The organism is Desulfomonile tiedjei DSM 6799 (assembly GCF_000266945.1).
Classification (GTDB): domain Bacteria; phylum Desulfobacterota; class Desulfomonilia; order Desulfomonilales; family Desulfomonilaceae; genus Desulfomonile; species Desulfomonile tiedjei.
Map to the genome: position 1 here is coordinate 6404254 of NC_018025.1, position 57671 is coordinate 6461924.

50 protein-coding genes, 1 pseudogene and 1 riboswitch (1 of these 52 running past the window's edge) are annotated in these 57671 nt (G+C 49.9%); of the genes and pseudogenes, 31 read left to right on the plus strand and 20 right to left on the minus strand.

Going from position 1 to position 57671, the window contains the following annotated elements; translation table 11 throughout:
• The first annotated feature begins 569 nt into the window (after positions 1 to 569).
• From DESTI_RS27560 to DESTI_RS27570, 3 genes are all read left to right on the plus strand, one after another.
• Positions 570 to 3041 (plus strand): hypothetical protein, encoded by a 2472-nt coding sequence (locus tag DESTI_RS27560; RefSeq protein ID WP_014813229.1) that lies wholly within the window; start codon positions 570 to 572, stop codon positions 3039 to 3041.
• The gene (locus DESTI_RS27565; RefSeq protein ID WP_014813230.1) at positions 2968 to 3972 is read left to right on the plus strand and encodes a phosphatidylserine decarboxylase; all 1005 of its coding nucleotides are present in this window, start codon (positions 2968 to 2970) and stop codon (positions 3970 to 3972) included. Before DESTI_RS27560 ends, DESTI_RS27565 begins: the two co-directional genes overlap by 74 nt.
• 202 nt (positions 3973 to 4174) lie before the next feature.
• Positions 4175 to 5260, plus strand: a complete 1086-nt coding sequence (locus tag DESTI_RS27570) for a prolipoprotein diacylglyceryl transferase family protein (RefSeq protein ID WP_014813231.1) — start codon at positions 4175 to 4177, stop codon at positions 5258 to 5260.
• Between the two features lie 285 nt (positions 5261 to 5545).
• Here the strand turns inward: DESTI_RS27570 and DESTI_RS27575 are convergent, their stop codons facing one another.
• The 5 genes and pseudogenes from DESTI_RS27575 to DESTI_RS31900 form a co-directional block, all read right to left on the minus strand.
• The gene (locus DESTI_RS27575) at positions 5546 to 5974 is read right to left on the minus strand and encodes a ribonuclease HI family protein (RefSeq protein WP_014813232.1); all 429 of its coding nucleotides are present in this window, start codon (positions 5972 to 5974) and stop codon (positions 5546 to 5548) included.
• Between the two features lie 357 nt (positions 5975 to 6331).
• The gene (locus DESTI_RS27580) at positions 6332 to 8698 is read right to left on the minus strand and encodes a glycosyltransferase family 4 protein (protein ID WP_237671459.1); all 2367 of its coding nucleotides are present in this window, start codon (positions 8696 to 8698) and stop codon (positions 6332 to 6334) included.
• Between the two features lie 164 nt (positions 8699 to 8862).
• Complete coding sequence (locus DESTI_RS27585; protein ID WP_014813234.1) at positions 8863 to 9549, minus strand: phosphatidylserine decarboxylase; 687 nt, start codon at positions 9547 to 9549, stop codon at positions 8863 to 8865.
• Between the two features lie 211 nt (positions 9550 to 9760).
• Complete coding sequence (locus tag DESTI_RS27590) at positions 9761 to 10462, minus strand: class I SAM-dependent methyltransferase (protein ID WP_014813235.1); 702 nt, start codon at positions 10460 to 10462, stop codon at positions 9761 to 9763.
• Between the two features lie 641 nt (positions 10463 to 11103).
• Positions 11104 to 12468: pseudogene (locus tag DESTI_RS31900) on the minus strand (IS701 family transposase).
• A 208-nt stretch (positions 12469 to 12676) separates the two neighbouring features.
• Here DESTI_RS31900 and DESTI_RS27605 point away from each other — a divergent pair.
• Together DESTI_RS27605 and DESTI_RS27610 are read left to right on the plus strand one after the other, a co-directional pair.
• Positions 12677 to 12988 carry a hypothetical protein gene (locus tag DESTI_RS27605; RefSeq protein WP_014812156.1) on the plus strand — a complete coding sequence of 104 codons (312 nt, stop codon included), beginning with the start codon at positions 12677 to 12679 and terminating at the stop codon, positions 12986 to 12988.
• 108 nt (positions 12989 to 13096) lie between these two features.
• On the plus strand, positions 13097 to 13582 hold the full coding sequence (locus tag DESTI_RS27610) for a hypothetical protein (protein WP_041286556.1): 486 nt from the start codon (positions 13097 to 13099) through the stop codon (positions 13580 to 13582).
• Positions 13583 to 13751: 169 nt separating this feature from the next.
• On the opposite strand, the gene DESTI_RS27615 is transcribed toward DESTI_RS27610, so the two are convergent.
• From DESTI_RS27615 to DESTI_RS27630, 3 genes are all read right to left on the minus strand, one after another.
• Positions 13752 to 14333 (minus strand): DJ-1/PfpI family protein, encoded by a 582-nt coding sequence (locus DESTI_RS27615; RefSeq protein WP_014812154.1) that lies wholly within the window; start codon positions 14331 to 14333, stop codon positions 13752 to 13754.
• Positions 14334 to 14683: 350 nt separating this feature from the next.
• Positions 14684 to 16057 carry a phosphomethylpyrimidine synthase ThiC gene (thiC, locus tag DESTI_RS27625; RefSeq protein ID WP_014812152.1) on the minus strand — a complete coding sequence of 458 codons (1374 nt, stop codon included), beginning with the start codon at positions 16055 to 16057 and terminating at the stop codon, positions 14684 to 14686.
• Positions 16058 to 16079: 22 nt separating this feature from the next.
• Entirely contained in the window at positions 16080 to 17228 is a 1149-nt protein-coding gene (locus DESTI_RS27630; RefSeq protein ID WP_014812151.1) for an ABC transporter substrate-binding protein, read from the minus strand.
• Between the two features lie 261 nt (positions 17229 to 17489).
• Here DESTI_RS27630 and DESTI_RS27635 point away from each other — a divergent pair, with 261 nt between their 5' ends.
• The gene (locus tag DESTI_RS27635; RefSeq protein ID WP_014812150.1) at positions 17490 to 18743 is read left to right on the plus strand and encodes a hypothetical protein; all 1254 of its coding nucleotides are present in this window, start codon (positions 17490 to 17492) and stop codon (positions 18741 to 18743) included.
• A gap of 101 nt (positions 18744 to 18844) precedes the next feature.
• Here DESTI_RS27635 and DESTI_RS27640 read toward each other — a convergent pair whose 3' ends face one another.
• The 3 genes from DESTI_RS27640 to DESTI_RS27650 form a co-directional block, all read right to left on the minus strand.
• Entirely contained in the window at positions 18845 to 19399 is a 555-nt protein-coding gene (locus tag DESTI_RS27640) for a DUF1579 domain-containing protein (protein WP_014812149.1), read from the minus strand.
• Positions 19400 to 19595: 196 nt separating this feature from the next.
• Positions 19596 to 19763 (minus strand): DUF1328 domain-containing protein, encoded by a 168-nt coding sequence (locus DESTI_RS30415; RefSeq protein ID WP_014812148.1) that lies wholly within the window; start codon positions 19761 to 19763, stop codon positions 19596 to 19598.
• A 132-nt stretch (positions 19764 to 19895) separates the two neighbouring features.
• On the minus strand, positions 19896 to 21803 hold the full coding sequence (locus DESTI_RS27650; protein WP_014812147.1) for a bifunctional acetyl-CoA hydrolase/transferase family protein/GNAT family N-acetyltransferase: 1908 nt from the start codon (positions 21801 to 21803) through the stop codon (positions 19896 to 19898).
• Positions 21804 to 22389: 586 nt separating this feature from the next.
• Between DESTI_RS27650 and pta the strand changes: the two genes are divergently transcribed.
• Together pta and DESTI_RS27660 are read left to right on the plus strand one after the other, a co-directional pair.
• Complete coding sequence (gene pta, locus DESTI_RS27655; protein ID WP_014812146.1) at positions 22390 to 24474, plus strand: phosphate acetyltransferase; 2085 nt, start codon at positions 22390 to 22392, stop codon at positions 24472 to 24474.
• Positions 24471 to 25691 carry an acetate/propionate family kinase gene (locus DESTI_RS27660; RefSeq protein ID WP_014812145.1) on the plus strand — a complete coding sequence of 407 codons (1221 nt, stop codon included), beginning with the start codon at positions 24471 to 24473 and terminating at the stop codon, positions 25689 to 25691. Before pta ends, DESTI_RS27660 begins: the two co-directional genes overlap by 4 nt.
• 379 nt (positions 25692 to 26070) lie before the next feature.
• Here DESTI_RS27660 and DESTI_RS31040 read toward each other — a convergent pair whose 3' ends face one another.
• A complete protein-coding gene (locus tag DESTI_RS31040) occupies positions 26071 to 26241 on the minus strand; it encodes a hypothetical protein (protein WP_157212241.1) in 171 nt (56 codons plus the stop codon).
• A 742-nt stretch (positions 26242 to 26983) separates the two neighbouring features.
• Here DESTI_RS31040 and DESTI_RS29585 point away from each other — a divergent pair.
• On the plus strand, positions 26984 to 29572 hold the full coding sequence (locus DESTI_RS29585; RefSeq protein ID WP_014812144.1) for a sigma 54-interacting transcriptional regulator: 2589 nt from the start codon (positions 26984 to 26986) through the stop codon (positions 29570 to 29572).
• 403 nt (positions 29573 to 29975) lie between these two features.
• A complete protein-coding gene (locus DESTI_RS27675) occupies positions 29976 to 31745 on the plus strand; it encodes a hypothetical protein (protein ID WP_014812143.1) in 1770 nt (589 codons plus the stop codon).
• A gap of 780 nt (positions 31746 to 32525) precedes the next feature.
• Here DESTI_RS27675 and DESTI_RS27680 read toward each other — a convergent pair.
• Positions 32526 to 32765, minus strand: coding sequence for a hypothetical protein (locus DESTI_RS27680; protein WP_014812140.1), 240 nt, complete (start codon positions 32763 to 32765; stop codon positions 32526 to 32528).
• A 436-nt stretch (positions 32766 to 33201) separates the two neighbouring features.
• Here DESTI_RS27680 and DESTI_RS27690 point away from each other — a divergent pair, with 436 nt between their 5' ends.
• On the plus strand, positions 33202 to 33663 hold the full coding sequence (locus tag DESTI_RS27690) for an ankyrin repeat domain-containing protein (RefSeq protein ID WP_014812139.1): 462 nt from the start codon (positions 33202 to 33204) through the stop codon (positions 33661 to 33663).
• Between the two features lie 173 nt (positions 33664 to 33836).
• On the opposite strand, the gene DESTI_RS27695 is transcribed toward DESTI_RS27690, so the two are convergent.
• Together DESTI_RS27695 and DESTI_RS27700 are read right to left on the minus strand one after the other, a co-directional pair.
• Complete coding sequence (locus DESTI_RS27695; protein WP_041286389.1) at positions 33837 to 34016, minus strand: hypothetical protein; 180 nt, start codon at positions 34014 to 34016, stop codon at positions 33837 to 33839.
• Between the two features lie 453 nt (positions 34017 to 34469).
• A complete protein-coding gene (locus DESTI_RS27700) occupies positions 34470 to 35831 on the minus strand; it encodes an IS701 family transposase (RefSeq protein ID WP_014808181.1) in 1362 nt (453 codons plus the stop codon).
• Positions 35832 to 35990: 159 nt separating this feature from the next.
• Here DESTI_RS27700 and DESTI_RS27705 point away from each other — a divergent pair, with 159 nt between their 5' ends.
• From DESTI_RS27705 to DESTI_RS27715, 3 genes are all read left to right on the plus strand, one after another.
• Positions 35991 to 36488 (plus strand): hypothetical protein, encoded by a 498-nt coding sequence (locus DESTI_RS27705; protein WP_014813236.1) that lies wholly within the window; start codon positions 35991 to 35993, stop codon positions 36486 to 36488.
• A gap of 396 nt (positions 36489 to 36884) precedes the next feature.
• Positions 36885 to 37514, plus strand: a complete 630-nt coding sequence (gene mobA, locus DESTI_RS27710) for a molybdenum cofactor guanylyltransferase (protein WP_014813237.1) — start codon at positions 36885 to 36887, stop codon at positions 37512 to 37514.
• Between the two features lie 26 nt (positions 37515 to 37540).
• The gene (locus DESTI_RS27715; protein WP_014813238.1) at positions 37541 to 38350 is read left to right on the plus strand and encodes a hypothetical protein; all 810 of its coding nucleotides are present in this window, start codon (positions 37541 to 37543) and stop codon (positions 38348 to 38350) included.
• A 117-nt stretch (positions 38351 to 38467) separates the two neighbouring features.
• Here the strand turns inward: DESTI_RS27715 and rsmG are convergent, their stop codons facing one another.
• A complete protein-coding gene (gene rsmG, locus DESTI_RS27720) occupies positions 38468 to 39040 on the minus strand; it encodes a 16S rRNA (guanine(527)-N(7))-methyltransferase RsmG (RefSeq protein ID WP_157212298.1) in 573 nt (190 codons plus the stop codon).
• Between the two features lie 70 nt (positions 39041 to 39110).
• A complete protein-coding gene (cutA, locus tag DESTI_RS27725; protein WP_014813240.1) occupies positions 39111 to 39437 on the minus strand; it encodes a divalent-cation tolerance protein CutA in 327 nt (108 codons plus the stop codon).
• 273 nt (positions 39438 to 39710) lie between these two features.
• Between cutA and DESTI_RS27730 the strand changes: the two genes are divergently transcribed.
• Together DESTI_RS27730 and DESTI_RS27735 are read left to right on the plus strand one after the other, a co-directional pair.
• Positions 39711 to 40235 carry a CarD family transcriptional regulator gene (locus DESTI_RS27730; RefSeq protein WP_014813241.1) on the plus strand — a complete coding sequence of 175 codons (525 nt, stop codon included), beginning with the start codon at positions 39711 to 39713 and terminating at the stop codon, positions 40233 to 40235.
• Positions 40236 to 40287: 52 nt separating this feature from the next.
• Positions 40288 to 41271, plus strand: coding sequence for a PIN/TRAM domain-containing protein (locus DESTI_RS27735; protein WP_014813242.1), 984 nt, complete (start codon positions 40288 to 40290; stop codon positions 41269 to 41271).
• Between the two features lie 368 nt (positions 41272 to 41639).
• Here DESTI_RS27735 and DESTI_RS27740 read toward each other — a convergent pair whose 3' ends face one another.
• The 3 genes from DESTI_RS27740 to DESTI_RS27750 are packed head-to-tail and all read right to left on the minus strand — an operon-like array spanning position 41640 to position 43707.
• Positions 41640 to 42575: a methylenetetrahydrofolate reductase gene (locus DESTI_RS27740; RefSeq protein ID WP_014813243.1), complete on the minus strand. Its 936-nt coding sequence runs from the start codon at positions 42573 to 42575 to the stop codon at positions 41640 to 41642.
• The gene (locus tag DESTI_RS27745; protein WP_014813244.1) at positions 42572 to 43240 is read right to left on the minus strand and encodes a methylenetetrahydrofolate reductase C-terminal domain-containing protein; all 669 of its coding nucleotides are present in this window, start codon (positions 43238 to 43240) and stop codon (positions 42572 to 42574) included. Before DESTI_RS27745 ends, DESTI_RS27740 begins: the two co-directional genes overlap by 4 nt.
• 29 nt (positions 43241 to 43269) lie before the next feature.
• Positions 43270 to 43707: a hydrogenase iron-sulfur subunit gene (locus tag DESTI_RS27750; protein ID WP_014813245.1), complete on the minus strand. Its 438-nt coding sequence runs from the start codon at positions 43705 to 43707 to the stop codon at positions 43270 to 43272.
• Positions 43708 to 44272: 565 nt separating this feature from the next.
• A riboswitch (cobalamin riboswitch) is annotated at positions 44273 to 44454 on the plus strand.
• Between the two features lie 297 nt (positions 44455 to 44751).
• Here DESTI_RS27750 and cobU point away from each other — a divergent pair.
• The 15 genes from cobU to cobM form a co-directional block, all read left to right on the plus strand.
• The gene (gene cobU, locus DESTI_RS27760) at positions 44752 to 45300 is read left to right on the plus strand and encodes a bifunctional adenosylcobinamide kinase/adenosylcobinamide-phosphate guanylyltransferase (RefSeq protein WP_014813247.1); all 549 of its coding nucleotides are present in this window, start codon (positions 44752 to 44754) and stop codon (positions 45298 to 45300) included.
• Complete coding sequence (cobT, locus tag DESTI_RS27765; protein ID WP_014813248.1) at positions 45297 to 46361, plus strand: nicotinate-nucleotide--dimethylbenzimidazole phosphoribosyltransferase; 1065 nt, start codon at positions 45297 to 45299, stop codon at positions 46359 to 46361. Before cobU ends, cobT begins: the two co-directional genes overlap by 4 nt.
• A 12-nt stretch (positions 46362 to 46373) precedes the next feature.
• A complete protein-coding gene (locus tag DESTI_RS27770) occupies positions 46374 to 48941 on the plus strand; it encodes a cobyric acid synthase (protein ID WP_014813249.1) in 2568 nt (855 codons plus the stop codon).
• Complete coding sequence (cbiB, locus tag DESTI_RS27775; protein WP_014813250.1) at positions 48941 to 49897, plus strand: adenosylcobinamide-phosphate synthase CbiB; 957 nt, start codon at positions 48941 to 48943, stop codon at positions 49895 to 49897. Before DESTI_RS27770 ends, cbiB begins: the two co-directional genes overlap by 1 nt.
• A 7-nt stretch (positions 49898 to 49904) precedes the next feature.
• A complete protein-coding gene (locus tag DESTI_RS27780; RefSeq protein WP_014813251.1) occupies positions 49905 to 51311 on the plus strand; it encodes a cobyrinic acid a,c-diamide synthase CobB in 1407 nt (468 codons plus the stop codon).
• Positions 51308 to 52012: a precorrin-8X methylmutase gene (locus DESTI_RS27785; protein ID WP_014813252.1), complete on the plus strand. Its 705-nt coding sequence runs from the start codon at positions 51308 to 51310 to the stop codon at positions 52010 to 52012. The genes DESTI_RS27780 and DESTI_RS27785 overlap by 4 nt, the downstream gene beginning before the upstream one ends.
• 61 nt (positions 52013 to 52073) lie before the next feature.
• Positions 52074 to 52568, plus strand: a complete 495-nt coding sequence (locus DESTI_RS27790; protein WP_157212409.1) for a sirohydrochlorin chelatase — start codon at positions 52074 to 52076, stop codon at positions 52566 to 52568.
• A gap of 11 nt (positions 52569 to 52579) precedes the next feature.
• A complete protein-coding gene (locus tag DESTI_RS27795) occupies positions 52580 to 53320 on the plus strand; it encodes an energy-coupling factor ABC transporter permease (protein WP_014813254.1) in 741 nt (246 codons plus the stop codon).
• A complete protein-coding gene (locus DESTI_RS31340; RefSeq protein WP_041286562.1) occupies positions 53317 to 53598 on the plus strand; it encodes a hypothetical protein in 282 nt (93 codons plus the stop codon). The genes DESTI_RS27795 and DESTI_RS31340 overlap by 4 nt, the downstream gene beginning before the upstream one ends.
• Positions 53591 to 54367: a cobalt ECF transporter T component CbiQ gene (gene cbiQ / locus DESTI_RS27805; RefSeq protein WP_014813255.1), complete on the plus strand. Its 777-nt coding sequence runs from the start codon at positions 53591 to 53593 to the stop codon at positions 54365 to 54367. The genes DESTI_RS31340 and cbiQ overlap by 8 nt, the downstream gene beginning before the upstream one ends.
• Entirely contained in the window at positions 54364 to 55236 is an 873-nt protein-coding gene (locus tag DESTI_RS27810; RefSeq protein WP_014813256.1) for an energy-coupling factor ABC transporter ATP-binding protein, read from the plus strand. Before cbiQ ends, DESTI_RS27810 begins: the two co-directional genes overlap by 4 nt.
• The gene (cbiD, locus tag DESTI_RS27815) at positions 55233 to 56297 is read left to right on the plus strand and encodes a cobalt-precorrin-5B (C(1))-methyltransferase CbiD (protein ID WP_014813257.1); all 1065 of its coding nucleotides are present in this window, start codon (positions 55233 to 55235) and stop codon (positions 56295 to 56297) included. The genes DESTI_RS27810 and cbiD overlap by 4 nt, the downstream gene beginning before the upstream one ends.
• Positions 56282 to 56929 carry a precorrin-6y C5,15-methyltransferase (decarboxylating) subunit CbiE gene (cbiE, locus tag DESTI_RS27820; protein ID WP_014813258.1) on the plus strand — a complete coding sequence of 216 codons (648 nt, stop codon included), beginning with the start codon at positions 56282 to 56284 and terminating at the stop codon, positions 56927 to 56929. Before cbiD ends, cbiE begins: the two co-directional genes overlap by 16 nt.
• On the plus strand, positions 56926 to 57654 hold the full coding sequence (gene cobI / locus DESTI_RS27825; RefSeq protein WP_014813259.1) for a precorrin-2 C(20)-methyltransferase: 729 nt from the start codon (positions 56926 to 56928) through the stop codon (positions 57652 to 57654). The genes cbiE and cobI overlap by 4 nt, the downstream gene beginning before the upstream one ends.
• A protein-coding gene (gene cobM / locus DESTI_RS27830; RefSeq protein ID WP_014813260.1) for a precorrin-4 C(11)-methyltransferase crosses the window boundary here: on the plus strand, positions 57651 to 57671 show its beginning. Its footprint extends 738 nt past the window's final position; 21 of the gene's 759 nt are visible here — the first part of the coding sequence; its start codon is at positions 57651 to 57653; its stop codon lies beyond the right edge, outside the window. The genes cobI and cobM overlap by 4 nt, the downstream gene beginning before the upstream one ends.

Here is a 57671-nt window from a genome sequence, read left to right on the forward strand (position 1 = left end):
TGTTGTTCTCGGTTACAACGGTTCATTGAGAGCTTTCCCGGAAGGTGTGTCGAGTGAGTATCACGCACTAATTCTGTAGCAGTGAATGAAACCAAGTGGTTCGGAATGTAATGTGCGCTGCAATTCCACTCAGCAGGCCACAATCGGCGTGCGAACTTCGCACCTGTCGGCCACCGACGATTCTCGGATCTGATACTGATTTGCATTCAAAGAGAGAAAATCTGGGAAACCTTCTTGTAACCCCGCGTCTGGCGGGGCCAGACCCTTCCCAAGAACTTTTAATATTCGCCCAAGCCCATGGTTTTTCGAAAGAAAAACCATGGGCTTGGGCGAGTGCTAAAAGTTTTTTGGAGGGTTCGGGAACCTTTTTCACAAAAAAGGTTCCCGGATATTACTGCCTTGAAAGCACATTAGTATGAGATGTCCGGGGATCACAGGTCAGAGATGCCGGAAATCGCAGAGTTTCAAGACATTAGCTGAAATCTGCCCATATTCTCATGGCATCTTAACGAAAAGGTGGTGATGTCCTCATCCAGGAACAAATGCAAACCCGGAACGGAGAAATTTGATTGGGACTCGACAATTCTGATAGAACGCATCAGTGGCCACTTTCTCCGGAAAAGATCAGACAGGCGCTTGGAGTTCCGGCCCCGCGAAAAGATGGATTCGTTGAGGAACTTCCGTTCTCGTTCAATGACATTACCGCGGGTTCCGAAAACGAACTTCAAGTGGCTGTCACGGGCAACAGGTCGCATGTGGATCTTCCCCTGATAATTGAACAGTCCAACTATTTCAGTAATATCCTGAAAAGGACGACATCCGGAGATACCTCGAAACGGGTGCTGACGGATCTGGAGAAATTTCTCGATTCCAATACCGATCGGACATGGGAAAACAGTTGGGTACGATTCCCGAAAGGATTACTCGGTCCTTTTGCTCTTTCTGTACTCAACTTCGATTTGCTCGCAAACAAGAAGCAAGAAGACGGGGGATTGAGAAACGACACGGAGAAATTCTTCTTTACCGCTGAAGGCGAAGAGTTCCTCCGGGTTCCCATCAGCTATCTCCTCAAACTCTCTCTTGCAGATATAATCGGATCACAGGAAAACCTTCCTTCACTTATCGGGAATACCGGAAGAAAAGTGATGGGGCATCTGCTCAACGATAACACGTCTCCTGAGACGCATTCCTTCCACGTAGTCACTCCCGATGCGACATCCGGCATGGGACATGCCCTGGCAGAAGAGACTTCCAAACGCTTTCTTCTTGTGCAGGCCCTCGTCATGTACGCCAATAAGGCATTCAAACTTGAAGAATCCGGCCAGAATGCGGCGATTTACTTCTCACCACACCCTCCCGTACGCCAAAAAGAGCTGAACGACCTCATCTCGGATTCCTTCTATCGAGAGCTGTTCATGAGCCCTTGCCTGTCGGGATGGGATGATGGTGTGGAGAAACACAATTATATGTGTCTCTGTCATCAGGTCCTTAGCCGGAGTCAACTGAATGCAGTGAGCAAGCTGAAGGATGCTGGGATAATCACTCGTAATCTCGTGGTCTTGCCTTCGGTATCCAATATCAGTCTCGCGAACAATGGAACCCACATAAGTATCGGCAGCCCTAAATTGTCCCGCCACTTGTCAAGTGGCTCTTCAGAATTCACTGCAATACATGAAAAATGGATCGGCGATCTGGCGATCAAGATCGTTGAGCATTTTTTACCGCTCTTTGTGGGCACGTACAGCGCAGCTCCTTATCGCCTGGGATTTTCTGATTTTCATCCGGAAAAAGTGCTTGGATTCTTGCCGCACGAATTGGATTACACGCATTTGAGGATGCTCTGGCGCCGCTGGAAAAAGAAAGCCGATCTGAGAGTGCTCGGCCGCATCTCGACACCCTTCGGAATACCCGGATTGGATGAGATCTTGAGCTCACTTTTTCATGTGCGGGGTGATTTTGTTCCCGATTTCCGGCTCGTAGATTATCCGGTTTCATTGTTGAGCACTGAAAAAAGCCCTGCTCTTAATGGAATACTGGGAAACGAGCAGCATCTCAAGAAAGATCTTGCGGATTTGGGCGTGTTCGATCTCAAAATGGCATTGTACATCCCGTACCGTTTACGGGAGTTTTCCCGGATGGGATTCTCTGGCTTCGAAGGCAGATATTACAGCCTGTTCGCGTCTCTGGAGAGCGACTTAGCACAAGCTGCCGACCTTCAGAGACTCATTACGGCACTGGCATTCAAATACGTGCTTCAGGGAACCTACACTCACAGGCATATACCCGATAGTCCCAATATCGAGAGCGAGCGCAGGCAGGCCTTTTTCGGAACTGCTATCGGAATCCCCACGTTTTACGTGCACAGCGAAACCACAAATCTCTTCATGAAGAAATTGATAGAGCGAACCAAGGGTGTTCGATACAGCAGACGCTATCCCGGATATCGCCGAGTGTACATTCGGCAATTTCAATTCGCGCTCCTGGAGACATTGAGACAAGACGCATCCGACTTAATTGAGTTGATGGGCCTGGAAGAAACCATACGAGACCTTGAGCATCGGATCCAGGATCCCGAAAAAGCTTCGGTAGCGGGCAGGATTACACAGGCGATTCTTGATGAAGCCGGAAAATCTTCGCCATTGTCGGTCGATCCCAAGGAGTTCAATCTATCCACTGAACGATACTATCGGGGCACCTTGAGGAGGAATCATCTCCGCGTATCGTTCAAGTGGTTCGAGCAAGACTGTATGAAGATGGCTTCCTCCGTGCCGGACGACTCCATACAGCGTTCGCTCCGGTTCGTTTTGGGCTCCATGGATACGAAGCGCTTTCTCTCTTTGATAGAGAATCGGTTCATCAACGAAACATTATCGATCGACGACCTGAGGAGACTGGTGAATCTTATCCTCATTTCTGTTCATCTCGACATCGCCACGTCTGAATCCTGCACACAAGGAACGAAACCCCATGAATTCCTATCATCACCAATACATAGATCGGATTACCGGAAGAGCGTGTACAGAACCGCTCTTATGGGATAAATCGATTCAGTTGCTCTATACGGAAGTGAGAGAACACGCACCAATTCTCTTTCGAGCGCTCGTTAGTAGCCATGCAAGTCGTGTTCTCGGATTCGTTAATTTCGACCTTCCGATCCCGTATCGAACCAGGCAGTTCATTCATTCCTGTGGAGTGGATTTCACAGAGTGCCTGGATGCTCCTGCCGACCTGGATACTGCCAGGAAACTGTTCGAACGCAAGATCCGTTACTGGGAGTGTCGCCCAATGGTTGACGATGTTTCCGCAGTTGTGTCCCCGGCAGATGCACGCGTACTCATGGGGTCGTTCGACTCAATCTCAAGTCTGTTCATAAAACAGAAGTTCTTCGATTACGACGAACTTCTGGGGCAAGATAAGCAAGAATGGCTCTCGACTTTCCGCAATGGAGCATTCATGATGTTCCGACTTACGCCGGACAAATATCATTACAATCATACTCCTGTAGCGGGAGAGGTCAAAGATTTCTATGAAATATCCGGCGGATATCATTCATGCAACCCGGGAGCGGTGGTTTCGTTGGTAACAGCTTATTCCAAGAATAAACGAGTCGTAACCATTATCGATACTGATGTTCCGAGGGGCTCGGGCATCGGTCTTGTGGCAATGATCGAAGTGGTGGCGCTCATGGTCGGAGAAGTGGAACAGGCTTATAGCGATAACCGATACGACAACCCCCGCCCGGTGATTCCAGGAATGTTCCTGGAAAAAGGCGTTCCCAAAAGTCTGTTCAGGCCTGGCAGTAGCACTGTCGTGCTCTTGTTTCAAGAGTCAAGACTGGAATTTGCCGACGATCTTGTCCGGAATATGCATCGTACTGATGTTCAAAGTCGTTACTCCGCAGGATTTGGAAAACCGCTCGTAGAAACCGACGTGAAAGTAAGATCCCTTGTAGGGACTGCTGCACGGGCTTAGTGTTTTGTGGAGTAATCGGGAGAAAAGAGGATACGTGCAATTCCCCCTTTCGGAAAGTGGTTCTGGGTGCATAGGCCCGGTTAGAAAAGGAGTGTGCGTATTACGTTGGATGCAGGTGAGTAGGGGCGGACCTGCGTGTCCGCCCAAATGAGGGCGGACGCATGGGTCTACCCCTACACGGAATCGTATAAAGGATTTCCAGATGTTTGAAATTTCATTTTTCTTTTTGTTATTGGTGGTTATGGTGGTTCTGTTCAGATGGGGTTTTGTGGCATTGCCTCGTGAGGGGTGGCAGATTATGGCTGTTGTCCCCGTAGCGCAGGTAGATTCACGAACGTGGAAAGGTCTAAATCTCACCTTCTATGGACTCCTGATGGCTGTTTCGGTGATTGCTTCGGTGGCTGTCTTCCTGGTGCTCATGGGATCGATCGGCGTATCGCTCTCTACTTCACTGGCAATGATTGTATTCCTCTTCTCTTTGTGCATCCCCGCATCTTCTTTGCTGGCTCGGGTTGTTGAAAAAAGGCAGAATACCTTTACTATAGGCGGCTCTGCTTTTCTTGGGCTGCTCGTAGCTCCCGCTGTGGTGTGGATTGTCAATTCCGTGGTAGTCGGTGAATCACCCGGAGCGATTCCCATGATTCCCGGCCTGGCATGCATGGCAATTGCGTACGCATTAGGAGAAGGAATCGGGCGACTCGCATGTATAAGCTTCGGTTGCTGCTACGGAAAGCGAATTTCGGAATGCCATCCGATTATTCAACGCCTTTTCGGAAAATACTCCTTTGTTTTCCAAGGAAAGACAAAGAAGATTCAGTACGAAGGCGGTATGGAAGGCGTACCGGTCATTCCCATCCAGGCTTTGACTTGCACTGTTTTGGTCTTTACTGCCCTGGTGGGAAGCGGGTTGTACGTAAAGGGTGCATACGTGCACGCTTTCCTGTTTTGTACTATTGCGGCCCAAGCCTGGCGCGCCATTTCTGAATTTTTACGCGCAGACTATAGAGGAAACGGCAAGATTTCGGCTTATCAGGTGATGGCCGTGCTCGCTATAGTGTACGGGATAACTCTTTCCAAGCTTCTTCCTGCGGACGACTATCCGGTTCCGGTTCTCTTGAACGGATTGAAACTATTGTGGGATCCTGCATCGATTCTCGCCCTGGAATTGCTTGGACTGGTCGTGTTTCTGCATTCGGGTAGAAGCAAAGTGACAGGCGCACTGCTTTCTTTCCATCTCACCTGCGATCCGATTCCTATGATTTCAGAATCACGAAAAGAAAATGTCTGAAGGGATTCTTGTAAGAAGGTGAATCCGGCATTATTTCTTGAATTCACTGGAGACGCTCGTTGGCTCGGGAAGGAATCTGTTTCGGAATAAGCACTCAGTCTCTGTAGAAAAAGCCGAAAACCATCTTTAAGAACCTTTTATCATTAGTCTGAACCCCGAATCTCTTCAGAGAAATTGGGGTTCAGCGAATGTCAAAAGTTCTTGTGAGAAAGTTCGGGGAGTCCCGCTAAAAGCAGGATTACAGAAGTTCCTCCCCGACTTTATACGTGCCGAAAGATCACACCATCACATCTGTCTGACGGCAACTCTTTCCTGATATTTCATCTCACTCAGCCCCTGGGTGGCCAGAGCATCTGCTCGCCCGTTTTCCTGGCGTGGAATCCATTTCAACTTCCAGCCGGGATGCTCTGAGAAAAATCCTCGCATTCTCATAATGATTTCCCGAAAACGGTTGGTGTTTCGCGTGTTCATGAATCCTGTCACCTGGCCTATCACGGTCCGGCTGTCTCCGTGTATCACCGCGTTATCTATCTCCAAATCACGCAGGTGCTCCACGAGAGCACATAGAGCCAAGTACTCCGCTTTGAGCGCATCGCCTCGGCCTACAAAACCGGAAGCCTCACACAATGGGTACCCATCGGGATCTCGGATTACGTATCCGATGCCGCAATAGTTGAGAAAACAGGAACCGTCGAAGTACGCCTTGCAAGCCATCTGCAAACCCCTTCAAACGAAGTTTGGAACTAGAGCTGTTCGGTGCTTCAGATTGATTCAGCACAGAAGCATGTTTAAACGTAAGATGATTTGTACCTTGAATCCACGAGCTGGATAGATGGGAAAGAACCCCACCGAAACCGTGTCGATGGATAGACCATCGAAGGATCGGATGAGGGTTCGATCTGGAGCTATGTTGGTTTAACTCACACATTGAAACGGGTTATTGCAACTTTTCCTGTGTACCGCAAGAAGAATTTGCATATTTTTGCATCTTACGGTCCGTTAAGTACCCTTTTATTGAACTACAACCCGAGATTGGAAGCGCACCTGTGGACGAATGGCATAAAAACCGATTTATGATGCAGCTCGGTAGCCCAATGGATCGAATCCCGTCAGTTCTCTGCCATCCTTCGGAGACTGATTCTTCATGGAACCAATCTGTTCGTAGAGCTTCCAAGTCTCGGAAAAAGCTTTATCAAAAGAGCGGCTCTCTGCAAAAAGTCTCGCCTGTTCTCCCATGCTCTCCATTCGAGCATGATCGCTGATAAGAAATCTCATCCCATTCAAAAGACTCTCTTCACTGTTGCCCTTCACCACGAGTCCGGTCTTCCCGGGAATCACATTTTCCTGAGCCCCGCCCTCATCCGTGACAATGACTGGAATTCCTGAGGCCTGTGCCTCCAAAACCACATTGCCGAACGTCTCTGTGGTGCTTGGAAAAACGAACACGTCACACGAAGCGTAAATATGTTCGAGCGCTGCTCCCTCGATGTAGCCCAGAAAGTGAGTATTGGTTCCGGCCAGCAATTGTTCCATCTGCTGACGATACGGGCCGTCCCCAACGACAAAGAGACTGAGATCTTCTCGTGTGTCGGAGAGTGCTTTGAATGCTCCGGCCAAAAGAGAGAGATTCTTCTCACGAGAAATTCTGCCCACATACAGCAGTCTGATCCGCTCGCCATTCGGGCAATAGGTGTCCAAACACTCATTGCGCTTTGCCGGATGGAATCGGTTGATGTCGACTCCCCGCGGGTACAATCGGATTTTTCGTTGAGAAATGCCCTTGTCGATGAGTTCCTGTCCCGTGCTCTGCGAAGGGACATATATGGTCTCCAGTTGGTCGTAGAACCACAACACATACTTCCAGATCAGCTCCATCATCAGTGTGTCTTCAGTGAGAATTTCCGTATACTGAGGAAGCGCAGTGTGATACGTCCCGACTCTGGGAAGGTTTAAGGTTCTGGAAATAGCCAGTGCAGCCAACCCGATCGGTCCTGGAGTCGCTGCGTGAATATGCGTGAACTCCTGCTCATAACAATAATCCAGCATCTCCAGAAGGGGCGGATAGAAAAGCTTCTGTTCCGGATAAACCGAAACATTGTACGTCCCTATTGGCTTGAAATTCTTGATCCGGGGGTGATTCCGAGTCGTTCCCGCCCCGCAGGAAATCACGATGTAGTCTTTGTTCAGGCGTTCCGCTGCTGCAACCTGTTGCTTGAGTGTATGGGCTACTCCATTGATTTCGTGCAAAGTATCCGTGAAGTGTGCAACTTTTATTCTCTTCTTGGTGCGTTTCCTGGTTTGATCGGTTCTGAGGAAACGACTTAGGACATCGTCTGCCAGCACTCGACCTTCGGCCTGTACGGAGAAGGAAACGAAATAGGGTGACAATAGGGAGTAGAACGCGCCGGCAGACCCAAGATGCTTGAATAAATTAAGAAAATGCGCCCCATAAAAATTCTTGACCACTTCGTCCGCGAATTGCGAAAGCACTCGGCCGGAAACACCATTTACAATACGGAACCATTTTTCATCGAGATCGGTCTTAGCACCGCTTCCATTTTCGTTGTTTATGACTTCGGCGAGTTGCGGATCGTTGAAAATCTTGTTTGCTTCAGCCTTGAGGACTTCCAACAACGTTGGGTTTTCCGTTTTCTTAGAGCTGACTCTGTTGCTCCAGTACGCACCGATTCTCGCTAGAATGCCACGAGACCGGTCCACTGTATCGGTAACGAGGAACTTGTTGAGAATTCTCAGAATGTCCGGTCCGTTTCCATATCGATCCAGTCCGAATTTGTGCTCGTAGAATTGATAGGCTATACCATAGAGGTGCCGGGCAAGTGTTTTAGGACCTGACCCCAGAGCATGCGGGTGTGCCTTGCCTTCCTGCAATCCTTTGAAAAAATCGTTGACAGTGGAGACTCCTTGAACCTCGGTGTAGCTTCGCGCCACGGTCAACGAGCTGTGGTCGTCCGACCCGGAAGTCAGGTTCTTAATCCACGGAGCCGGATAAGTGGGAACTATTCGGTGCTTTTCACTGAATTGGTGGATCGTTTCCGGAGTCAAGAGAGAAAGGACCAGCCTGATGCAGTGGTTCTGTTCTTCACTTCTTGCTCCGTTCAATTCGAGATTCTTGAACAGCAGGAGACAGCGCTCGAAATGTTCGGGAGTCAACTTTCGATTGACGGAAAACAGAGGATGCGCCAATACGTGTACAATGCTCTCTTGCTGTAAATAATCTACCAGATCGTACACGTTTTCACGGATCTTCTGGATATCTTCGTGAATCGCTTCATTGATATTGTACACAACCACATGCAGCTTGCATCGATCCTCAGGGAAATAGGTCGTGACTTCCTCACTTATGAAGGTGTCTTCCAAATGCCCGATTTCAAGGCACCCTTCGATAGAGTTGTGATCCGTAATCGTTACTCGTGTCATCCCTTGCTTCTTCAAGAGTGAATGAAGGTGCAACGGCTCGGTAAAACTCTCAGGGCAGCCCAGAGTTTTCAGAATCCACTCCGAAGGTCGCCGAGAACACTTAGAATGAACATGCAAATCGATTTTCATGTGATCGGCCTCTTGTATGTATGATCGAATGCAAGCTACTTGAGCAAAATCGTCTCGCCTGCGTAGACCTTATCTCCTGGTTTAACGTTTATTTCGGCATTCTCATGGTCCGGAAAAATCAGATCGACTTGCGAACCGATACGGATCATGCCGAAGATTTCACCTTTGCCCACCTGGGAACCGGGCTGGAAGTAGCTATCAATTCCATGCACGTTTTTCCCGGCAATTTGCACTACGTAAAAGGAAGCATCTGCACCTTTGAATCGCCCGGACATCCGTGTCACCACGCGTTCGTTGTGGACAATGTGGAGACTGTTTTCGTGTAAAGGGTGAACCCCGAAGACAGTGCGCCAATGCATCGGGCCCATATTGAGATTCTCCAATTTTGGTGGATGATGGTTGATACTTTCCACTTTGGCGGTTATGGGAGCACGGTTGTAGTGGACGTTGAACGGGCTCATGAAGATGCCGATAACAATCTTCGGAGAGTCTGTGTCCTCATGAATGATATCCTCCACTCTTGCGGCCAGACCTTCCTTGATTGAAATCACTTCCTCACCCGGTGCCACTTTTTTCACGTACACCACCGTGCCGTCAGCAGGACTGACGACGTTTTCACCCGTTGGTATGACCCTTTCCGGATTTCTGAAAAACCAGACGTACCGCCAGAAAAGGAACGCAGCCAGGAGTACTACAATAGTTGCTATAGAAAACGTTCTCATATTGCATTCAAGAAGATAAGATCTGGGAAACCCTTCTTGTAAGAAGTGTTTCCCAGTCCCTTCCCAAGAACTTTTAATGTTCGCCCAAGCCCACAGTTTTTCTATTGAAAAACTGTGGGCTTGGGCGAGTGCTAAAAGTTTTTTGGAGGGTTCGGGAACCTTTTTTACAAAAAAGGTTCCCGGATGTTACTGCTTTGAAAGCAAATTGACATCAATGCGGTTGCGTCCAAACATCGGGTTCCAGGATTCTCACCAGAGCGACTCCGGATGAAAACGGGAAATTGATGACCTCGAACGCTTTTTCTTCCTTTTTCAGGAACTTCAGCCAGCGTTTCACTCCCGCATGAGACAACAACTCGCGGATGTATATGTTGGTGTCATGGAGAAACACGTAGGTGTTCTTATGCGACTTCGACAGCACACCGAGGAAATCGTACTTGACTGCATCGTACGAATGATTGCCGTCCACAAAGCCGAGATCTATTTCAGGCAATCCCAGGATGTCATATGCCGGAAAGAATTCGTCGCTGCGCATTTTATGATGCGTGATGATGTCCTCGACGCCGAAGCGACTGAAATGCTCCCGAACATGCGTTTCGGTCTTCCATTTGCCGCGTCCGCCAACGGTTTTCATGGGACCGTCGTTCGCGAGAGAGTAGGCTGGATCGACAAAAGTGAGCTTGCCCTTGCCATTATCCTTGATTGCCAGGGCTAGGCACGTCACGCTGAAACCGTATCCCGAGCCGATGACAAGCGTGTGCTTCGGCCTTAATGCCCGTGCGACGGCATAGTAGATGAAACCGAATCCGAGATTGAGATTTCGAGCCTTTTCATTGTGACCCATCGGTTTGGCGTGCCGAAGAATGTCATTCAGCATATTGTCATTGAGACTGCAAGTCGTGGAGCGTTCCAAATGTAAACCCCCTGAACCGAGATTGCCCTCAGGCGAAAATTTCTGCGGGGCCATAATCCCCGGAAAAGCTTTATTCTTCTTAGACTGCCCGGATATTATCTGATTACGAGGAGATCGTTAGTTTCTGATAAGGAAGTGAGCCGAGATGTCCGAAGGACTCATCATCTGAAGTCCCCAAGCTTTCGATTTGACAAAGCCGACATCTTACGTTTACGCTCGCGCCTTGAGGTAGGTGTGGTGAAAGAGGAAAGAGCCCGCGTAGGATGCTGATGAGCGAAGCGAATCGCATCTGTGGCCGTTCCACTCCTTAAAAAAGCGCATCCATGGTAAATGTGATCTCGAACCGTAACAATGAGATAATTTTTTCTGATTTCGTGGCAAGAGATCCGAGGTTATGATGCTGCTGCCAATCAGGCTAGAAAATGATTCGACAGTTCACCGAATGTACGGGGTGTTGGTGAAAAAAGACTCGACCGATGCGATTCGCTTCGCTCATCGGCATCCTACAATTGGCTGCGCTCACCACTGTTACACAGTAAATAGATAGGAATACCGATGAAATCGAATTCAGAGCAAAGACCCAAGCCCATGTGGAAGAAAGCTCTAATTGGTGTGGGCATGGTCTTCGGGGTACTATTTTGCTATAGTTTCGCGATTCTTGCATGGTCGAGTCCGCGCGTGGAGCGCGGGCCGTTGAGTTTTTCGAACTTATTGATTCGGCTGGCTTTCGAATAAATTCTCAGCGAGAAATGACTCCTTCGAGCTGCTGCCAGCATGTCTGAAAAGGTGAACGACTTTTTCCGGCAGTACCAGGGAGCCGGGTCGGCAACGAGGTTCTTTGCAGTGACGAATTGCCCAACGAACCAAAGCACTACAAAGCAGTAGGCCCAGTAAGCAAACATAGGGGCACGGGTTACCGAGGTCTCTTTCCGACACTGAGGTTCAGCCGCACCCAGGAGGTTCTTGGTCTCTCGATTGGTCATCTCAATGCTAAAGCGTGCAGCGTAGCGCTCGATAATCTGCTGTGGTGCAGCCTGATGGTCCGTATCGAAAAACACCATATTGGCATGGTGGCCGGCCGGGTCATGGCACAACACGATCGAAAGAGGCTGTTGCCCTGCGCTATTGATACCATAGCGCCCTGAACTGATGTATCAGGAGCCTTAGTTTGTTTTCCATATCAAAAGACCCTTAATCTCATTCAACCCCAAAATTGGGTCCTGGAACATCGTTTCCAGGGAGGGCAGTCGAGCGCCTCTCTTGCGAGGTCTGCCCATCACTGTAAATGGAGCAGGTTCCAGCACAGCGAACAAAGCTGCATCCTTTCTCAGCCTCCCTGTAATGTGCACATTCTTGGGTCGTGCTTTGAGGATGGTATCGCAGCAGTATCCCAGGTCGAACACAATTCTCAGTCTTTCTCCCTCTTGGAGCCATGAATGAGTCAGATTTATAAGATCCAATCCAAGTTCGGGTTTTGTCTTGTAGGGCAGGCTCTTGGGATTAAACTTGGCCTTTGGCGGCCACCAAAGGCGGGCAGCGTATGGCAGACAAAACATGCGATCGCTGATGCCGGGAAGGCGAATCGCCAGTCCTATGATGACAAAGCACACTCCATACCCCTTTTGCTTAGTATGCTTTGGGAGTGAACCATCATGCTGCCAGCCCGCGCCACAGATCTTCTTGCCAGTGTGCTTGTTCAAGGTGTCGTCAATCACCACAAGGATCTCGATCCCTTCTGCAATCAGCGTTTCTACCAACATTCTGAAGACGAAATAGGAGACAAAGTCAGTCTCCCATCGTCCCTTGCCGAGGAATCGGTAGATGCTGGCGAAGTGCTTGGATTCATGGAGTCTCATGGTCAGAATCACCTGGCTGATAGTGTGCTTGCCCATAGTGAGCACCCAACCGACCACCAGCGCAACGAAGATACGGAAACTCGGTGCGCTGAAACACGCTCTGAAATGAATCTCGTCAATCCCGAACGGATCTGGTATAGATCTCTTCAACTGGCGTTCCTCCTTCCCAGAATCTTTACACAAAACCGGGTATGTGCGGAACGCCTTATTTTTTCAAGGATTATCTCACCATCTAACCGTCCAGAATACAAAAAGGGCGAAACTATAGCTATTTTGGGTAATTGTTTTTAGTATTTTAGTGCCACCGGCATGCTTCATCTACTATTTGTTGACGACGAGCCAGGTGTCTATTTCCAACATGTCAGGCTCGGATGTTCGATTTGAAAAAGTCACGGTAGACGATCAGGTTATATGGGACCGACCTGAATTCGTCATCAGAACATACTCGAATCTGGACAAGCCTTATCTTGATCCGCATGGTGGAAGTATCTCTGCAGAGTTCCGGGCTCCCCGAAGAAAGGTTGAACTCAGACTGGTCGTCATCAATGAGATGCAAGAGAAAGAAATAGTCTCGAGCAAGCTCGATAATAGCCTAGGCCATTGCTCTTTTACTGCTACTTATCGTAAAGGTAAATTGGTCTGTAGTGACTGCTTAAACTATTTGGATTAGAGAAAAATGTCAGACTATTTTGTTCATCCTAGGTATATGATATTGCGTCTGATTCCTTTGTCTCCAGCGCTTTTGTGTCTCTGGATCGTCTTGGGAGGCTCAATTGGATTGAGTCACGCCAATGATGTTCCGCTGCCTTTGGACCAACTGAATCATTCTTGGAATAATAATCGGCTGGAGTTGCTGGTTGGGAATTTTTTGTGCACAGTGATCATTGAATACCTGGTCATCTGGGCCTTTTTCGGGTGGTCCGGAAAAGCAGGAAAAGAACTTGTAGGCTGGGTTTTGTTCGTAAACGCGATCACAAATCCTGTGTCTCAAATGGACGCAGTCTTTTTTGCCAACTTGTACGGTTCCGATAATAGTTCAGCATGGATCGCAATATGTGTCATGGAATTTGTCGTCGCGACGGTAGAGTTTAGCATGATGGCTTCGATATTTAGGCGGATGCACAGAAATAAGGTGATCGATAACCCAGTGACAACGAAGCGCACAATACTGATGGTGCTTACCGCAAATGTGGCGAGTTTCTTATTTGGATTTATCGGACTTCTTTTCTTGTTAATCGAGGCGAACCCTTACTACGCTCACTAGGGTTTGGTTCGCTAAGGTTATGAGAGCAGGAAAATGACTCGATCGATGCGGTCCCCGTTGTTCACCCTCATGCGACGCGGCTCCTGATAGCGAGGCTCGCCTCCCTCGATAAATCAACTTTCTAATATGGAATTGAAGAAATGCATTGCGTCGCGCCAGCCTGCTATGCTTAAAAACCCATCTTTAACCGTATTTGATCCGAATTCTCCTTACTCGTTATTCTCGCCAGGAGTGCAAACGCCACTTCCATCGCCGTTGCCGGTGACGTGGAAGTAATAACGTTCTCGTCCCACACAATCGGTTTGTCAATGACATGCGCCCCAAAACTGGCCAATTGTTTGCGCCGTATCCCTTCGAGCAGATGATATGTGGTCGCTTGCCGCCCTTTGAGTATTCCACTGTTCGCGAGAGGAAGAGCGCCCACGCATATTGATGCGATCGGCTTCTCCATAGCGAAAAAACGACGAATAAGGTCAGCCACCGGTTCGGAATATGCTTCCTCGTAGTAGCCGTGTGTCTCAAACCCGCCTGGCACAGCCAGCGCTTCAAAGTCTTCGGGATGTGCTTCCGACAAAAGCCGGTCCGGGATTACCCTTATCCCAAACGAGCCTTGGACTTCTTTTCGCAAGCCTACCGTCACAACGGCAACCTGTTCCGAACCATAGGCCCCGGACCAGCCTAATACATCGTAGAATGCTGCGGCTTCGTAGATCTCAAAGCCTTTGCACAACAACAGCAAGACTCTCTTCATGACTTTGTCTCGACATGGAGGTGACTCTGTGTGTAAACCGCATTCATGCTCTTAGCAGGTGCCCCCATAAGCGGCAAGGGAAAACGTTGTTCCTCTGTAAGCTTCAGCTCGCGTAGGATGCGGGGAACGAAGCGAACCGTAGCAATCGCGATAAGGCTTTTCAATTTGCTGAGATGACCGAGGCAGTGGTGGTGCTTCTGTTCAGGCCGTAAAGTTACACGAACCACGCGGTTCCTGCCGGTCACAGCATTCCTCCACGGGCTGCGCAGTCTGGCGCTGAGAATCGTTTCACCATGCGGTTCGCTGCGCTCACCGGTCAAGCGTGGCTATGCCGTTGAGAACCGGCGAACTCACAGCATATCAAGTTCCGTGTCGGCCTTGTAAGCGCAGAGATCTCCGCACATTGTGCATGTCTCATGGTTTTCTCTGCAAGTTCGGGCCCGTATTTCCTTGGCCAGCTCCGGGTCGAGTGCCAGCCTGATCTGATCCGGCCAGTTTCGGTCCTTCCTGGCACGGCTCATCTGTTCGTCCCATTGCCATGCTCCAGGACGTTTCCTGACCAGGTCCGCAGCGTGCCCGGCAACTCTGGCGGCAAGCACTCCCATTCTCACGTCTTCCACGGACGGCAGGCCCAGGTGTTCGGACGGCGTGACATAGCACAGGAAATCAGCGCCGTTTGCAGCAGCTACCGCTCCGCCGATTGCAGACGTGATGTGATCCAATCCCGGAGCAATATCAGTCACGAGAGGACCCAGCACATAGAACGGAGCGTCATCACAGAGCTTTTTCTGAAGCTGCATCTGAGAGGCTACCTGATCCAGAGGCACGTGGCCGGGGCCTTCGATGATTGCCTGTACACCTTTTGCTCTGGCTCTTCGGCACAGGTCTCCCAGCGTGATGAGTTCCTCGACTTGTGCTGCATCCAGAGAATCCGCGATTGCACCGGGTCTCAGGCCGTCGCCAAGGCTGATCACCATGTTGTACTGTTTGCAGATGTCCAGAACTTCGTCATACTGTTCATAGAGCGGATTTTCCGCTTTGTTGGCCCTCATCCAGCGGGCAAGAAAGCTGCCGCCTCTGCTCACGATACCGCACACTCTGGGCTTTGCCGTCAGATGCTCCAGTGCTTTCAGCGTCACTCCGCAATGAACGGTAACGAAACTGATCCCGTCCTCACCGTGGAGCCGTATGGCGTCGAGCATTTCTTTGGGCTCCATCTTTTCGGCCCCTTGCCTCAGGCGCAGTGACTGGACTATGGCTTCGTAGATGGGTACAGACCCAACCGGGACAGACGATTCGGAAATGATCTTGCGCCGAACGCTTCGTAAGTCACCGCCGGTGGAGAGGTCCATCACGGCATCGGTGCCGGCTTTTATAGAAGCTTCGAGTTTCCTGAGTTCAAAATCCTCGTCGTGCAGGTCGCTTGACGTTCCGATATTGGCATTCACCTTGACCTTGAGCTTTTCTCCTACTGCAACGGATTTTCCCGATGGAGGAGCCTTAAAGACCGCCAGTCGGCCATGTTCAAAATCATGGTAAAGGGCTTCCGGGTCTGTGGCTTCTTCGAGCGCTATTTGCTTCAACAATTCCTTCAATGCAAACTCCATATCTTTCGGGCTTTTCAACCCGTTCTCAACAACTGTCAAGACTGTCTTTGTGCGATCGTTTTCTCCGAGGATCGCAGCGTCGTCATTATAGAAAGTACGCGAATACTTGTCCATCATTCAAACTGCGGACACAAACGCATCAATGTCCAGCTTTCCACGTCTCTATAACCGAGTATTCACCATTCTTTATGCCTATTATGGAAATTGGTTTGATCGGCGCGCGGTTCGGCCGGGCATAGGAAATTTCTCCTGTCACCCCCGGGAAAGTGCGAGTCTCGTACAGGGCTTTCAGAAGTGGATCCAGAGAAACTGAATTTGCCCGCTTTATCGCATCCGCGAGGAGATTCAAAGCATCAAAGCCCAACGCGGCAAAGGCGTTTTCCGGTTTCATCCCGTACTCTTTCTTATATTCTTCAATAAAAGCCAGCACTTCAGGTCTGTTTTGCCCCCTGTATGAATGCGTCGAAAAGTAAATCCCATTTGCAATCTTAGGCGAGGGCAACTGCTTTACAAGATCGCTGTCAAATCCGTCTCCACTCAGTATGGGAGCCGTCACTCCGGATTGTCTTATTTGTGCCACTGCTGTGGCTGCTTCGCCTGGAGCCGCGGAGACAAATATTGCATCTGGTACGGCATTGAGGGCCTTCAGGCGTTTTACGTGCGGGGCAAAGTCTTTTGTGCCGGCTTTGAACACATCTTGTGCAATCAACTGACCACCCGTTCTTGCGAGGCTCTCTTTGAAATATTCGGCGAGATCACGGGTGAAATCAGTCGATACATCGGTCCACAGGACGAAGCGCTTCGCTTTCAGATATTTCACGGCAAAATCGGCCATAGCTGCGGCTTGCTCATCATCACCGTACGCAGTCATCAAGAGACTGGGACCGACATCCCGGGGAAGATTCGGATCGGTTGCACCGGAAGTGATGAAGGGAATTCCGCGTTTAGCAAACTCAGGGCCTGCTGCCAGCACGTACGTGGTGTCACCGTATCCGATACCTGCAACAATTCCTTGTTCTAATGCTTCAAACGCTCCTTCCGCTGCCGCTGTGGGGTCGGAACGCGAATCGATGACGATCAATTTCAGTTTTCTTCCGAGCAGCCCCCCGGCAGCATTGATCCGAATGGCTGCAAGCTGTGCGCCCCTGAAACCTGGAGCGTCAATGGATGCCATGTCTCCGGTAAGATTGAAAAGCAGTGCCACTTTGATAGGTTGTTCGGCAGCCTCACCGCGCATCGGGCTCCAAAAGATGATAAGCAGTGTGAATATCCAGAAGAAGTGCTTCATGTTTGCTCCTCCTTAAAGTGCCTGAAGTCCGGGCGCTAGAATGTGTCACATTTAACGAATTTTCAAAAGAGGGTCTTCAAAAAAATGTAGAAAACGGACTTCCACTCCTCCCCGTTGGGCAAAGAGACCTGCGCCCGCAAAGTGCACGGCATATGAACTTTTGATTGACAGCAATCAAGCCATAACATACGATTTTAAATAGACCTGCAGTTCCTAAACCCCTTTCTCCTATAATTCTATTTGTTTGTCCAGGAGGCTGAAATGTTTTGTTCAGAGAATTCCAGCTCAGTTACGAATGCTTTTGCCGTGGACAGGCGCATGCTCCTGGAGCAGTTGGAGGACAGAATTGTCCTTGATGGAGCAGTAGCGGATGCGCCTGATGTGCAGGAACAACAAGCCCAAGCTGAACAGGTCGATAATCTCGGCTGGGTCTATGTCGATAACGGCTGGTGGTACAACGATGACGGTCAAGGCTGGTGGTTTAACCAAAACACGAACTGGTGGTGGAACGAACAGACCCAGTGGTGGTTTTCGGACTCACAGGCAGGGTTGAACCAATGGTACCACGGGCAGCATGAATATTATATGCAGCGGATCGATACCGGTACATGGATTTGGTTTGATGACATTCATCAGTTCCAGCCCGGTGGCCAATGGGAAGCAATGTTTACATGGCGATTCGATCCGAATCTGCACAAGTACTACTACAATGATTGGAATGGGTCATTTGTGTACTACTGCAATTTTGATGGATCCAACAATTATTGGGTTATAGATCCAAACGAATACTGGTATTGGGATCACATCCAAGGAGATTGGTATTGGACAAATCCCTCCACTCAAGCCTGGGAAATAACATACGATCAAACTTTTACCGTAACAAATCATTTTGGCGAAACAATTGATGTTTATCTCAAGTTTGCTCACTTGAATTGGGTAGAGTATGATACGACGGCCTTTTCAGGTTTTACCCAGCAAGCCGATCCCGATACTTGGATCTACCAAAACCTGGGTGCAAATGCCTCTGCAACCATAACTTTTCACCATGTCCACAGGCTCAGTGGCTCTTCCATAGAATTTGCGCCTCAAGGACAAGTCTTGGACGACCATGTCCAAACTCGATTTGAATGGACTTTACACGCCAATGATGGCACGCAACCCCATGCGAGGGATGTCTACAATCTCAGCCTGGTCAACGGATATAATGGCGGGATGCGCATAACCCCGACCACCGGCACAACCATAGAGGTCTTGAATGCAACAGGCAACCAGAACGCTCTGGGCGTTTACGGTTTAGGTTGCGATACGCAACAAGCGGCCGTCAGTCCGCCGTATGATTACTATAAGAATAGCGATAATTCCTATTACTACGAAGCTCATCCTTCAAGTATAGGCGTCGAGATTTACCAGCAGGCCGGACCGACGAATTTCACAGTGGAAATTCTCCCCAATACGGGTTTTGATTTTCATTGGAAAGATCACTCGAACCCACCACTTCCGTACTATCCCGAATAGGTACATCTCACGGTCACGGAAGTATTTAAGTATCGCAGAACCGGCCTCAGCGCCGGTCCTGCCCATCAAGCCGCAACGACTCCCGTTCTTGCAAGCCCTCGCTATTTCCGGGTGACGGTCATTACCATCACTTTCTCTTCGGTGCCTCCTTTGGGTGTGATGTACATTTCGTATTTCATGTTATTCTCATCCACGATGGTGGTCACACTGCGCCACACAATAGGACCTCTGACCGGATCGTCAAGGGAGCTTTCCTGAGTTATGATTTTACCGTCTTCACTGGCCGTACCTTCAAAATAGTAGATACCGGTGCTCATGGAATCGATCCAGGTAGACACATACTTTTTCGTATGATTGTCATAGCCTATGAGGTTTATCCCTGTGAATGTATCGCCCATCATCTCTCCGGTATACTCCTGCTGCAAGTAACGTCCGCCAAGGAGCATCTTCTGCTCGCAGGTTCCTGTGCTTTCCATAGCAGGCTGGTCGGGTCCCATCCATGCTGTGGTTTTCGTAGTCCAGCTTCCCGCCAGAGAAGCAAGCATTTTATGAGGCGCAGTCAGCTTTGCTTTTTCCCTGTAAATCTCCATTGCCGCGTGCATATCTATATTGTGATGAATATTTTGAGATGATTCAATATCAGTGGAAGTTGCCATGTTAATTTCCATCCTTTCTTCTTTTTCTCAAGAAAAACATAATCACTTCTTTCATCTTACAAAATGATATATGAGGTGGGGAATTACAGTGGTATTTGCAATTGGTGGTCCTAACAAAATAGAATATGGAATAAATCCGATTCACACATGGTTCATTTCCAAGCCTCGAGGAATTCTCAAGGCTTGGAATGCTATTTCAGAGGACTGCGCGTCCTCCAAAAACAAGTGATACTACAAACAGTATGAGAAAAACCAGAAACACGACTTTAGCAATTCCGGCTACAGCGGCTCCCGCAATTCCCAGGAAGCCGAGGAATCCAGCAATCAAAGCTATAATTAACAGTGTTATGGCTAAACCTAGCATTGTATTGGTCTTTCTCAGTCTCTATGATCGACGGAGACGTACTATCTCCACACCATAAGATGCAATGTTTCCGAATTCGATTCCACGAAAATGGCGAATCGCACAAGAATCGTCGGAATATAAGGCTACGTCTTAATTGTCGTCGCCGCTTGGGATGACCGGGACAGAGCCGTGGGTATCTGTATTCTCCGGTTTCTTCAACTGATCGAATCTCCATTTGTAACTTAATATACCGATATCAGCAGTTTTCTCAGTAACATAGGGAACTCTATTGAATATGTCCTGCATCGGAAGGTTGGACACCAGAACATCCGCTTTGAATCCAGGGACCCCACGCTCTTGAGCAATTTCGGTAAGATAGTTCAAGAGAAAAGTGGCAATGCCTCTGCCATGATATTTCTCGTCGACCATGAACGCCACTTCAGGAAATGGGTTATCTTTTTCAAACATATATCGCGCCTCTGCGATAATTCGTCTGTCCTCTCGAGGACCGATGGTAACCACAATGGAAAGACCGTCTTCATCTCTTAAATTGACATACTTCTGAAGGTTGTCATGAGGCATGCTTTTCCTACGGCCGAAGTATCTGAAATATACGGCTCTCTCAGAAAGATGATAAAAAAGATCTCTCATCATGGATTCGTCGGTAGGCTTGATTACCCGAACCCGACCCACAAGATCTCCTTTAAATGTTCGGTCCATGCGCACCCGTTCTCGCAATTCGTGAGAAACCGTGCGAAACGGGAATTGGTTTTTTCCTACATACCCCAATTTTCGTGCTTCTTCCATGAGGTGATCGCGGTGATCCGGATGCGCTATTTCAATGATTGCCAATGCCCTTTCTCGAATCGATTTGCCACCCAGGTATGCTGTTCCGTACTCAGTGACGATAAAATTCGCTTCTCCCGTGTTCATAAGAACCGCAGATCTCGGTTCGAACGCAGGAACCAGTGATGATTTGCCGCTTTCCGGAGAAATGGAGCGAAGACAGATTATGGATCTTCCTCCGTTAGAGAGGTTAGCTCCCCTCATAAAGTCTCGATCTCCACCCGATCCCTTAATATAGTTGGCTGCTGAACGCCCTTGTCTAATCTGGCCGCGCAAATCTATTTCCACGGCAAGGTTGATTGCTGTCACGCGGTCGTTTAGTCCTATGAAGCCCGGTCTCAGGATCATGTCGGAAGGATACAGCTCCACTAAATCGTTATCATGAATAAAGTCGTACAACTTGCTGCTTCCAATACAACACGTAGCGAGAGACTTGCCACGATAGAGTTTCTTGGTTTCATTGGTAATTACCCCTGCCTCGGTAAGTTCCATGAATCCGTCTGTATAGATTTCCGAATGCACCCCCAGATTACGACGATCTTTCAAGTGGTTCGTGAGTCCCCTGGGTGCACCTGCGAATCCAAATTGCAGTATTGCACCGTCTTCCACCAATTCGGCGCAATAGCGACCTATTACGCTTGCAGAATCGCTGAATACATCCTGAGAGAATTCAAAAAGGTCGTCTTCTGCAACAACAATGAAGTCGATACGATCGCCCACAATTACCGTGTCCCCACGGGTGCGGGGTATCCTGGGATTGACCTGAGCGATCACCACGCGAGCGGATTCCAGAGCGGCAAGAGTAACATCCACCGAAAGACCCAAACTGAAGCGCCCGAACCTGTCAGGGCTGGAGACCTGAACAATCGCGACATCGATGGGAATTCGGCGATTCCGAAAAAATCCGGGTATTTGAGAGTGATATAATGGCACATAGTCGCTTACAGACGGTTCCGCTAGATCGCCTCCTATAAAAAAGCTCTTCATTCTGAATCTGGTCGGCTGTGCTTTTGTAAGAGACTCTGCCCGACGACCGTGCATGAATTGGATGATTTCGATATCGTCCAGGTGCGAAGATCGCAGAGCATCAATGATCATCCCCGGTTCCGAACACAAGCTGCCCAAGTATACCCGGTCACCGTTTTTCAAGTGGGAAACGGCTTCCTTTGCATCGACTATTTTTGAAGAATACTTCTCTTTCCACAATTCCATAACGATTGTCTCCTCGACTCCTGTGGGCCCATCTCTATTTCACTCTTGGAATACCACCGAAACCTCCGATGCGATTTCTTAACATGACGCAATTTCCAGGTTTCTGATAATTGTGATGATATTCTGAGTGGGGTATAGCGGTCAACCAACTCATACCGATTCGGTTTTCTTTTCACAATCCGGGAGGCTGGAGGTATCCTTCGCTCCGGACTACGCAAGGCCGTCTAATCACTCCGCTCAGAACACCTCAGCCTACGCCATCTTATATGCATAACTGCGAAATGGTATCAGGCCTTATTCTGCGAAGCTCGGATCTTCAAAAAGAATATCAATCAAGGTTTGCTTCTCTCGACCCTCGCTGCCTTGTCTCCGATACGCGCCGCCATCGTTGCCGTTGGCAGCACGCAGTCTATATCCTTTTAAGGAGCGTTAACGGGATCATCCTAGGCCCAATTTATTCTGGAAGAAATTTTCACCTTACCAGAAATTCATGGTGTATCTTTAACATGTGATCTTGTTGTCACTAAGAACGTGCTGAGACTGAAACTTGGTACAACGGAGATTTTAACATATTGCGGAGAAAGGTATGACACAAAGCATTTATATAACCGGAGTGGAAGCTCAAAGCGGCAAATCCGTGGTTCTTCTCGGACTCATGGAATGGCTCGTGAACCAGGGCCGCACCGTGGGCTTCTTCAGGCCGGTCATCAAGTCCGAAGAGGAGCCGGATCGCCTGATACATCTGATCCTGAGTCGTTATGGCTCCCGGTTTCCGTATTTCACGATGTATGGCTGTACATACGAACAAACGATAGAAGATCGGGAAAAATCATATAAGCTCATTCTCGACAAGTACAAGGCTCTGGAAGAGCAATGTGAGATAATGATCTGCGTCGGCACGGGGTTCGGCGGAGCATCTTTTCCAATGGAATTACGATTCAACGCGGAAATAGCATACAACCTGGGTAGCCCTGTTGTCGCCGTAATAAATGGTATGGGAAGGACTCCCCGTCAGATCGGCGATTTCGCAAAAGTAGTGATGGACACTCTCGAACAGCAAAAATGCGACATTTTGACGATAATCGCAAATCGCGTGGATCACCGACAGAGCGCTGGAGTCACGGAAGAGTTGCGGAGAGCTTTACCGGCCACTCTACCATCACACGTGATCCCTGAACATCCGATTCTGGACAAACTTACGGTCGGAGAAGTCGCTCGCGCTTTGAATGCTGAACATTTGCAGGGCGATACTGGCAGCCTGAGCCACACGGTTAACCAATTCAAAGTCGCTGCCATGGAATTGCCTCATCTCCTGGACCGGATTGAAGAAGGAGATCTCATCATTACACCGGGAGATCGAGCAGAGATAATTCTTGGTAGTCTTGCAGTGGAAGCTTCACGATTGTATCCGCACATAGCGGGCTTAATCCTCACAGGAGGCTTCAAACCTGCTCCCCAGGTGCAGCGTCTCATACAAGGTCTTGGAAGACTCCCGATACCTATTTTATCCGTAAAAACAGACACGTACACAACCGCGGCCAAGGTGAGCTCGCTGAAGAGTTCATTGGTTCCCGAAGATCAGCGCAAGATCGCCGCTGCGCTTGGAATCGTCGAGGCGAGCGTACGGTTCGACTCGTTACAGGGAAGTCTGACTTTGCCGCGCTCGCGCCATGTCACCCCATTAATGTTTGAATACGAGCTCATCCAGCGCGCTCGGTCAACACGCCGACATATCGTACTGCCCGAAGGGTCGGAAGAGCGAATCTTGAGGGCGGCCGAAATTCTGTTACTCCGCGATGTGGTTAAAATCACCCTTCTGGGCGACCCCGAGAGGCTCCGTCAGAGAATCGGTTTGCTTGGAATAGAAGCCGAAGGAGTAAATATCGTTAATCCTTTGGATTCTCCTCTGCGGGAGACGTTCGCACAGACCTACTACGAATTGCGAAAACACAAGGGTGTTTCCCGAGGAATGGCATTCGACGCTGTGGCAGACAACACGTACTTCGGCACGCTGATGGTCTACCATGGGCACGCTGATGGAATGGTATCCGGAGCGATTCACACGACCTCAAACACCATCAGGCCGGCCTTTGAAATCATCCGGTCCCGACCCGGATTTTCAATTGTCTCGAGTGTGTTCTTGATGTGTCTGGCCGATCGGGTGCTCGTTTTCGGAGATTGCGCGGTCAACGCGGATCCAACTCCGGAACAATTGGCGGACATTGCGATCAGTTCAGCCGAAACTGCTCAGGTGTTCGGCATCGAACCGTATGTCGCAATGTTGTCCTACTCTACGGGAGAGTCCGGAAAAGGGGTGGATGTGGACAAAGTGAGGGAAGGAACCCTTATCGCGAAAAGGCGGCGGCCCGATATCAAGATTGAAGGGCCGATCCAATACGATGCAGCCATCGATTTGGAGGTGGCCCGCACAAAATTACCGGGGAGCGAAGTGGCCGGAAACGCCACAGTGTTCATCTTCCCGGACCTCAACGCTGGAAACACTACATATAAAGCGGTTCAACGTTCTGCCAATGCCGTAGCCATAGGCCCAGTCCTTCAAGGTCTTAACAAGCCTGTAAACGACTTGAGCAGAGGGTGTACCGTAACGGATATTGTCAACACCGTGGCAATCACGGCTATTCAAGCGCAAACCATGCAGGAGCCGGAATGAAGATTCTTGTGATCAATTCAGGAAGTTCTTCCATTAAATATCAGTTGTTTGACATGAATAATCAGTCAGTGCTTGTTGCAGGCATCCTGGAAGAAATCGGTCGGACAGGGAGCACATTGAAGCACCGCAAGAACAACGGAAATGGAGAGTTCGCCGAGTTCACCCATAGCCAGCCTGTCCACGATCATGCGGCAGGCTTTCACCTTATCATGGAATTCCTGGCACACCCGACCAAAGGATGGGATCTCAGCGACCTATCCGGCGTGGGACACAGGATTGTGCACGGAGGGGAAGCTTTCCGCTTGCCCACTTTGATCGATAAAGAGGTGATCTCAACCATAAAAGCTATGATTCCACTGGCACCGCTGCACAATCCGGCCAATCTGATCGGAGTTGAATTGGCTCTGGAACAGTTTCAGTCGGTGCCTCAGGTCGCTATTTTCGACACTGCATTCCACCAGAGCATGCCGTCGTATGCCTTCCGTTATGCGCTCCCCAATGAGATGTACACGGATTATCGAGTGCGCAGGTACGGATTCCACGGGACATCACATCAATACGTGGCCAAGCAGGCGGCGAAACGGCTTCACCTGCCCCTGGATTCTGTCAACCTGATCTCTCTCCACCTGGGAAATGGAGCCAGTGCCACTGCAATACGGCAAGGCAGGAGCATTGATACTTCCATGGGAATGACTCCTCTGGAGGGTCTCATCATGGGCACGCGATGCGGCGATATCGATCCGGCGCTCCAGGGCTATCTTGTTCGTGTCACAGGGAAAACATATGAAGAAATCGGAACATTGTTCGAAAAAGCGAGTGGATTGCAGGGAATTTGTGGCTCCAATGACATGCGGGAGGTGGTCCGACTGGCCGAATCAGGCGACTCGTTCGGGACCCTTGCCCTGGACATGTTTTGTTATCGTATCAAAAAGTACATAGGCGCCTATTTCGCAGTGCTGGGCCGCGTGGATGCAATTGTGTTCACCGGCGGAATAGGCGAAAATTCACCAACCGTTCGAGGCCGCTGCTGTGAAAGTTTGGATTCCCTGGGGATCGTCGTTGATGAAGGGTTGAACCAACACCGCGGACGAGAACCGTTCTCAATTAACTCCGACGAATCGCGCGTGAAGCTGCTCGTGATTCCAACCAATGAGGAACTGGAAATCGCCATCCAAACCCTGGAACTCATTCAGGCTCGACAAGATTCGGGAATTTGAGCACTGAACAGAGGACATGCGAAAGTCGGCAGATGTCCGGCGAAGTCATGATATAGGGAGACTTGCAGGGAAAGACTTTCTACAAATCTTTCCCTGCACCACAGGCGCTCATCGTTTTCCGATCTTCGGTCCCGACGGCCAAAGAAGACAATCGCGAGGCAGAGATTGTCAGCGAAGATTGGCACATAGTACAGAGCTTATTTTTTCTGGACCACACGTTGAATTCACAGCTTCCAGGCTGTACTATTGCCGAACCAGCCTGTCAAAATGCTACGCGATCAAGTTAAAGATTCACAAAAACCACTTGACAGCAAATTATTGTACTATACAGTTCAATGAGATAATGGCGTCTTGACTATGACGTCAGGTTAGACTTTCTTTAAAGTTTGGAGGTATCCCGCTGAAAAGCGGATAAGGTTTTCATGATGATACCCCTCGTGAACCGCGAGTTCCAGAGCGTTTCCGGAACCGTATGAAGAGGCTTCAGCTTCAGCATGTCTATGCTTGAAGCTTTGTCGATTTCGACTACAGCGCCTCTTTTGGTATTCATGCAGAGCGATCATCATTCAATATATCGGAAGCGGCAAGTTTGACAATGGCAGACAGTCTTAAAAGTCGAATCAACGAGGGACGACTTTTCAAGGTGAAGACATCAGAGGATTTATGAAATATATGAAGCTATCGTCTGCAAGGAGACAGCTTCATAACATAGACTGCAAGTTGACTTCAGCACAGGTTGCGTTGAGAGAATATCTCGAAACGGACCCTACTTTAATTTGCCTTGCACCCCGCGCATGGAGCAATTGCTCCTCTGTAGCGATCTCCTGATTGCGGCAGACAACTGCTAGCCCAAGATGCCGACCTCAGACTTGCTTTGCGAATCTCCGTTTTTCCGGCGGCTTGCCGGTTCTGTTTCCCTTATGAGCCTCCGGACAGGCTGGGAACTTGGAGATGCGGAAACAAAACCTGAGAAGATATAATACCAATGTGCGTTCAAAGAAGTAACATCTGATGCTGGTATTTTACAATACTGTAATGTCGCTGAAGCCTTTATCCAAAGAACAAGGCTCATCATCCTATTTTCGGAAGGAAAATGGGAAATATGGAGCGGCTTTACATATCATCGGGTTACCGAAAGGCATCCGGTATAGGGCAATGTCATCGTTTGGGACCATTTTTGAGACTGTGAATAGCTCGACATCAGAAGTCTTTTTCGTCGAAAATTCAATCGGATATTTCAATCCGTTTCGATGCCTTTTTCTTCGAAACGGTCATAGATAGAGGGACCGGAAATGGATAGAGTCTGTCGACAGACTGGGAGTAATACACACCAGCTTTTGATTGGTGTCCTACAGAATATCGATGCCGCAGTATGGGTGACCGATAAGCTTAGTGATGAAATCCTCTTTGCCAATGTGCAGGCCGAAGAAGTGCTTGGCGAGCAGGAAAGAATTAAAGATAACGGCCATAACCGCTGTCTTGGTGCTAGTTCGGGGATGAATGGCTTATCGAATGAACTACCACACGAAGCAGTGGAGTCGCTTGTCCATGATTTGGAATGTGAGATCGTTCAAACGGGTCGTTCAATCGTGGCTCAAGAGCTGGAGATCGACTGGGTGGACGGGAGAAAAGCTCTTTTGACAATCGCTCGTGATAGTGAAAATATGAACCGGAGAGAAGAGGAATATGCAGAAAGTGAAGCCATCCGGACAACTCTTCGCAAAGTCATTCACGGCATATTCGTCGTGAATGACAGTGGAGGCCTCACGCAAGTTGACGCAGCGTGGGAACAGATGTTCGGTTATAGTGCTGAGGAAGCTCTGTTCTTAAGGTGCCGGGACATGATGCATCCTGAGTATTCCCATATCTTCGAAGAGAAATTCAAGGCGGTTCTCTGTGGAGATGCCGGTTCTTTTCGCATGAAAAAGCTATTTGCTCGAAAGGACGGTAGTTTATTCTGGGGTGATCTCAGTATCACCCGCATGCGCAGTCTCGGCGGACGCGTGGGAGCAGCGGTAGGCATTATCGCAGAGATGAGCGAACGGACGCAGGCACAACGAGAACTGCGTGAGAGCGAAGCAAACTTTCGGGCTGCCATAGATAACCTGGGGCAAGCTGTCACCATGCTCAGCGATACCAAGTCCATCATGTACGTAAATGCGGCCTTTGAAAGAATGTTCGGATACTCCGCCGAAGAAGCCAAATGTCTTACTCCCAAGGACGTATCTTCTCACGAGGATTTTGATGCCTCAAACGAGAAGCTGCAATCTCTCATTCGCGGAGAGATTGACTTTTATCGTTTGGAAAAGCGCTACATGAGAAAAGATGGTTCCGTTTTTTGGGGAGATGTGACGTGTACCCCAATACGCGATCCGGATTCCCGAGTTGAGGCTGCGGTTGCAGTGATAGTCGACATAACCGAGCGGAAACGTGCAGAGGAGGAAGCACGGAAAATCCTGACCGAACAGGAGCTACGCATCGCAGAAAATACGAAGGAATTAGCTTGGGCAAACAGGGAACTTCGTGTGGAAGTAGCCGAACGGAGACGAGCCCAAGAAGCATTGCAACGATTTGAAGAGCAGTTCAGTGCAATTATCAGGACCTCCACAGATTGTGTGTTCATAAAGGATGAGAGCCTAAAATACGTGATTGTCAATCCTTCCATGGAAAAACTTCTGAACCTGCCGGCCTCGGAGATTATAAAGCTTCAAGACAAGGATCTTTTCGGTCAAGAAGCTGCCGATCGTCTTCACGAATTGGATACACGTGTGTTATCGGGGGAATCTGTAGAGATGGAGCATACGAGACCAATAAACAACCTCCCTATGAGATTCCTGGAAATTCGCGCTCCAATTAGAGACAAAGACGGCCGGATTGCTGGAATTTGCGGCATTTTCCGCAGAATCACGGAACGGGCTGCTCATGCTTCCGAGTCCTCAATCCAGGACAGCCTTTCACCTGTTATGCGTGCGGTTGTGGAAGAAGCCCGCGTAGCCGCAATGACAGATATCATCGTCTTGATCACCGGTGAGAGTGGAGCAGGCAAAGACTATTTGGCGCGTTTTATCCATGACAATTCCGCCCGCGCAAACGGCCCCTTTTACACCCTTAATTGCGCGGCCATTCCTCCCGAACTCGCGGAATCGGAACTTTTCGGTCATGAACCAGGGGCCTTTACGGGAGCGAATAAAAGAAAGAAAGGTCTCCTGGAGCTTGCAGAAGGAGGGACGCTCCTGCTGAACGAAATCGGAGAGCTGCCCACGCATCTTCAGGCAAAGCTGCTGACCTTTCTTGATAATCGATCGTTTACCAGAGTCGGTGGAGAGAAACCGGTAAAAGTGAACGCAAGATTGCTTGCGGCTACAAACAGGAATTTGAAAAAGGAGGTTTTGAAAAAACGCTTCCGTCGTGACCTGTTCTACAGGTTAAACGTTCTGTCTTTACGGGTGCCGTCACTGGTTGACAGGATAGAAGATTTGCCCGCACTGGCCGAACAGATCATCTCTGAATTGGGGCAAAAACTCAAGCTCCCCACGAGACCCACCGTTCCACCTGAGGAATTGGCAAAGCTCTGCGGGTACAAATGGCCGGGAAATATTCGGGAGCTTCGCAATGTTCTCGAAAGAGCACTCATTGTATCGCCGGGTCCGCAGCTTCAGTTCGATTTCTTGGAATCGGAAGCTGCCGTTCCCACTTCTAAATATTGGATCGTCCATTTTCCTCCCCGTCCATCGTATGTGGATGTAGTCGCCGGGCTGAAACGGAACCTCCTCCTGGAAGCTCTGGCCAGTTCCGGCGGTAGTAAAAGTGAAGCATGTCGCCTGTTGGGCATCTCACGCCATATGTTGAGACGGCAGCTTGATACATTCAAGCTCACTTGATGCGCCGTGTCGGCGCAGATAATTGTGCCCTTGCGCCTAATCGACGCCTCAATAACCATAATTAAAGCGCTCAGTTACGTTCAGGCAGTTCTTGATGCGCCGATTAGGCTCCTAAATTTCTCCATGGAATTCCAATCAGCACTCTTCCTCTAGAGAGAATTTTCAGTCACAAAGCGCTTTTCCCAAGACACAGTGTTTGGCACGTTTTGTGCCAAGTGTACTTGACACACTTGGTATCTCACTATCGCTTGATAGAAGTGGGCTTCTTTCGTTCTGCCCGAATCGTTCAGTGCCGAAATCCGATTGGCTGAGCGAATTCGGAAGATGGAGATGCCCCGGAGTGCATTGTGTGGCTGTCTGTTGACTGCCGATAGGCGTATTTGATGTGATTGGAGGAAAACATATGAGAAAGTTTTTGGCGATTCTCTTTGTGGGGCTGCTGATAATGGCAGTCACCGCGCCAGCGATCGCGTGGGAATTCAGTATGAAAGGTGAGTACGAATTCCGCTTCCGATATTTAGGACGTACAGGCCAGCACGACCTGTTCGGATACGACACCAACCCAGCCATAGGAGGTGGCGAAGTCGGATTTGCAGGTCCAAACATCTACGGTTATCCTGCTGCTACCGCGCATACCCTCCCGGCTCCTACGGCAGGAGGTACGGCCGGCAACTTGTATCCCATGATCATTACCCAGGGCGGGCTTTCTCAATTTGGTTCTGACGCCATATACAATGACTCGCGCCTGACTCTCTTTCCTGAAATCAAAGTGAACCCTGCAATCAGGGTGCACGGTGTGATGACAATCGGTGGGTACAGGAACAAGTATGCGGAACCGGCCGTTGGCGTGCCCGGCACTTCAAGCGCAGGCATCGGGGTGCCGCCGTTTGAGCGCTATTATATGCATCAAACCACTGACAATGCGTATGATACTGCTTCCTTGATAAGCGTCGAACAGTTCAGGGCCACGATACAGTTCCCCTGGTGCGTTTTGTCAATCGGAGTCAAAGACTTCCCCTTCGGTATCGGAATTTCTACTGCAAATTCCACCAGGTCAGAAGGAACTCTGCTCGTAGTACCCTATGGCCCCTTCCGTTTCATGGTTGGAGTCTGGTTGGCGCGCAATGCCCTGAACGCAAATTGGGGAACGGCACCGGACAGCGACCTCAAGCCCTACTATTTCGAGGGTTATCTGTTCACGTATCAGAGTGGTAATTTTGAAGCTGGTGGCGGACCGATATTGCAGAACCTTCATGCCAAGAACTTCTACGATGGGTCCAAAGCTCTCGGCCGTGGAGGTTATGACCAGAGACTGGCAAACTGGACCGCTTATGCCAAGTACAATAACGGCCGATTCTTCTTCAATGCAGAATATGACTGGACGACGATCAGCGTGAATACCGCCGCAGTTAACGCCAATTACACCGGAACTGCTGCTCAAAACAACGCGCTGTCGCCGAAGCATTCTGAATACTATCACTGGCTCGTAGAATTGGGTGCCATGGCCGGACCTGCCAAAGCCACATTGATGGCTGCGACTGCTTCCGGTCCTGTTTTGAACAATCCCAATCCTACAAAATCGTACGGCAGTTGGCCGATCAACTACCAGGCTGTAGAGCCCTATGAATGGCTGATGTTCACCACGTATGGCGGTGGAAACGATGCCTTCACCGGATTGCTTGTTCCCAATGACGGCCACGGCATGATGGCAGATGCTTTCTGTTACGCAGGTCGTTTAGATTACGCTATCGCTGCGAACCTCAATCTCTGGGGAACCTATATGTGGGCTCACAGGCTTGAGAAACAGGGTTATCTCTTCGGTGGAAAGAATTCGAATGGAACTCCTGCTACCAACGGAGATGCCAATATCGCAGCCTTTGCAGCAAATGCCGGAAGGGCAGCTTCCACTATGCAGGTCGGTGGTGTCACCAGTACCACATACGGCTATGTCAGCGACGGTTATCTCGGCTGGGAAGCGAACCTGGGCGTAGACTGGAAACTGCTCGAAAACTTGAACATGTACTTCAGATATGCCTACTGGCAGCCGGGTGACTGGTTCAAGGAAGCGTATCAGACGCGAGGCATACGTGGTGGAGCCGTAAGCGTGAACAATCCGATGGATTCTCGGGATGCCATTAACGCGTTCCACGGATCCTTGCAGATTAACTTCTAAATCTTCACAACCGTGTTCCATGGCTAGGCCATCGGAATACGTCATCCCCCGGCGCTCCGCCGCTGCCGGAGGATTGACGAACAATCCCGAAATTGTCGGGAGAATTGGCGGCTTTGGTGTGAACTAGTGACTCCCATGGCGAAAACGCCACAACAAACGATAAAAGTGCTCGCTTAACCGGGCACTTTTATCGGACTTCGCCAACATGGCCACAAGAATTTCCGGCCCGGACACATGCTGGGCCTCGGTAACTGCCGGTTTGGGTGCGTATTGGGTTAGCAAGAAAAAAGGCAAATGCATATGAAAGCTCCTGGAAAAATATAACGCTGCAGATTCAATTGGCCTACACCAGGGTGATGATGGAAAAGTGAGATTAGATATGATGCTACACAGACAGAACCGCTAACAGCTTCAGAATTCCCAAATCGCATCCTGTAAATTTCAATGTGCATCGATCTCTCGGATCGGTTTCCACACAGCATTGGGGACCGGTTGTTGAAAGGAGCCTCGACTTCTGCAGAGGGGGTCTATCTATTAATTGTCATGTATCGCCCGAATAAGAAGGGGATAGCTTTTTCCGGCGATTTTCGAGAAACCCGGAGGCGTGATGGTCTCTTCCTCCCCCGTCTCCGGGTACTTGTTTAGTTTTGGGAACAAGGATGCAGCGCAAAATGGACCAAGGAAATCCCTCCTCGGGAGACCCCAGTCCATTACATCTTAGAATCCTCCCAACTCTTCTCTTGGTAGTAAGAGTTGTGGAAACCAAAATCAGCAGCCTAATTACGACTCATCTTTTTCAAGCTCTTCCCATGTCTCTTTGTAAGCCTGTTCGTACCCGAGTCTGATTCTGGGATCTCCTAACTCTCGAGGGAATTCTTCAACAGCCTTCTGAATCCCGGTACCATAGGGATTGCCTTGATCGTGATCGAAGATGGCTGCCTCCTTGGCCCTGATTTGAGCCACGTTGAGAGAGTAATCAAATCTTCCGCTCGTAAGAAACGTCTTGGGATCGTCCGACATGGTCTACCTCTCTTCTCCACCATATTTGTGCTTCTCCCCTCTGGTTCTACCAGAAAATCTCCGGGAGTGAAATTATCGGTTCGCATAGCATGTGAGGTTCGACCCGGCAGCGTCATCAGATCGGTCTCCTCATTGTTGACGCGGGGCCCAAGGCGTAATAAGCTTTGACTAGGGAGAATTAGCTGATTCCGGCGGTGTCCGTGATCGCGGATCAGATTGCCGTGGACGTCATTGAGAAGGCAGGAGTTGTTCCTATTTACTCCACAGATTTTGGGCCCAAGGCGAAGCTGGAAGACAGTTGTTCCGGTGCGCGATTCTATGCTTCCGAAACGACAAATCGACAATCACTGACAAATCGACAATCGCTGTTCGACTCGTAACGACTACTCGAAAGCCTCACGAACTGCTCTGGCATTGAATGGAAAGAGGAACCTTGATGAGTGACCCGAAGATCTATCGAACCGGAATCCGTGGAGCGCTGGCCCTTGCCAACAGACTGGCCAAGGAAAGGGACAAGGATGAGGCGGCGCGAATCGCTGTCGCTGAAGATGACCTTGCATCGCTGGAACGACTCCTCGCCGAAGGAACAAACATCAATGCATCGAAAGGCAAGTACAAGACCACTATTTTAATGGAGGCTGCAGTCCGCGGAAACCTGGAGGTTATGAAGCTGCTTCTTGACAAAGGAGCAAACATCGACATGGTTGATCAAGACGGCTGGACTGCCCTCATGGGTGCCACCGTTCAGGGCCGCATTGAACCGGTAAGACTGCTTCTGGAGCACGGCGCCGACGTGAACGCCAAGAATTGCAACGGCGAGACAGCACTGGTTATGGCCACTGGCATGCAGCACAGTGAAATAGAAGACGTTCTTCGGGAACATGGGGCCGAGATGTAAGAAGCACCAGCCCCCTAATGAATATCCCGCGGTGGGAATGCTTGCCTGATCTCGCTAAAAAGTGGCTTCACTCGTCTCCTGTGCCAGGTTTAAAATATTGAGCCTTTCCTTCACTCATGTTAACCTCGTGTTAACCCTGACGAAAAAAGAACTCAGGACATTTCCTGAATCCTTCATGATTTCTGGCACGTCCGACAGGATGCGAACTTGTTGAACTGCGGAAAACGATCTTCCGATGTGCTCGAAACGTCTGCCGAACTGTCCGGCGTCACGGGGTATTTCGTAGTGGAACAGTAAACCTGAATGACTATCTCTTCACTTCCCATCACTTTCGCCAGCTTTCCATCACTCACTCGATAGATCCTACTCCAATCCAGTCCCTCTGTGCTCCCGGCCCCATTGTCGTTTCGACGTACCCCACTGGTTCACGATGCGGCGCGTTCCTGAGGATCGATGTCTACGGAGCCACCGATTGCGCCGTCTATGGTCTCATTTGGCACGCGGCTCAGTTGAGACCTTGCAATGTGCATGGCTCGAGAGTGAATGTGACGGCATCGTAAGGGGATGCGACACAAAATATTTGACCTTGCCTTCCCGCTGCATTCTGCCGACATTATAGTCAGTGCCAAAAATTCTGTCGTTTATCCCTCGTGTGAATTACAGGATATTGGTAGGGATCGGCGTCCCTGCCGGTCCATTCTATCGATATCATTGATCATATTTAAGATGTGCCGGCACGGAGGCACGGCACCTACCAATCTTCCTAATCTTCAATCGGTCACTAATTTTGGCAACTGATATAACTACTATAGTTTCGCGATTCTTGCATGGTCGAGTCCGCGCGTGGAGCGCGGGCCGTTGAGTTTTTCGAACTTATTGATTCGGCTGGCTTTCGAATAAATTCTCAGCGAGAAATGACTCCTTCGAGCTGCTGCCAGCATGTCTGAAAAGGTGAACGACTTTTTCCGGCAGTACCAGGGAGCCGGGTCGGCAACGAGGTTCTTTGCAGTGACGAATTGCCCAACGAACCAAAGCACTACAAAGCAGTAGGCCCAGTAAGCAAACATAGGGGCACGGGTTACCGAGGTCTCTTTCCGACACTGAGGTTCAGCCGCACCCAGGAGGTTCTTGGTCTCTCGATTGGTCATCTCAATGCTAAAGCGTGCAGCGTAGCGCTCGATAATCTGCTGTGGTGCAGCCTGAGGGTCCGTATCGAAAAACACCATATTGGCATGGTGGCCGGCCGGGTCATGGCACAACACGATCGAAAGAGGCTGTTGCCCTGCGCTATGATACCATAGCGCCGTGAACTGATGTATCAGGAGCTTAGTTTGTTTTCCATAGCAGAAGACCCTAATCTCATTCCACCCCAGATTGGGGTCCTGGAACATCGTTTCCAGGGAGGGCAGTCGAGCGCCTCTCTTGCGAGGTCTGCCCATCACTGTAAATGGAGCAGGTTCCAGCACAGCGAACAAAGCTGCATCCTTTCTCAGCCTCCCTGTAATGTGCACATTCTTGGGTCGTGCTTTGAGGATGGTATCGCAGCAGTATCCCAGGTCGAACACAATTCTCAGTCTTTCTCCCTCTTGGAGCCATGAATGAGTCAGATTTATAAGATCCAATCCAAGTTCGGGTTTTGTCTTGTAGGGCAGGCTCTTGGGATTAAACTTGGCCTTTGGCGGCCACCAAAGGCGGGCAGCGTATGGCAGACAAAACATGCGATCGCTGATGCCGGGAAGGCGAATCGCCAGTCCTATGATGACAAAGCACACTCCATACCCCTTTTGCTTAGTATGCTTTGGGAGTGAACCATCATGCTGCCAGCCCGCGCCACAGATCTTCTTGCCAGTGTGCTTGTTCAAGGTGTCGTCAATCACCACAAGGATCTCGATCCCTTCTGCAATCAGCGTTTCTACCAACATTCTGAAGACGAAATAGGAGACAAAGTCAGTCTCCCATCGTCCCTTGCCGAGGAATCGGTAGATGCTGGCGAAGTGCTTGGATTCATGGAGTCTCATGGTCAGAATCACCTGGCTGATAGTGTGCTTGCCCATAGTGAGCACCCAACCGACCACCAGCGCAACGAAGATACGGAAACTCGGTGCGCTGAAACACGCTCTGAAATGAATCTCGTCAATCCCGAACGGATCTGGTATAGATCTCTTCAACTGGCGTTCCTCCTTCCCAGAATCTTTACACAAAACCGGGTATGTGCGGAACGCCTTATTTTTTCAAGGATTATCTCACCATCTAACCGTCCAGAATACAAAAAGGGCGAAACTATAGTCAAGACGGGCGGATATCTCTCTTTCGAAGAACCGGAATGGGTGGACAAGATAGAGTTCAAGGTCTATGACGTCCCCGTGACGGACCTCCCTTTGTACAAAAGATATGCAGAGCTGCTTTCGGAGATTAACCAAAGAATCTGGGTGATCAAGGTCGATCCCGGCTTCATCGCTCGTTACGATATCCTCGCCCTCCACCTGATGAACATCTGTGATAGGTCCAGGTTCCCGGACCTGCAATCGATAGATGAAAATATCAGTGAATATCTCACTTCATACAAGAAGCTCGAACTGCTTCGCTCACTCGTCGTCAACAGCCTGAACAGATTTGTCAGGGATCGTTCCTGCAGAGATCAGTACGCTGAATACTCCAAGACCCTGGAACTCTATAAACGGCAATTGTCTGAAGTGACGAAGAATATCGATCGCTTGACCAAACGGGCAATCACCTTGACTCAGGAAGCCAAACCCTCCGTAGAAACCAGACCCGAATCACCGTCTGCTGCTCCCGAACGGGCAATACCACCGACGAGAAGGTAGAACTCCCGTAAAGTTCTTGCCAGTATCTGAGGGGGATACTTCCCATTGAGGAGTACCCCCTCTTTTTCTCTCTCCACTATAGGTAGGTGCCAAAACTAATGTCTGATTCAGAAATAAGGAGTATTGGTGGGTGCCGGCCTCCGTGCCGGCACATCTTCAATATTAATAAATGATATCGCTGTGATGTACCGGCAGAGACGCCGGTCTCTACCAATATCCTGTAATTCAGACGCGGGATAAACGACAGAATTTTTGGCACAAATATGCACAGGGATCTCTTTATCTTAACGTCTATGTTTATCGATCCCCCCTTGCAAAAAGAAGTCCGGTGCTGGTAAATTAGCGCCTGAAATCGTCCCCCTCGAGAAATCTTTAGTCACTTCTCCGGAAAAGTACGTGTCTGCAAAGAAACAGCCCATTCAGCAAGGTTTGATTTCCGGCATTTTGTTGGCCGGGGGAGAGTCTCGCCGCATGGGCCGTGTGAACAAGGCTCTACTGCGGGTGCGCGGTCGTACCATTATTGAACGATCTGCTGGAATACTGCTACAGTTGTTTCCCGAAGTCCTCGTGATTACCAATTCTCCCGACGATTTCTCTTTCCTGGGGCTACCCATGCATGGTGATATTTACCCCGGTCGCGGGTCTCTCGGAGGATTGTACACCGGTTTGACGCTCTGTACCGGACAATGGGGATTTCTCGCCGCGTGCGATATGCCATTTCTCAATGGGGCTGTAATAGAGCATCTGACAGATTTGCGAGGTGAGGCGGACGTAATCATCCCCCGTCTTCCGGGCGGACTTGAGCCGCTACACGCGGTTTATGCAAAAGAGTGCCTCCCGTACATCAGGGACCTACTGGCGTCCGGAGATCTCAAAATTATTGATTTTTTGAAAAGAGTAAGGGTACGAGAAGTCTCAGAAGAAGAACTCTATCCTTACGATCCTGAATTCAGATTCATCATGAATGTGAATACTCCAAAGGATCTGGAAGAAGCACAGTTGATCGCCCAAGAAATTGAGCCGTAATCTTGTCAGTATGAAACGGAGCGGTCATGAGAAAAGCAGTCCTTTTCATAGCGCTCGGAATAAGTTTGCACCTGGCATATTCCGCTCTTGCGGGGGATTATGGGCCGGATGATTATCAGCAGTACGGAATGTTGTTCGACAAGGCCCGCCGTGAGGCAGTGGAAGAATTGACGAATCGACTGTTCAACCGGGAGCAAAAAGACGGTTATTATGGAGGGGAACCCCAGAAAGCTGCCATTCGCGCCAAAGTGAAAGCTCATTTCGCCATGGCCGCTGGAGTGTATTCCGGAGAATTCCAATATCAGGATGACGCTCACAATCCGGCAGTGAAACGAACCAACGAGTATTTGCGCGATTGGCGCAGAAAAATGCCTGCACCCGATCCTTCCGCAAAAGAGAAAGAACGAGAAGTATTCCTTCGTGAACAGACAAGAATCAAAACCAGTGAAGAGGAAAAAGATGCAAGGCGGAGGCTGAACAGAGAGCAAGCTTTACAGCAGTACGCAGAGATGAAAGTCTCGAATTCGGAAAAGGAAGACATCCCGGACAAGCAGAAAAGAATGACGCAAAAAGTGGATGGCGATCTCGAAGAATTTATCGCCTATATGAAAGAGCGGAGTCGGTTCGACAACCGATTAGGTGTCTTTGGCTACTGCTGGGACGAGTTGACCGATTCCTATGTCGTCAAATCGAAGACCTGCCATTACGCTAAAATTCAAAAGACTGCCGGCAAGATGTATGACGAGTTTCGATCGAATTGTCGCTGTTCGGATCGGCCGAAGATGTATCTCATACGTCACGACGGAACCAAAAAAGAACTCGGCATACGTGACTAATACCATTTTCGCAGTTGTGCACATAATATAGCGAAGGCTGCGATGTCCTGAGCGCAAAACAACAGCTCAACGTTACTGCAATGTGAATAATCTGTTAGGGAAGGGCGGAGGATCTCGCTACGAGGGGTCGATTTTACGATAGAGAATTATCCTTCTGAAATGAGATGAAAACGGCAAATGACCTTCCCACATGTTCTCAAGCTCGAATCCGGGCAAGGAGAGATCTTCTTTCCGTGAAGCGGGACCGGCCATGCGAACCAGCATTCCGCGAGGGTTCAAAATCATCCCCAAAGGGGTCATCCATTCCGATCGGAGAGAAAAAGCCCGTGACACTATGACGTCATATGCCGGGCGGTCGGGATTTTCCGTGAGGGTTTGGACCGAAATATTAAGAAATCTAATCTCGCGCAGTTGGAGCACACTGGCAGCATACTTAAGAAACACTATCTTCTTGGCATCGCGATCAAGAAGTGTAAGTTTTATATTTTCGTTAGCGATTTTGATCACCAAACCTGGAAAACCGGCTCCAGATCCGATATCCAGAACAGACATACCTTCTGTGACCGGCAAGACTTTGAAAACGGCCAACGAATCAAGATAATGTAGCACAGCTATTTCCTGAGGATCTGATAGAGCCGTTAAATTGATCTTTTCCCCCCATTCCCGTAACAATGCAAAATGAATCATCATTTTTTCTGCTGCGTCGGCATGGACAGATATCCCTAGGATTTTACAGCCATTTTCAATTATACTCTTGGGGTCAGAATTTCGGTCGGGTTGATTCATCAATCCAGCTCAGGTAGGCAGGTAGCCCTTCTGCTATTTCAAGTGCAATGATTTCAGGCACTTCGTAAGGATGGAGCTCTTTTGCAGCGGTCTGGAGTTTTCCAAAAAGCTCACGCCGAGTTTTCATAATCATAAGGCATTCAGATTCATCATATATTTGTCCTTTCCAAGAATAAATTGAGCGAATTTGAGGAACAATATTGACACAGGCAACTAATTTTTTTTCAACCAGGACACGCGCTATCAGAGCGGCTTTCTCCATGTCGTCAATCGTAACTATGCATATTATGAAGGGATTCATATGTGCTCCATGTAGTGCTTTTTTATTGACAAGCCACTATACGTTGTATATTCTCCCCCCCGGTTCAAGAGAATGGGGTTGATCCCACAACCCACCTACCAGTATTCGGATTTTATCGTTTTTGTTTAATGACTTCAAGGGTTATCTGAAGCATCATAAATTTAGCGGAATGAGTAGGCTGAGTAATATCAACACATTGCAAGGGGGGACTTATATTATTTGTTGTGAACTGTTTAGGAATTGGCGGGAAATAAAGAAAGGGAGCCGGTAAGTATGTCAGAATTTGAAATCGGTGAAGTTGTGGTATATCCGATTCATGGAGTAGCGCGAATAACCGATATAAGAAAAGAAAAAATCGGGAATTCCGATCAACTATGTTACATCTTGGAGACAGAAATTAAGACCGCCAATGAACGACCGGTGATAAAACTGCCTGTAGACAAAGTTGAATCCAATCGAGTGCGCAAAATCGTGGATGAATCCGAAGTCAGTAAGGTAATAGAAATATTGCAGAACAGAGCTTTGAAGACAGATTCCCAGACATGGAATCGTCGTCATCGCGAGTATCAGGAAAAAATGCGTAGCGGCAGCATTTTTCAAGCTGCCGAAGTATACCGGGATTTATGTTTGTTGAAAGAAACAAAAGACTTATCACATGGCGAGCGCAGGCTTTTCGATCAAGCAAGAAATCTCTTGATAAAAGAACTCTCTGTGGCAAAAAAGACCGAAGAGACTGAAATAGAAAAGACCATTAACAAGATATTCAGCCGAACAAGACCGCCAGCCGAGACGGAATAAAAGTATTACCATTCAAGGTTCTCCTTGCTGCAAGGAAAGGGACCGTTTGTCTATGCCAAGTAAGTTGCTTTCCGTCGTCCTCCTGACAGCGTGCATAGGTTTTGGCGGCTTGTTGGGGTGGACTCTGGTCGGAGACGCGACGGGCACTGTTGCGTATATGGGAGCAGGGGCGCTCCTCGGAATCGCTGTCATTCGTTTACTCCGCATGTGGATCAGACTCGACCCCTTCTCAATCATCGGAGGAGCGGTCGGCGTCATCTCTGGAGCATTGGCCTCCAATCTGATCACTTGGGGCATTCAACGCAATCTGGAACGACTTGAAATCGGCCTGCTGATTTATGTGACAGTCACGATGATCTTGTGTCTCGTGGGATTGCAGCTCGGATCCACGAAGGGAAGAGAGCTGAAGAAGAAATCCGAGACCGGCAAGGAAAAAGTGCGTGACGTCATCGGAATCCTCGATACCTCCGTTGTCATTGACGGTCGCATCGCAGATGTGTGCGAAACCGGTTTCCTCTGCGGCGATCTCATAATTCCTCAGTTCGTTCTCAAAGAGCTCCAGATGATAGCCGATTCTTCAGAAGCCACAAAGAGGACGCGTGGCAGACGGGGACTGGATATTCTCAACAAAATGCAGAAGCTCTCGCATGTGGTCATCATTATTGAAGCAACCGATTATCCGTCTGTCAAAGAAGTCGATCAAAAGTTGATAGAAATGGCCAAGGAGACGGGGTACGCAATTATTACCAACGATTTTAATCTGAACAAAGTCGCGGAAGTGCATTCCATCCAGGTGCTCAATATCAACCAGCTTGCAAATGCTCTGAAACCGGTGGTCCTGCCCGGCGAAACCATGAAAGTGCAGATCCTCAAGGAAGGCAAAGAGCATGGGCAAGGAGTGGCTTATCTGGACGACGGCACTATGGTTGTTGTGGATAACGGCAGGAGATACATGGGGAAGACTGTGGAAGTCACCGTAACCAGCGTGCTCCAGACTACCGCGGGTCGGATGATCTTTGCCGTGATGAAAGTGTAAGAATTTCGCTTTTGAATAGTAAAAGTTGGTGAATCTTCGTTTGTAGAAAGGTTCACCAAACCCTCCAGAAAATTTTATCGTGATCCCCAGAGTTAATTATCCAAATGAATATTCAAGAATATGGTGGGTGCCGTGCCTCCGTGCCGGATTATTTTTCGTATGATCAATGATATCGGCATGATGGACCGGGAGGGGAGAACGTGTCTCAAGAATCTCGAATGTATAAGAAATCGTGGCACGCCCCTACAAGGGCTGAGCCCGCAATGCCGAGATCACGTATAAATCGGAAGCATAATACATTTATCAAAAAAAACGGGAAAACCCTTCTTGTAAGAAGAGTTTCCCCGATTTTGCTTCTTTGTAGGAGATCAGACGACAGGTCGAGGGAGAAGTCCCGCTTTTTGTGCGATTTCTCCGACCTTTTCTTCCCATTCGATAGCCATGATGTGGACTCCGGCTATGCCTTTCATCTCACGGAGCTGTTGAATGGTCTCTACGGCTATGGTGATGCCTTCTTCGGCCTGTTTTTCTTTTGGCGTATCTTTCATCCTTTTCAGGAGTTCATCAGGGACGTCCATTCCAGGCACGTTATTGGCCATGTATCTTGCCATGCCGAATGATTTGAACGGAGTGACGCCACCGAGGACGAACACCTGTTCATGAAGACCCCGATCTACGACGCCTTTCATCCATTCCCCGAATTTCTTCACATTGAAAATACACTGCGTCTGGATGAACTCCACTCCGGCCGCCACCTTCTTGGCCAGACGCGGCACCCGAATCTCGAAGGGGTCCGCAAAGGGGTTTTCCGCAGCTCCAATGAACAATTTGGGAACACCCTTGATTTCATCGCCACCGAGGAATTTCCCGTTGTCTCTCATGCCGCGGACTGTTTGAATCAGTTGAATCGAATCCAGATCGAACACGTTCTTCGCTGAGGGATGATCTCCGAATTTCTGGTGGTCTCCGGACAAGCAGAGCATGTTGTTGATACCCAGAGCAGCGCCACCGAGAATGTCACTCTGCATGGCGATTCGGTTCCGGTCTCTGCATACCATCTGCATGACCGGCTCCATCCCTTCCTGCATCATGATCACAGCGGAAGCGATTGAGGACATTCTCACCACTGAAGTCTGGTTATCGGTAATATTGAAAGCATCTGCATTATTCTTCAGGAGCTGGCATTTTTTTCGGATGACTTCCGGATCGGCGCCGCGAGGTGGGCCGCATTCGCCGGTTACCGCGAACTGGCCGGACCTGAGAATCTTCTCGAGTTTGCTGTTTGTTTTACACTCGACGCTCATCGTTGAAAGTCCTCCCTGATCATCTTGCGGGGACCTCCGTCCCTATTGGATCTCCAGTCGTTTGACGGCATGATCTGTTCATATCTATCCATGAGATTGAGAGATTTCAGCCGATCGATTATCAGTTGCCAGGCGCAATCCACATCGGGGTCGATCTCGCACTTGCCCTTCGTGGAGCCTCCACACGGACCGTTCAGAAGGCTTTTCGAGCAACGGGCTATGGGACAGATTCCGCCGGTGTACGCCAGTTTACACTCACCACAGGTCTGGCAGCGTTCGACGTAGTATCCTTCTTTCTTGGAACCGCCCACGAATCCGGTATTCAGAGCAGGGTACACCGGAATTCCCATATATTTTTCCGCCATGAACTGCACGCCTGCGCCACATGCCATGGAGACAACTGCTTCCACTTGAGGAACCATGCTCTCCACTTGCTCGATGTACTCGGGATCGCATTGTCGTTCTATAGTATGTTCGATAATTTCGAGCGGTTTTTCTTCTTTTTCGCGTGCTATTCTGAGTTGGCTGGACAGAACGCGTACTGCATCGTGACCGCCCGTAAGGCATACTGTTACGCAGCCACCGCATCCCAGTACCATGATTTTCTTGTTCCCTTCTATCATACGCATGATTTCATCGAAGGGTTTCCGTTCGCCTATGACCATTTTTCGCCTCCAAAGGGACTTTGCCTGTTTTAAGCCGCTTTTACCGTATTCTTATGCTTTTTGTTAAGTGGACTGGGACCCAAATTGCGGATGCGTTCCGTGAACTCACGAGCGACTTCGGCGAATTTCGGGCCCATGGCGGCGCTCATGTTGAACATCTCCAGGCGTTCCGGCTCGAGACCGGCTTCCTGGATCAATTTCTTCGTATAATTCACGCGAGGTTTGGCCACCAGGTTTCCTTGGATGAAGTGACAATCACCTTCAAGACAGCCGGCAACGTATACGCCGTCAGCGCCTTTCTCGAAAGCCCGGAGCAGGAAAACCGGCGTAATCTTTCCTGTGCAAGGCAGTCGGATAACTCGTATATTGGTAGGATATTCAAGTCTCATGCTGCCGGCGAGATCCGCCGCGCCGTACGCACAATAATGACAACAAAATGCTACTATAGTGGGCTCGAAATCTGCCATGAGTGAAGTCTCCTGGATCTAAGTATCTGCTGGAAAAACGATGGGTGAGCATCAAATTTAAACCAACAGCAGAAAAAAATCAAGAAGTCAAAATCATGAGGCCTGATGTTCTCCATCTCAAAGTGCGACAATGTCTGATCTTCCCTGTTGCCGTTTCACTGCGGAAATCCCGATCAGGCTCATTCCGAGGATCGATGACAACGTATAAAGAATTGCCAAAAGTGGTATCCGATTGAAATAAGAATGTTGGTGGGTGCCGTGCCTCCGTGCCGGCACATCTTTAATATGATCAATGATATCGATATAATGGACCGACAGGGACGCCGGTTCCCACCAGTATCTTGTGTTGGAGCATGGGATAAACGTCAAAATTTTTGGCAATCGCTATAAAGATTGGAGTGCACGGAAAAACTTCATTGCGCGACATGCTGTAGCAAACGGTTGCGCCCACGGCTACGTTCGGTCGCGCTTCCAGCGACTTTTTCGGGTCAGGATCGGGGTGTCGACACAGTTTCCCGGATTTTTTTCCTTGACTGTTGTAGCCTTCGACCGTTATCCTACTAGTTAAGGTTCAGTAATTGGGCTATCCTAAAAATCAGGATTTTAGGGAAAACGGTGCAAATCCGTTGCGGACCCGCCGCTGTAACCGGGGATGAAAGCCGCAATACCACTGTCAATTCTTGATGGGAAGGGCGGCGAGTAAAACGAACCGGAAGCCAGAAGACCTGCCCATGGGAGCTATAGCGTCACGCTCTTCGCGGTTCGAGAGCATGGCAGCAGGATGAAAAACGGCATCCTCGGGCATACCCGAGGATTTTTTTATGCTTCTGACCATCGATTCTCCTTCCGCACACTGCCTCTGGCACGGGCAGGTTTCCTGTCGCTACGCGCTTAGCGTATATTTGTTTTTGTATTCAGGATGTTGAGACGCTTATGTGAACTCCGGTCAGGGAGAATTTTCCGACTGAGCCTTTTACTCATGTTGGAAAGCTACTTGAATTTTTCCGGATTGTTCCTCAAAATAGCATAATAAATAGGTCTCAAATGGCGAGGATCGTTCTTATCACAGGCGGTAGTCGAAGCGGAAAAAGTGATTACGCTTTGAATCTGGCCGAATCTCTTCCCGGATCTCGTGGCTTCATTGCGACCTGTCAGCCGAAGGACGCAGAAATGGCTGAGCGGGTCAGAAAGCACAGAGAGCAGAGAAGCGATAGATTATGGGACACTATTGAGGAACCCGTCGCAATCGCTCCAATTCTCGCTCAGTCCAGGCATTCCGTTTATCTTGTCGACTGCTTGACCCTGTGGATTAGCAATCTGATGTACCAAGCTTCATTGCAGGAAAAAGACTTTACCGAATACGAGCTGATCTCGGTAGTGGGAGAATTGCTGGATGCCTGTTCCCTTTCAAATGCAACAGTCGTATTCGTCACCAATGAAGTGGGATCGGGAATTGTCCCCGAAAACCCTCTGGGACGCTTGTACAGGGATCTTGTCGGACGCTGTAATCAGATAATTGCCACAAAGGCCGATGAGGTCATGCTCGTTGCGTGCGGATTACCACTGACTCTTAAGGAAAGGACTTCTTTATGAATTTGGTCGAACAGACAATCGCCGGGATAGAACCGGCTGACACATATTTTCGCAATAGAGCCAAGGAAAGGCTGGACATGCTCACCATGCCGCACTGGGCATTGGGCAGACTCATGGACCTAGCCATGGATCTTGCCGGGATGACCGGATCGATGAACCCGAAATTCGATAACCGGGTCATTGTGACCATGGCGGGGGATCATGGCGTTACAGCGGAGGGCGTGAGCAAATACCCTGCAGAAGTTACGGTTCAGATGGTTCACAACTTTCTGCGCGGCGGAGCCGGAATCAACGCGCTTGCCAGGACTGTAAAAGCAGATGTAGTCGTGGTGGACATGGGCGTGGCCGGAGAAATTGAAGGAGTCGAAGGCCATCTGAATTTTGTCTCAAGGCGCATCCGGCCGGGCACGGACAATATGGGTGTTGGGCCCGCAATGACGCGTGAGGAAGCAATACTGGCGGTAAGAGCGGGGATCGAGATAGCTCATGAGTTGAGCTTTTCCTACAGTCTTTTCGGCACCGGAGACATGGGTATCGGAAACACAACCCCCAGTAGCGCTATTGTAGCCGCTTTCACGGGCCAACCGCCTGAGAAAGTAACGGGTCGCGGCACAGGAATCGAAGACGATCAATTTCTTCACAAAGTCGAAGTGATAAAGAAGATTCTCAAGGTCAACAACCCCGACCCCCGCGATCCCTGGGATGTACTCTCAAAAATAGGCGGATTTGAGATCGGTGGAATCGCAGGACTCATTCTCGGGGCTGCATCCAGGCGCAAACCAGTCCTTATCGACGGATTTATCTCCACAGCCGGAGCGTTGATAGCAGCGAGCATCTGTCCCGCGTCGCGCGATTACATGATAGCGGCACATCGCAGTGTCGAGCAGGGGCATATCATAGCTCTCGATCATCTCGGAGCAAAGCCCCTTCTCAATTTGGATATGCGGCTGGGTGAAGGAACCGGTGCGGCTCTCGCCATGACGCTTGTAGACGCAGCGGTCCGCATTCTCACTGAAGTGGCGACATTTGAGGAAGCATCGGTATCCCAGGCAAACGTATGATCGGCGGTGTACATGACATCACGGAAACACGGCGGAAATCTCTTGGCTTTGTCCCGGGAATCGGGAATCCCGCAGGATAGCATCATCGATTTCTCGGCAAACATCAATCCTCTCGGATTTCCTGAATGGCTTAGAGGACTCGCGAGTTCAGTATTAGGGTCCATAGTGCATTACCCGGACCCGACCTGTTCCGATCTCATTGCTGCAGCCGCAGACCGTTATGAAATCAGCCCTGAAAACATCGTGGCGGGAAACGGTTCGACGGAAATTCTGCATCTGATTCCTCATGCAGTTGGTGCTCGAAGAGCCGTTATTGCTGTTCCCACCTATTCCGATTATGAAGAAGCCGCGAGAGCAGCCGGTTTGGACGTAGTGAAGCTCGTGTTGAAGGAATCGGAGGACTTTCGCCTCGATTGGAAGCACTTGCAATCGATGATACACGGTGGAGAAATCGTGTTCCTGTGCAGTCCCAATAATCCTACCGGGCTCCTTTTGGACCCTGAGAAACTCAGGACCTTCGTGAAGGAAAATCCTTCCACATTCTTTGTCGTGGACGAAGCTTTCGGGGACTTTGTGGAAGGGTTCCGCAGTCTGACACACGATCTGCCGCCCAACGTGGCCGTGCTCCTTTCGCTTACAAAAATCTATGCAATACCAGGAATACGGCTTGGATTGGCTGCTCTGGAATCGGGTCTTGCGGAAGCGATTCGTAGAATCCAGCCCACCTGGAGCGTGAATACCTTTGCGCTGGCAATCGGTCAGGCTGCTCTCCTGGATCGGGAATACAGGGAAAAGAGCAGATCTTTCGTGACCGACTGCAGACAGGCGCTTTATTCTGAACTCGCCTCCATACCGGGACTGCACGTATATCCCGGGACCGCAAACTTCCTGTTGATCAGGCTGGATACGAACCTGGATTCAGCAGAGTTGGGCCGAAAACTGCTCAAGCAGGGCATAGCAATTCGGGACTGCTCGAATTTTGATGGATTGGACAGCCGATTCTTCCGAGTCGCGGTGCGAACCCCGGAACAAAACGAGAAACTCGTTGCTGCACTGGGACAAATCATGGGACCGGGACAAAACGTTAAATCCCGAATCCGCAAAAAACCGGCTCTCATGTTTCAAGGAACAAGCTCCAATGCAGGAAAGAGCGTGCTCACCGCTGCATTGTGCAGAATTCTCCTCCAGGACGGGTTCAGAGTTGCCCCTTTCAAATCCCAGAATATGTCTCTCAACTCTTTCGTGACCCGAGCCGGCGGAGAAATGGGGCGCGCTCAGGTAGTCCAGGCCCAAGCTTGCAGGCTTGACCCGGATGTCCGCATGAATCCCATACTTCTCAAACCGAATACCGATACGGGTAGTCAAGTAATAGTAAATGGTAAGCCGGTGGGCAATATGGATGTGATGGAATACGTCCGGTACAAGCCTATTGCCTTCGAAAAAGCGAAAGAAGCTTACGATTCCCTTGCAGACGAATTTGACGTCATTGTTCTGGAAGGCGCCGGGAGCCCTGCAGAAGTGAATCTCAAACACCATGATATCGTAAATATGCAGATGGCGCGATATGCCGAGGCTCCGGTGATTCTCGTGGGCGACATCGACCGCGGTGGCGTTTTCGCATCATTCGTGGGCACCATGGAAGTGCTCAGTGAATGGGAACGAGCGCAGGTTGCCGGATTCCTTGTGAATCGATTCCGGGGCGATCCGGGACTTCTCCAGGATGCTCTGGATTATACGTACAAGCACACGGGACGCGAGACCTTCGGAATAGTTCCCTATTTCCACAATCTTGGACTGCCGGAAGAAGATTCGGTTACTTTCAAATCCATATCCCGTGTCGGTCCTGCAAATGTGCATGATTCGGTGGAAATAGCGGTCATTGATCTACCGCATATTTCGAATTTTACCGATTTCGATGCATTCCATCTCGAACCTGATGTGAAGGTGACTATCGTAAGAACTGCCGCGGAGCTCAACCATCCGGATGCAGTCATCCTTCCCGGAAGCAAAAATGTGATCGGCGATCTGGAGTATCTGCGTCAGGCCGGAATAGCGGACAAAATCGGACAGCTTATTCAGAACGGTACGGAACTGATCGGAATTTGTGGAGGATTCCAGATGATCGGATCGGTAATATCGGATCCTCATCACCTTGAGTCCTCCGGCAAAACCATGAGCGGCCTGGGCTTCCTGGATGTTACCACTTTGATGGCTTTGGAAAAAACCTTGACTCGCGCGGAAGGAGTTCATCTCGCTTCCGGCCTTCCTGTCAAAGGCTACGAAATTCACCATGGACTCACCGAATGCACCGATACGCAACCATTGATAAAGCATCAGCAAGGCCACACCGACGGTGCAATGTCTTCGAACGGACAGGTTTGGGGCACCTATTTTCATGGAATCTTCGATGCGGATGAATTCCGCAGATGGTTCATAGACAGGCTTCTCGTTCGAAAAGGGCTGGCGCCCAAATGCAGAATCTGTGCAGTGTACGATCTGGAGCCTGCATTCGATCGGCTTGCTGAGGCAGTGCGTGCGTCCATTCGCATGAAAGAAATTTACAGATTGATGGGACTGTAATGTCGCTGGAATATCAAATAATTATCGCTATCATGCTTGATCTCGTCTTTGGAGATCCTCGATGGTTGCCCCATCCTGTAAGGGTTATCGGCCGGTTTGCCGAACTTTTGGAACACCCTGCTCGATCCGCCATAAAAGATCCAAGACGCGCCGGCATAGCTGTGGCTGCAGGAACCATTCTCTTTACCGGTCTTGTGGTTTGGGGATTAATGAGTCTTGCGGCACAGTGGCATCCATTTCTTGGAGATCTTGTCTCCATTTACTTTCTATATGCGGGAATAGCTGCCCGTGACATGTTGGCCCACAGTAAAGCCGTGTATGCAGCAATCTGTTCTGGGTCCATACCTGAGGCGAGAAACCGGGTGGGCATGATTTGCGGTCGCGATACGGAATCACTCGATGAAGCGGGGGTGATAAAGGCCACGGTGGAGAGTGTCGCGGAAAACATGGTGGATGCCGTAACGGCTCCCCTGTTCTATGCCGTATTGGGCGGTCCTGTCGGGATTATGGTGTACAAAGCTATAAATACGCTGGATTCCACATTCGGGTACAAAAACGAAAAGTATCGCGAATTCGGATGGGCGTCTGCAAAGATAGACGATTTGGCCAACTACCTGCCCGCGAGAATAACCGGTTTATTGGTTCCCCTCGCTGCCCTCGTAACAAAACAAAAGTGGTTGCTTTCAGCCTGGATTTTCGTACGGGACAGAAGAAAGCACCCGAGCCCTAATTCGGGACATTCTGAAGCAGCTATGGCAGGCGCTCTGGGAATACAGCTTGGCGGTTTGAGCTATTACGGCGGACAGCCTTCTCAGAAACCGACACTTGGCGATCCGATCTTTCCGGTGAAACCTGTTCATATAGCAAGAGCCAACAGCCTGTTGCTGGTCACGTCAGGGATTGCCCTGGCCTTTTTTCTTACAACGAGATCGATCGTTATCCACACGATCTGGTGAGAGTAACGTGAGTTTACTGTGCCCTAGACTGGTAATCGCGGGATCCAACAGCGGAGTCGGAAAGACTTCAGTCACACTTGCGTTGGTAAGCGCTTTGCGAAAACGCGGGCTTCGCGTGCAGACATTCAAAGTGGGACCCGATTACCTCGATCCGACCTATCTCAGTCTGGCATCAGGGAGACCATGTTACAACCTGGACAGTTGGATGGCAGGCAAGGAATACTCCCAGCGCCTTTTTCGTGAAAAATCCGCCGGGGCTGATATTGCCGTGGTGGAAGGGGTCATGGGTCTTTTCGATGGGAGCGATCCTGTTGCTGAAGATGGCAGTACAGCAGAAATTGCGCGGCTCCTGGATGCTCCCGTGCTTCTGGTGGTGAACGCTCACGGTATGGCTAGAAGCATTGCGGCTCTGGTTCATGGATTTTGCCGGTTCGATTCAGGCATCAAAGTAAAAGGAGTCCTCGCCAATCGGTGTGGTTCGGAACGGCACGGAAAATGGCTGGCTGAATCGCTTAACTCTGCCGATCTGCCATCTTTGTTGGCTGCCATACCGAGAGGTGCTTTTCCGGAGTTGCCGAGTCGTCATCTCGGTCTGGTTTCTGCGAATTCCCGTAATCTGGCACAGGAAACTCTATCCCGCTTGGGGGACGCGCTGGAACAATACGGGTGTCTGGATGAAGTGCTGAAGCATGCCGGAGTGACGATGCCTCTGCCTCCAATCGTTTCTGAACAAGAGGCAGATCCGAATTCGTCCCAGAGCGAATCGCTCCGGCTGGGAGTAGCCCTGGATGACGCTTTTCACTTTTATTATCCGGACAACCTGGAAGCTCTAAGGTCCGCAGGATTTGAGCTGGTGTACTTTTCCCCTATGGGAGATACAAGAATTCCCCAGCACCTGAACGCTCTCTACATCGGTGGCGGATATCCGGAAGTGCATGCAGCCGAGCTTTCTGCAAATACCAGAATGCTTGATTCAGTTCGAGAGTTCTGCAGAACCGGCAGACCTGTTTATGCGGAATGCGGTGGGCTAATGTACCTTGCACAAGGAATTGAGGCGCAAAACGGGACAAAACACCCGATGACCGGAGTGTTTCCCGTGTGGAGCCGGATGCTTCCTCATCGAAAATCTCTCGGATATGTAGAAGTCACCTTGCGGGAAGATTCTCTGTTCGGCGCTGCTGGAGACCGCATCAGGGGACATGAATTCCATTACTCTGAGCTTGAAGAAGACACACTTTCTGAAGTCGGCTGGAATCGGACCTATTCCGTGATGTATCGACGGAATGAGAGGGCTGTGCTTGAGGGATTTCAGTCCGGTGCGGTTCTGGCGACGTACGTGCATGCACATTTTGCATCTAAACCCGGGGCTGTTCAGCGGTTCCGATCGATTGCTCTGAAAGGTTCTGTTTTATGACGCAGAAGACTCCGGCCAGGCCTTTGATGCATGATTTTCTGAATGCGCCTATGACAGGCGAGGAAATTGAACGCCGCTCATTTGAGATAATTGACAGTCAAATGGGGAATGCTCCTTTTTCCCCGGACGAATGGCAGGTGGTCCGGCGGCTTCTTCATACCACTGCAGATTTCGGTATTGCCGAGAACGTACGTTTTTCGAAGGATGCCATTTCCGAGGGAATCAAGGCTCTTCGGTCCGGTGCTCCGATATTTGCCGATTCAAATATGATCCGATCGGGTCTCTCTCTGGCAAGGCTCAGGCAAGTCTGTCCTGCGTACAAAGCTGATTCTATTGTCTGCCATGTGGCAGACGAGGAAGTTGCCCGTCAATCCCGGGAAACAGGATTACCCAGATCGCTCCATGCGGTGCGCAAGGCACGGTCTGTGCTCGATGGGGCAATAGCAGTGTTCGGAAATGCACCGGTCGCTCTTCTTGAGCTGAACCGTCTTGTTATGGAGGAAGGGCTCAGGCCTGCTCTGGTAATCGGCATGCCAGTGGGGTTTGTGCACGTGATTGAGAGTAAAGACGAACTCATGACCCTTGCGGTTCCATTTATTGCGATAAATGGGCGGCGCGGCGGCAGTCCCTTGGCCGTTGCCGCGATACATGCCCTTTGCTCTCTCGCGATGGAAAAACAGATGGAGGCGAGTCAACAATGATCTTCATTGCAGGAGACCGGGATTCCGGTCCCTTAGAGAGAAAAGAGGTGTGGCATTGAGCATGGAACTTACCGCGATAATTCTTCTCGGTCATGGAAGCCGAGTCCCCGAAGCCGGAAAAAACATGGTGCGAGTTGCAGAGGGCTTGAAAAGAAAACACGGATACTTCATGGTGGAAGTCTGCTACATGTCGCGACTCGGTCCCCATTTTCCTGAAACGTTTGAAAAATGCGTGAGAAACGGCGCGACCTGCGTGATTGTCATACCGTATTTCTTGCATGACGGATTGCATCTGGTTCTGGACATACCTGAGATGATGCAGGAAAAAGCGAATCTCTACCCGCAGGTCAAAGTCATCCTGGGGAATAATCTCGGGTACGACGACATGCTCATCGACCTGGTGCAACGAAGAATTGACGATTCAATAGCTCTGGAAGACGTCAAGGACCTGGTGTTACCCCCAAAAGAAAAGTTTCCTATCCCACCCGGGCAATTTGAATTTGTACCTATGAAACCGGAAGAAGCTCAAGAATATTTTAGAAAACGGCACCACTGAAAGGAGCCAGAATGAAAACTCGTCTGAATGCGGTTTTGCTTTTATCTTCAGGATCGGTGCTGCTCTTGTCCGGTCCGGCACATGCCATGCATATTTCTGAAGGAATCCTCCCGCTTCCCTGGGCACTCCTGTGGTTCTTGCTTTCGATTCCATTCGTAATTATGGGCTTAAGGGAACTCGCCTCCCGCACCAAAGAGGAACCGCATTTGAAGGCCATGTTAGGACTTATCGGAGCGGCAGTATTTATCATTTCCTGCATGCCGATTCCGGTGCCCACTGCGGGGACCTGCTCGCATCCGACTGGAACCGGAATGGCTGCTATTCTCATTGGGCCAAGCCTCACTGTTCTGGTGGCGAGCATCGCTTTGACGCTTCAGGCGTTGTTCCTTGCACACGGAGGCATTACCACGCTTGGAGCTGACATCTTTTCTATGGGAGTCGCCGGGGCATTTTCAGGTTATGGGGCATTCCTCCTGTGCAGAAAACTGGGAACCTCGTGGATTGTTGGCGCTTTTGCCGCTGGAATCGTTTCCGACTGGGTGACGTATGGATTCACCTCACTTGCCCTTGCAGCAGCACTCCACCAGGACGGCTCTTTCTTCACGATGTTCGGAACGATAATGGTGGCATTTATGCCCACGCAAATTCCTCTTGGAATCCTGGAAGGATTTATCTCCGCAGGCGCTTATTCGTTCATTCATGCGCGTCGCCCCGAGTACCTCGCATTAATGGCAAGGGGGAACGTCAGATGAAAAAAGCACTCGCAGTTGCAGCGGTCCTTCTGGTGCTGGGAGTCATTCTCGGATCGGTAGTGTTCAACCAGTCCGCGGAATGGTCCGGAGTCGATGAAACAGTCGTGAAAAAGTTTGCTGAAGAAGCAGGCCGCCCCCCCAGCGAATCGTTTATAAAAGGAGATGCTTTGCTCTTCTTTTTTCTGCTCGCAGGAGCAGTAGGAGGCTTTATCGCCGGTTACACTTTTCGGGGACTGTTCCCTCCCGAAAGACGTATAGGTGACCCATCCCGTGTTTGACATTTTCTCAGATATTTTTGCATCCAGGGAAAATACACTCACTCGGGTCGATCCTCGCATTAAACTCATTTTGGCGTTGCTGCTGATTTTTTGCACGGTTCTCTCGCAAATGGTGTGGTTTCCGCTCGTGGTTTTCACGTGCTGCCTTATAACAATGACACTAATCCGGATACCGCCGGGCCTCGTGTTGTTGAGGCTTTCCGGGCCGTTGGGCATTGTAACTGTTCTGGTTCTTCTGCAAATGTTCTTAACCGGTTCCACTCCACTCATGACTCTGCATATCGGTTCATGGACCTTCATTGCCAGTCAGGAGGGCCTTGCACGGGGAATTCTCCTGGGCAGCCGAGTATTGGCCGCTGTGAGTACCGTAATCCTTCTTGGTTCTGTTACGCCCGCGCACAAGATCTTTGCGGCGTTGCGCTGGTTCAAAATTCCCGAAGGCTGGGTGGAAATCGCAATGCTGGTTTATCGTTACACCTTTTCTCTCCTGGATCAGACATCCGATGTGCTTACGGCTCAACGAGCCAGGCTTGGCTATTCGTCAATCAAGACCTCTCTCGGCTCGGTAGGGGTAGTTGCCGGTACCGTGCTGATCAGAGCTATGGATCAGGCAATGAGGACGTACGAAGCAATGACATTACGTGGCTATCAGGGATCTATGCCCTTTGGACCTCTTCCGGTGCTGGAGCAAAAAGATGTGAGGATTCTGACTGTTGCTGTTCCAGTTATTCTCATGGCTTTTCTTTTTGTGGAACGGTACATCATATGATCTCTCCTGCAGTGAGTGCACAAGACGTCTGTTTCAAGTATCAGGAAGGCACTCGGGCACTCGATCGTGTGAATTTCCATGCCGATCCCGGTGAGTTCGTCGCGATGCTCGCTTCGAATGGATCGGGCAAAACCACTCTGATTAAAGTGCTCATCGGCCTATTGAAACCAGAGAAAGGGAAAGTCGTAATACACGGCAAAGATCTCAGTCGGATTGCAAAGAAAGACCTTTTCCAGACAGTGGGATTGGTTTTGCAGAATCCGGTCGATCAGTTGTTCGCCGCTACCGTTGAAGAAGATGTGGCGTACGGGCCGAGAAATCTCGGATTTGAAGAAGATGAAGTGCAGCGTCGCGTGGGTGAGGCCCTTGCGTGCGTGGCAGCATCTGAACTCCGTCATCGGGCCATCCACCACCTGAGTTATGGAGAGCAAAAAAGAGTTTCCATGGCCGGGGTGCTCGCCATGAATCCTTCAATCCTGATTCTGGACGAACCGACAGCCGGGCTCGACCCTGCCGGTGAAACGCTTATGATGCGTCTACTGAACAAACTGAACAGGGAACAAGGGATTACGATAATTTTGGCCACCCACAACGTTGATTTGCTCCCCTTATTTGCAGATCGCATATACGTTCTTCAAAGAGGAAGGGTTCTCAAGCAGGGGCCTTCGGACGAAATCTTTTGCGAACACGAGATGATACGTGATGCGTGCCTCAGGTTGCCGTACATAGCAACTCTGCTCCACAAATTGAAGCAGCATGACGGAGTCCCCATAGCAGGGCTCCCATTGACCATAGGGGAAGCCCGCTCACGACTCTTGGAACTGATCCCGGACAACCTGATCGTGAAACAACCGGAGGTGCCCCAGTGACCGAGTCCGGGCGTACGGGGTTTACCACCGGAACCTGCGCTGCTGCAGCGGCCAAAGCCGCCGCTATCCTTCTTCAGTCAGGTGAAAAGCCTGACAGGGTTGAAATCGGTCTGGCAAACGGTTCTCGAGTGAGGCTCCCTATTGCGGAATATTCCTCCACAGGGCAATCGGCTCGTGCCGCAGTGAAGAAAGATGCGGGAGACGATCCCGATGTCACTGACGGTTGCCTGGTCACTGTGGAAGTATCCTGGACCGATTCATCAGAGATACAGCTTGTTGCCGGTGAAGGTGTCGGGACCGTGACAAAACCCGGGCTCGCTATACCACCGGGTGAACCCGCAATCAACCCTGTTCCCAGAAGGATGATTGCCGAGGCTGTTCGGGAAATAAGCAATCGCGGAGTCCGGATCGCCGTTAGCATTCCGGGTGGAAGAGAACTGGCTGAGAAAACTTTTAATCCAAGACTTGGCATAGAGGGCGGTCTCTCCATACTCGGGACGTCGGGGATTGTCCGGCCGTTCAGTTTGGAAGCTTTGAAGGATACGCTTGTCGTTTCCTTGAACGTCGCGGCCGCGTGCGATATTCGATATCCCGTGTTCGTGCCGGGCAGAATCGGTGAAAAAGCTGCACGACGTCATTTCAGCATCACATCCGAACAATTGATAGAAGTGAGCAACGCATGGGGATTTGTGCTTGACGAGACGGTCAAGTACCGTTTCAATGCTTTGCTGGTGCTCGGACATCCGGGCAAACTGGCGAAGTTGGCACAAAACGAGTGGGACACTCATTCATCCAATTCGAGCAGTGCAGTACCTGCAATGTTGAAGTTGGCTGAAGAAGTGGTGGGAAAAAGACCGCCAGATTCTCTTACAGTGGAAGCAATTTTCGGGGATCTCGCAATTGATGAAAAGCGCGTACTTGCCGATGCTGTCGCGGCTCGGATCGAGGCTGCCGTTTTTCAGCGAGTACAAAAACGTTTTTCCGTATCCGTGGTTCTGGTAGATCTCCGGGGTGAAATCCTCGGAACGCACGGAGATCTGAGCTTTTGGAAAAAGAGTTGAATCATCGTATTACAGTCGTAGGATGCGGTCCAGGATCTCCGGATTACATCACGCCGGCAGCTCACAAAGCGGTGGCAGCATCTGACGTGTTGATCGGTGCTTCTCGTTTGCTGGATGTCTTCACAGAAAGTACAGCGGAACGAATTGCGGTCACTGCGAATATTGGGGAAGTGCTGGAACGAATTCGATCCATCCCGGTGGAAAAACGCGTTGCAGTGCTGGTAACGGGAGACCCGGGTATTTTCAGTCTCTCGAAAAAGATCGTTGCCAATTTCGGCCGTGAAGCATGCCGGATCATCCCCGGAGTGAGTTCCGTTCAGGCTGCATTCGCTGCAATCGGCTTGGACTGGGCGGACGCAGCGATTATCAGCGCGCATAAGGAAGATCCTGAGGACAGTCCATCCGTGGACTCCTGGGATAAAATCGCCATTTTGGGAGGCCGCGACAATTCACTCAAATGGATTGCATCTCATTTGCCCGAAGATACGGTGAACCAACGACGAATATTTCTTTGCGAAAATCTCACTCTGCATGACGAATGCATTCGAGAGATCGACCCGGAAGAACTCGCAAGCCTTCGCACGAGTTCCCGGACAGTTGTCATTGTGGTGAAAAAGGATTTGTTATCATGAATAGAGGAACTTTGTATGGCATTGGAATCGGTCCGGGCGATCCGGACTTGATTACGGTAAAGGCTGCAAAAATACTTGGTGAAGCAAAACACGTATTTGTTCCCAAAGCGCGAAAAGGTATGGAAAGCCTTGCATTGACGATTGCACGCAAACACATCAATCCCGATGCGGAAATTCACGAAATCCTTTTTCCTATGACTACAGATCGTGAAGAACTCGAGGCTCGCTGGGAAGAATCCGCCCGTATAGTGGGAGAAACCCTGGAAGCAGGTGAAGATGCTTGTTTTCTTACCCTGGGAGATGCTCTCCTCTATTCCACGTACATTTATCTCCTTCGAGCGCTCAAGCGCCGCAGTCCCGGAACCAATGTCGTCACCATCCCGGGGATCACCGCTTTCAGCGCTGCCGCTGCTCTGGCAGACTTTCCTGTGGGCCAGGGAAAAGAGCCGGTTACCATAATACCTACTGCAGACGATCTTGAGGCCGTTCGACATGCGGTGACTTCAGGGGGAACTGTTATTCTCATGAAGATTGGCAAACGCCTTGGAGGAATTCTGGACATTCTGAAAAATGCAAAGGCTCTTGGAAGGGCGGTTTTCGTTTCTCACGTGGGGATGGACGGTCAAAGGATAGAAACGGATCTTACAAAGCTCAGGGGTGAAGAGGCGGATACCGGCTACATGTCAATCATTCTCGTCCGAATGAATCCGGAGAAAAACGCATGAAAGTGTATTTCGTCGGC

What these genes read in the sequence shown, in the direction of transcription:
- DESTI_RS27785 (WP_014813252.1), top strand. Translation starts at nt 51,308, where the DNA reads ATGACGCAGAAGACTCCGGCCAGGCCTTTGATGCATGATTTTCTGAAT.
- DESTI_RS27675 (WP_014812143.1), top strand. Translation starts at nt 29,976, where the DNA reads ATGAGAAAGTTTTTGGCGATTCTCTTTGTGGGGCTGCTGATAATGGCA.
- DESTI_RS27630 (WP_014812151.1), bottom strand. Translation starts at nt 17,228, where the DNA reads ATGAAGCACTTCTTCTGGATATTCACACTGCTTATCATCTTTTGGAGC.
- DESTI_RS27570 (WP_014813231.1), top strand. Translation starts at nt 4,175, where the DNA reads ATGTTTGAAATTTCATTTTTCTTTTTGTTATTGGTGGTTATGGTGGTT.
- DESTI_RS27565 (WP_014813230.1), top strand. Translation starts at nt 2,968, where the DNA reads ATGAATTCCTATCATCACCAATACATAGATCGGATTACCGGAAGAGCG.
- rsmG (WP_157212298.1), bottom strand. Translation starts at nt 39,040, where the DNA reads ATGATGATTCATTTTGCATTGTTACGGGAATGGGGGGAAAAGATCAAT.
- cobI (WP_014813259.1), top strand. Translation starts at nt 56,926, where the DNA reads ATGAATAGAGGAACTTTGTATGGCATTGGAATCGGTCCGGGCGATCCG.
- DESTI_RS27715 (WP_014813238.1), top strand. Translation starts at nt 37,541, where the DNA reads ATGAGAAAAGCAGTCCTTTTCATAGCGCTCGGAATAAGTTTGCACCTG.
- DESTI_RS27680 (WP_014812140.1), bottom strand. Translation starts at nt 32,765, where the DNA reads ATGTCGGACGATCCCAAGACGTTTCTTACGAGCGGAAGATTTGATTAC.
- cobT (WP_014813248.1), top strand. Translation starts at nt 45,297, where the DNA reads ATGAATTTGGTCGAACAGACAATCGCCGGGATAGAACCGGCTGACACA.
- cutA (WP_014813240.1), bottom strand. Translation starts at nt 39,437, where the DNA reads ATGAATCCCTTCATAATATGCATAGTTACGATTGACGACATGGAGAAA.
- DESTI_RS27740 (WP_014813243.1), bottom strand. Translation starts at nt 42,575, where the DNA reads ATGAGCGTCGAGTGTAAAACAAACAGCAAACTCGAGAAGATTCTCAGG.
- DESTI_RS27730 (WP_014813241.1), top strand. Translation starts at nt 39,711, where the DNA reads ATGTCAGAATTTGAAATCGGTGAAGTTGTGGTATATCCGATTCATGGA.
- pta (WP_014812146.1), top strand. Translation starts at nt 22,390, where the DNA reads ATGACACAAAGCATTTATATAACCGGAGTGGAAGCTCAAAGCGGCAAA.
- DESTI_RS27795 (WP_014813254.1), top strand. Translation starts at nt 52,580, where the DNA reads ATGAAAACTCGTCTGAATGCGGTTTTGCTTTTATCTTCAGGATCGGTG.
- DESTI_RS27790 (WP_157212409.1), top strand. Translation starts at nt 52,074, where the DNA reads ATGGAACTTACCGCGATAATTCTTCTCGGTCATGGAAGCCGAGTCCCC.
- DESTI_RS27605 (WP_014812156.1), top strand. Translation starts at nt 12,677, where the DNA reads ATGTCAGGCTCGGATGTTCGATTTGAAAAAGTCACGGTAGACGATCAG.
- DESTI_RS27635 (WP_014812150.1), top strand. Translation starts at nt 17,490, where the DNA reads ATGTTTTGTTCAGAGAATTCCAGCTCAGTTACGAATGCTTTTGCCGTG.
- DESTI_RS27575 (WP_014813232.1), bottom strand. Translation starts at nt 5,974, where the DNA reads ATGGCTTGCAAGGCGTACTTCGACGGTTCCTGTTTTCTCAACTATTGC.
- DESTI_RS31040 (WP_157212241.1), bottom strand. Translation starts at nt 26,241, where the DNA reads ATGAATACCAAAAGAGGCGCTGTAGTCGAAATCGACAAAGCTTCAAGC.
- DESTI_RS27735 (WP_014813242.1), top strand. Translation starts at nt 40,288, where the DNA reads ATGCCAAGTAAGTTGCTTTCCGTCGTCCTCCTGACAGCGTGCATAGGT.
- DESTI_RS27580 (WP_237671459.1), bottom strand. Translation starts at nt 8,698, where the DNA reads ATGACACGAGTAACGATTACGGATCACAACTCTATCGAAGGGTGCCTT.
- DESTI_RS27650 (WP_014812147.1), bottom strand. Translation starts at nt 21,803, where the DNA reads ATGGAATTGTGGAAAGAGAAGTATTCTTCAAAAATAGTCGATGCAAAG.
- DESTI_RS27770 (WP_014813249.1), top strand. Translation starts at nt 46,374, where the DNA reads ATGACATCACGGAAACACGGCGGAAATCTCTTGGCTTTGTCCCGGGAA.
- cobU (WP_014813247.1), top strand. Translation starts at nt 44,752, where the DNA reads ATGGCGAGGATCGTTCTTATCACAGGCGGTAGTCGAAGCGGAAAAAGT.
- DESTI_RS29585 (WP_014812144.1), top strand. Translation starts at nt 26,984, where the DNA reads ATGGATAGAGTCTGTCGACAGACTGGGAGTAATACACACCAGCTTTTG.
- DESTI_RS27810 (WP_014813256.1), top strand. Translation starts at nt 54,364, where the DNA reads ATGATCTCTCCTGCAGTGAGTGCACAAGACGTCTGTTTCAAGTATCAG.
- DESTI_RS27585 (WP_014813234.1), bottom strand. Translation starts at nt 9,549, where the DNA reads ATGAGAACGTTTTCTATAGCAACTATTGTAGTACTCCTGGCTGCGTTC.
- DESTI_RS27750 (WP_014813245.1), bottom strand. Translation starts at nt 43,707, where the DNA reads ATGGCAGATTTCGAGCCCACTATAGTAGCATTTTGTTGTCATTATTGT.
- DESTI_RS27615 (WP_014812154.1), bottom strand. Translation starts at nt 14,333, where the DNA reads ATGAAGAGAGTCTTGCTGTTGTTGTGCAAAGGCTTTGAGATCTACGAA.
- DESTI_RS27745 (WP_014813244.1), bottom strand. Translation starts at nt 43,240, where the DNA reads ATGGTCATAGGCGAACGGAAACCCTTCGATGAAATCATGCGTATGATA.
- cbiB (WP_014813250.1), top strand. Translation starts at nt 48,941, where the DNA reads ATGTCGCTGGAATATCAAATAATTATCGCTATCATGCTTGATCTCGTC.
- DESTI_RS30415 (WP_014812148.1), bottom strand. Translation starts at nt 19,763, where the DNA reads ATGCTAGGTTTAGCCATAACACTGTTAATTATAGCTTTGATTGCTGGA.
- DESTI_RS31340 (WP_041286562.1), top strand. Translation starts at nt 53,317, where the DNA reads ATGAAAAAAGCACTCGCAGTTGCAGCGGTCCTTCTGGTGCTGGGAGTC.
- DESTI_RS27660 (WP_014812145.1), top strand. Translation starts at nt 24,471, where the DNA reads ATGAAGATTCTTGTGATCAATTCAGGAAGTTCTTCCATTAAATATCAG.
- DESTI_RS27640 (WP_014812149.1), bottom strand. Translation starts at nt 19,399, where the DNA reads ATGGCAACTTCCACTGATATTGAATCATCTCAAAATATTCATCACAAT.
- thiC (WP_014812152.1), bottom strand. Translation starts at nt 16,057, where the DNA reads ATGATGGACAAGTATTCGCGTACTTTCTATAATGACGACGCTGCGATC.
- DESTI_RS27690 (WP_014812139.1), top strand. Translation starts at nt 33,202, where the DNA reads ATGAGTGACCCGAAGATCTATCGAACCGGAATCCGTGGAGCGCTGGCC.